Below are 57,671 nucleotides of genomic sequence, written 5' to 3'. Positions count from 1 at the left end.
GTCCTCCAGCGTGTTCTGCCCCTTGCCGACCAGCACCACGTCGTTGGCGAGGCCCGCGGTCTGGAGGATGTCGAGCGTCAGATTGGCGACCGTCTTGGCCATCGGCACCACCGGGTGCTGGGTGTAGTAGAGCGAGCCGAGCAGCCCCCGCTCCTCCGCCGTCCAGGCCGCGAAGACGACGCTGCGCTTGGGCGCCGGCCCTGCCTTCATGCTCCGCGCGATCTCCAGCAGACCGGCGATACCCAGCGCGTCGTCATTGGCGCCCGCGCGGTAGATGCGGCCCTTGGCGTCGGGCTTCCCCGCCCCATATGCATCCCAGTGCGCACCGAACATCACCGCCTCGTCGGGCCGTTCGCTGCCGGGGATCTTCGCCAGCACATTATAGCTGTCCACCTGCTCGGCGGTCACCGGCACGTCGGCGGTGAAGCGCACGCCCGCCAGCGGCACCGGCCGGAAGCTCGCCTTGCGCGCCTCGACCCGCAGCTTGGCCAGGTCCAGCCCGGCCGCGGCGAACAGGCGCGTCGCCGCCCCGCCCTCCAGCCAGCCCTGCAGCGCCACGCTGGTGAGGTCCTCGGGCTTGCGGACGATGTCGTAATTCTCGCCGCCGCTGCTGATCACCACGTTCCAGCCATAGCCGGCGCCGGGCGTGTCATGGACGATCAGCGCGCCCACGGCGCCCCGCCGCGCGGCTTCCTCGAACTTGTAGGTCCAGCGGCCATAATAGGTCATCGTCCGGCCGCCGAACTTGCCGGCGACCGGCTCGCCCTTGTCCGCCGAGAAGTCCGGATCGTTGACCAGAAAGACCGCGACCTTACCCTTCAGGTCGGCGCCCTTGAAGTCGTCCCACTGCCGCTCGGGCGCGGTGACGCCATAGCCGACGAACACCACCGGCGCGTTCGCGATTCGCGCGGCGGCATCGGGCCGAATCGTCGAGACGTAGAGGTCCCTGGCCTGCTCCACCGGCATCGCGCCCCTGGGGCCATCGAACCGCAGCGTGGCGGGCGTGCCGAGGCGCGTGTGGAGCAGCGGCACCTTCTGTAGCCACTGGCCGTCCGGACCGGCGGGTTGCAGCCCCAGCGCCTCGAAGCGCGCCACCAGATAGCCGAGCGTGCGATCTTCGCCGCGGGTGCCGGGCGCGCGGCCCTCGAACGAATCGGAGGCGAGCGTGCGGACGGTCTGTTCGATTCGCGCGGGATCGGCGGCGATCTGGGCCGAGGCGGGGATGGCGATGGGGGCGAGCAGCAGCGCGAGCGCGCGGGCAGAAGTGCGGATCATCGCAGCGGCTTAGCGCAGAAACGGGAGGGCCTGCAAAGGGCCCGGCCAGCGCGCATGTGCTTCTTTTCTGGGAGATGCGCCGCATGGCGCGAGTGACGGGGCTCGAACCCGCGACCTCCGGCGTGACAGGCCGGCGCTCTAACCAACTGAGCTACACCCGCTTGCTTCCAAGCGAGGAAATCTTGGACGGCCAGTCGCCGCCGGATTCCATCTGGGATCCCGCATGGCGAGTGGCGCGAGTGACGGGGCTCGAACCCGCGACCTCCGGCGTGACAGGCCGGCGCTCTAACCAACTGAGCTACACCCGCTTGAGCCAAGCGAGGAGGCGGCACCTAGCCGCGCGAATTTGGGCTGTCAACCGGATTGATCGGGGTCTGCGCGACGGCGACGGCGAACTTCCCCCGGATCGCGCACCAAGGTGCCGTGTTCGAACAGGAATCCCGCGATATCGGGCTTGCCGGCCGCGTTCAGCACGGTCTGGATGATGATCAGCAGCGGCACGGCCAGCAACGCACCGGTGGTGCCCCAAACCCATCCCCAGAAGCTGAGCGAGATCAGAATCATGATCGGGTTGATCGTCAGCCGGTGCCCGACGATCAGCGGCGTCACCAGATTCGCTTCGACCAGATGCGCACCTACCATGATAGCGGGCGGCACCATGGCCCAGCCGATATCGGGATAGGTCATCAGCCCCCCCACCGCGAGCAGCACCGCGGCGATCACGGGGCCGATATAGGGAATATAGTTGAGCAGCGCGACGATACCGCCCCACATCAGCGGCGTCGGCATCCCCATCAGCCACAGGGCCCCGGCGACGATCAGGCCGAGCGTGAAGTTGATGAGCGTGATCGTGCCCAGATAGGCCGAGGTATCGTCCACCACATCCTGGATCACCCGTGCCGTCGCCATCGCACCGCCGAAGCTCGATCGACTGGTAATCGCCCGGCGCCGCAGCCGCGTCCACCCGGCGAGAAAGAAATAGATGACGAGTATCGCAAAGAACATCTCGATCAGGGCCGAGGGCGCGGAGGTGGTGAACAGATCCATCAGCGAGGTCGGTGGCTGGGCCGGAACCGGCACCGTCTGGCGCACCGGCGCCGACGCGAAGTTGTTCAGCGTCTTGTTCACGAACCGCTCGAGGTTCGAATAGAAGCGAATCACCGGTTCCAGATTATGCTGGATCTGCGGAATGCTCTCCGGCAGCCGTCGCACCCATTGCCACGCCGGCACCACGATCGAAGCGAGCGCGATGTTCGCCGCCGCGAGGAACAGCAACACGCACAGGAACGCCGCGATCGGTGCCGGCATCCGGTGGCGTTCCAGCCATTCCAGGAAGGGCACGAGCGCGATCGCGATCACCAACGACGCGGTGAGCGGCAGGAAGAAACGCGCGCCCGCCTGCAGCGCGAAGGGCAGCGCCAGCACCAGCCCCATGCCGGCGATCAGCACCAGGGCGGCGACCAGGCGATCGCGCCGAAGGCTGATCTGCCCTGCCGCCCCCTCCGCCTCGTCATTGGTGGCGAACAGATCATCGGCATAGTCCAGCCGATTCTCGCCTTCGCCCATCATTTCCGTCCGCTGGTCCACATCCAATCCCTTCGGGCGCACTCTAGATGCGTGCTCCAGTCGGGGCAATGACAGCGGCGGCGTCTGCACAATGGCAGGCGCAACCGGGCGGACGGGTTCTGATCAAGTCGAGGAAACGGTTTCCGTCAGGCAGCAGCCTCGCCGAAGAACATGCCACGCAGTTCCTTTTTCAATATCTTGCCATTGGCGTTGCGCGGCAGCGTTTCGCGCGAAAAGCGGATCGATACCGGCACCTTGAATGCCGCGATTCGGGCGGCGACCCATTGCTGCAATTCGGCTTCGCTGGCCGTCATGCCCGGCGCCAGATGCACCACCGCGACAGGTTCCTCCCCCAGCGAGCGATGGGGCACGCCGATCAGCGCCGCATCGGTAACCGCGGGATGGGCGTAGAGCACGTCCTCCACTTCCGAGGAGTAAATATTCTCGCCGCCGCGGATGATGATGTCCTTGGCGCGATCGACGACATAGAGGAACCCCTCGTCGTCCAGCCGCGCCAGGTCGCCGGTGCGCACCCAGCCGTCACGAAACGTCTCGGCCGTTGCCTCGGGCTTGTTCCAATAGCCCTTCACGATCATCGGCCCCTTGGCCCAGAGCTCGCCAACCTCGCCCACCGGCAGTTCGCGGGTGCCGTCGACGTCCATGATCTTGAGCTCGGCGACCGGCACCGGCGGACCGGCGCTGGTCGGGCGGGCGAGATAGTCCTCGCCGGTGTGATGGGTCACCGTCGCCATCGTCTCGGTCATGCCCCAGCCATTGCCGGGCAGCGCGCCGAACTCCTCATAGATGCGCTTCACCAGCTCGGGCGCCGATGGCGCGCCGCCGTAGGAGATCGTCTCCAGGCTGGAAAGGTCGTAGTTGGCGCGCTCGGGATGTTCGAGCAGCTGCCAGGCGATGGTCGGCACGCCGCCGGTCTGGTTGACCTTCTCGCGCTCGATGATCGCCATCGCCTCGGTCGCGTCCCAGCGGCGCATGAACACCACCGTGCCGCCGGCCGCGATCAGCGCCATCAGCCCGGCGCTGCACGCGGTGACGTGGAACAGCGGGATCACCAGCAGCCCCACCTTATAGGGCGGCGCGGGCGGCGGCACCTCTCCCCGGCGAAGCATCGCGCGCGCCACCGAATAGCCCGAGGTGAGGATGTTGGTCATCAGGTTGCGATGGGTGCCCACCGCGCCCTTGGGGTTGCCGGTGGTGCCGCTGGTGTAGAACAGCGTGACCTCGTCATCCGGCGCGATCGCCACCTCTGGAAAGGCGATATCGGCAAGCGCCGCCCAACTGTTGCAGGGGCCGAGAATCGATTCGAGCGCGACCGCCTCGCCCTCCAGCGGCGAACAGGCGCGGCTGACCACCACCCGTTCCAGATCGGGCAGCGCGGCGTAACATTGTTTCAGCCGCTCGTGCCGCTCGCCGTCGACGAACAACAGCTTGGCGCCCGAATCCTGCATGCCAAATTCGAGCTCGGCGCCGGTCCACCACGCGTTGAGCGGCACCAGGATCGCACCGATGCTCACCGCCGCGAAGAAGATCGTCGGCCATTCAGGCAGGTTGCGCATTGCCAGCGCGACGCGGTCGCCCTTGGCCACGCCGTGCGCCTGCATCCAGGTCGCGAGATGGCAGGTCGCGCGATAATTGGCTTCGTAGCTGACCCGCTCGTCCTGATAGACCGTGAAGGGGCGATCACCATAGCCGCGCGCCAGCCGGGCCAGGATCGCAGCGTTGGGCGGGCTGTTTTTCCAGACGCGCGTGGGAATGCCGCGGATCTCCACTGTCTCCATCTCGAACTTGGCGCCGGGCGCGGTCAGCAGTGCGTCGACGACAGCGAGCGGGGCTTTGGGCCAATCTGGGGGCAAGGGCACGATCGGTTCGAGGGTCAAGGCAGCTCTCTCCATCGAATTCTGAACTTTGGGTTTGGCCCGAAAGCCAACCATGCCCTACGTTAGTGTTGATTTGCAGCGCGCTCAAGGCAATAGAAAGCGGGCATCCGCGAGAAGGTGCATTGAACCAAATTCGAACGAGAGGTATGCCGTTAGCGATGGAAGTCGCCGATCCGATCGCCCATGGTTTCGATCCCGCCCGGCTGGGGCGGCTCGATGCGTTTTTGAAGGCCCGCTATCTCGATTCGGGCAAGCTGCCGCACGCCCAGCTGCTGCTCGCCCGCAATGGCCGGATCGTCCATTTCTCGCACCAGGGCGCGGCCCGCGAAGGCGGCGCGACGGTGGACGAATCGACACTGTTCCGCATCGCCTCGATGACCAAGCCGATCACCAGCCTCGCCTTCATGATGCTGGTGGAAGAAGGGCTGGTCGCGCTTGACACCCCGGTGCACCATGTTCTTCCCGAGCTGAAGGGCGTGGGCGTCTATGCCGGCGGCGGCGGCGGGGTGCCGTTCCTGACCAAGCCGACCGCGCAGCCGATGCGGATGGTCGACCTGCTCCGCCATACGTCGGGGCTCACCTACAGCTTCCAGAACCGCACCAATGTCGATGCGGCGTATCGAGAAGGCCGGATCGAGAACTGGCACGGCAATCTGACGCTGGACGAATTCGTCGCGGCGCTCGGCACGCTCCCGCTGGAATTCTCGCCGGGCGAGGCATGGAACTATTCGGTCTCCACCGACGTGCTGGGCGCGGTGGTGGCGCGGGTCTCCGGCCTGTCGCTCGACCGCTTCTTCGCCGAGCGGATCTTTGCGCCCCTCGGCATGCACGACACCTTCTTCCAGGTGCCGGAGGACAAGATCCACCGCCTGTCCGACTGCTGGACGATGCAGGAGGGCACGGGCCCCGAGCTCTATGATCGCGGCGAGGCCTCGGCCTGGGCGCGCTTCCCCCGGCTGGTCTCGGGCGGTGGCGGGCTGGTGTCGACCGCGCTCGACTATCACCGGTTCAACACCCTGCTGCTGAACCGCGGCGAACTGGACGGGGTGCGGATCGTCTCGCCGAAAACGATCGACCTGATGACGACCAACCACCTGCCCGGCGGCAGCGACCTCGCCGCCATGTCGCGCGCGCTGTTCAGCGAGACGACCAATGCCGGCACCGGCTTCGGGCTGGGCTTCGCGATCAACCTGGATGTGGCCAAGACGCTGATCCCGGGCTCGGTCGGCGAATTCTACTGGGGCGGCATGTACTCGACCGCCTTCTTCGTCGACCCCGTTGAGCGGATCTCGATGGTGTTCATGACCCAGCTTTCTCCGTCGATGCTCTACCCGATCCGGCGCGAGCTGAAGACGCTGATCTATTCGGCGCTCACCCGATGAGCGCCCCTCACCCCCTCCCGGCTCCGGCCGGAATTGCGAACTAGGAGTTCGATTGCATGTCAGTGATTACCACCAGCCGTCAGGGCCCTGTCCTGATCCTCACCTCCGACAATCCGCCGGTGAACGCGCTCGGCGCGGCGGTGCGGCAGGGGCTGCAGGCCGGCATCGAGGAAGCCAAGGGTGACGACAGCATCCAGGCGGTCGTCATCCTCTGCGCCGGCAAGACCTTCTTCGCCGGGGCCGACATCACCGAGTTCGGCAAGGCGATGGCCGAGCCGTCGCTGCCGGTGCTGGTCGACCAGATCGAGGCACTCGACAAGCCGGTGATCGCCGCCGTCCACGGCACCGCGCTCGGCGGCGGGTGCGAGGTGGCGCTGGCCTCGCATTATCGCATCGCCGTGCCCTCGGCGAAGTTCGGCCTGCCCGAAGTGAAGCTCGGCATCCTCCCCGGCGCCGGCGGCACCCAGCGCATGCCGCGCGTCGCGGGCGTCGAGGTGGCGCTGGAGATGGCGACCAAGGGCGATCCGATCTCGGCCAGCCAGGCCAAGGACGCGGGCCTCGTCGACCGCCTCGCCGGCGAGGACAGCCTGCTCGCCGACGCCGTCGCCTTCGCCAACGAGGTGATCGGCAAGCCGGTCTCGCGTTCCAGCGAGCGTCCGGTCACCGTCGATGCCGAGACCTTCGCCAAGTTCCGCGCGGCCAACGCCAAGCGCTTCCGCGGGCTCGATGCGCCGAACACGATCATCGACATCATCGAGCAGACCGCCGGCAAGCCCTATGCCGAGGGCGTCCAGGCCGAGCGCATGGGCTTCATGAAGCTGATCATGGGCACCCAGTCGGCGGCACTCCGCCACATCTTCTTCGCCGAGCGCAAGGCGGCCAAGATCGACGGCATCGCCGACGACATCCAGCTGCGCGACATCAAGCGCGTCGGCGTGATCGGCGCCGGCACGATGGGCGGCGGGATCAGCATGAACTTCCTCTCGGCCGGCGTGCCGGTGACCATTGTCGAGATGGCGCAGGACGCGCTCGACCGCGGCACCGGCGTGATGCGCAAGAATTACGAGGCGACCGCCGCCAAGGGCCGGATGACCGCCGAGCAGGTCGAGAAGGCGATGGGCCTGCTCAAGCCGACGCTGAACTTCGACGATCTCGCCGAGTGCGACCTGATCATCGAGGCCGTCTATGAGAGCATGGACGTGAAGAAGGACGTGTTCGGTCGGCTCGACACAATCGCCAAGCCGGGTGCGATCCTCGCCTCGAACACCAGCTATCTCAACATCGACGAGATCGCCGCCGCCACCAGCCGTCCGCAGGACGTGGTGGGGCTGCACTTCTTCTCGCCGGCCAACGTCATGAAGCTGCTGGAGATCGTCCGCGGCGCCAAGACTGCCGACGACGTGCTGGCGACCGCCATGGCGCTCAGCAAGAAGATCAAGAAGGTCGCGGTGATCGCGGGCGTCTGCTACGGCTTCATCGGCAATCGGATGCTGATGCCGCGCCAGGTCGAAGCCACCAAGATGCTGCTCGAAGGCGCCACGCCCGAGCAGATCGACAAGGTCCATGTCGCCTTCGGCATGCCGATGGGGCCGTTCCAGATGGCCGATCTCGCCGGTGTCGACATCGGCTGGCACCGTGATCCCAACCGCATCGAGAATATCCGCGACGCGCTCGCCGCCGAAGGCCGCTGGGGCCAGAAGAAGGGCGCCGGCTTCTACGATTATGACGAGAAGCGCCAGCCCTCGAACAGCCCGCGCGTCGCCGAGCTGATCGAGGAATGGCGCGGCAAGCTGAACGTGCCGAGCCACGAGATCACCGAGGAGGAGATCGTCGTCCGCACGCTCTACACCATGGTCAACGAAGGCGCGCTGATCCTGGCCGAAGGCATGGCCCAGCGGGCGAGCGACATCGATGTGGTGTGGGTCTATGGCTATGGCTGGCCTCCGTATCGGGGCGGGCCGATGTTCTGGGCCGACACTGAAAGCCTGAAGAAGATCGTCGAAGGCCTGGAAAAGTATGGCTTCGAAGTCGCCCCGCTGCTCCGCGAAAAGGCGGAGAAGGGCGAGAAGTTCAACCGGTGACCTGATCTTCCCTCTCCCTCCTGCGGGAGAGGGAGGGAGGCGCGAAGCGCCGGAAGGGTGAGGGTGCGTGAGGTAGGCAAGAGTCACCCTCACCCTCCCACCGCCTGACGGCGGCGGGCCCCTCCCTCTCCCGCAGGCGGGAGAGGGGTCTGAGGAGAGGATATGACGCAGGATCTCGACACGTTCCGCAGGGAAACCCGCGCCTGGCTGGAGGCGAACTGCCCAGCGACCATGCGCGAACCGATCCGGTCCGAGAAGGACATCGTCTGGGGCGGGCGCAATCCCGACTGGGCGCATCCCGACCAGAAGCTGTGGATGGACCGGATGGCGACACGCGGCTGGACGGTGCCCGACTGGCCGACGGAGTATGGCGGCGGCGGGCTCTCGCCGGCCGAGACCAAGATCCTGCGCGAGGAAATGAAGCGGATGGGCGCGCGCACCCCGCTCAACAGCTTCGGCATCTCGATGCTCGGGCCGGCGCTGCTCAAATACGGCACCGAGGAACAGAAGCTCGAACATCTCCCCAAGATCGCGCGCGGCGAGATCCGCTGGTGCCAGGGCTATTCCGAGCCCAATGCCGGCTCGGACCTTGCCGGCCTCCAGACCTGGGCCGAGGATGCCGGGGACCATTATGTCGTCAACGGCCAGAAGGTATGGACCAGCTATGCCGACAAGGCCGACTGGATCTTCTGCCTGGTCCGCACCTCGAAGGAGGCCAAGCAGGGCGGCATCAGCTTCGTGCTGTTCGACATGGCCTCGCCCGGCGTCTCGACCAAGCCGATCCTGCTGATTTCCGGCTACTCGCCTTTCTGCGAAACCTTCTTCGACAATGTGAAGGTGCCCAAGTCCCAGCGCGTCCACGAGGAGAACAAGGGCTGGGACGTCGCCAAGTATCTGCTCGGCCATGAGCGCGAGATGATCTCGGGCATGGGCCTCGACCGCGCGGGCGGCAACCCGCTGATCGAAGGCGCGATCGCGACGATCGGGCTCGACGACCAGGGCCGGCTCGCCGATCCGATCCTGCGCGCGCAGATCGCGCTGTTCGAGGTGCGGATGCGCGCCTTCTCGGCGATGTCCGAGCGGTTCCTCGACGAGCTCAAGGCCAGCCGCGCCCATCCGGCCCAGCCGAGCATGATGAAATATGTCGGCACCGAGTTGAACAAGCAGCGCCACGAGCTGATCATGGCCGCCGGCGGATCGGACGCGCTGGAATGGGAGAGCGAGGCCTCGGCCAAGGGCGCGAAGCCCCGCGCCTGGCTGCGCACTAAGGCCAATTCGATCGAGGGCGGGACGAGCGAGATCCAGCTCAACATCGTCGCCAAGCGGATCCTCGAATTGCCGGGCTGAAAGCCCTCTCCCCACCGGGGAGAGGGTTGGGAGAGGGGCAGTCCCAGAGTCACATAACGGGCCGGCGCGAGAGACTGCCCCTCTCCCCGGCCCTCTCCCCGGAGGGGAGAGGGAGGAATGGAACGATGCCGCTCTACCTCAACGACGAACAGACGATGCTCCGCGACACCGCCCGCGAGTTCGTCGCCGAACATGCCCCCGTCCGCCATCTGCGTGCGCTGCGCGACGCCAAGGACCCGACCGGGTTCAGCCGCGACCTGTGGAAGCAGTTCGCCGAGATGGGCCTCACCGGCATCCTGATCCCCGAAACGTCCGGCGGCCTGGGCCTCGGCCATGTCGAGGCGGGCGTGGTGCTGGAGGAGATCGGCCGCAACCTCACCCCCTCCCCCTTCCTATCCACCGCCGTCGCCGCGGTCGAGGCGCTGAAGGGCACCGGCCATGCCGATCGCTGGTTTCCCGGTATCGCCGCCGGCGAGGCGGTGATCGCGATCGCGCATGACGAAAAGCCCAAATTCGGCCGCGCTGTCGCGCTCAAGGCTGAGCGGGCGGGCAACGGCTTCCGGCTGACCGGCGCCAAGCGCTTCGCCCACCACGCCCATGCCGCCGACCTGATCCTCGTCACCGCCCGCACCGCCGGCAGCGATACGGACACCGCCGGCATCACCCTGGTCGCGATCGATCCCAAGGCCGCCGGGCTCGACCTCCGCCCCGAGCGCCTCGCCGACTCCAGCCTTGCCGCGCACGCGACCTTCGACGGTGTCGAGGTCACCGCCGATGCGGTGGTGGGCGAGATCGATGCGGGCGCCGATCCGCTCGGCCGCCTGCTCCGCGCCGCCGGGGCCGGGGCCTCGGCCGAGCTGCTCGGCGTCGGCGCGGGCGCCAGTGACATGACGCTCGGCTATCTCAAGGAGCGCAAGCAGTTCGGTACGCTGATCGGCAGCTTCCAGGCGCTCCAGCACCGCGCCGCGCATCTCTACAGCGAGCTGGAGGTCGCCCGCGCCGCGACGCTCAAGGCGCAGCAGCTGCTCGATGCCGGCGAACCCGCCGACGAGGCCGTCGCCATCGCCAAGGCGATGACCGGGCTTGCCACCACGCTCGCGGTGCAGGAGGGTATCCAGATGCATGGCGGCATCGGCATGACCGACGAATATGATATCGGCTTCTACATGAAGCGCGCCCGCGTGCTCGCCGAGATGTTCGGCGATTCGAACTATCACGCGAACGCGCTTGCGGAGGCAGCTGGCTACTGATGACCGATCCCAAATCCCCCGAAGACCTGGTTGCCGCACTCACCGCGCTGCTCGATGTCGAGACGCTCGACACCGATCTCTATCGCGGCGCGCGCCAGCCCGGCGGCGTCGGCCGGGTGTTCGGGGGGCAGGTGATAGGGCAGGCGCTGCAGGCGGCGCAGCGCTCGGTCGAGGACGGCAAGGTCGCGCACTCGCTCCACGCCTATTTCATGCGCGGCGGAGACGAGAATTACCCGATCCTCTATCGGGTGGTGCGCGATTTCGAAGGGCGCAGCTTCGCCAATCGCCGCGTGATCGCGATGCAGAAGGGCCAGCCGATCCTCAACATGGCGGCCTCGTTCCAGCTGCCCGAAGAGGGGCTGCACCATCAGGACGTGATGCCCGACGTGCCGCCGCCCGAGGCGCTCCGCTCCGAAGCCGAGCTGCGCGACGACATCCGCGACCAAATCCCGGAAAAGTTCAAGCGCTTCTTCCTGCGCGCGCGCCCGATCGAGATCCGTCCAGTCCATCCGCGCAACTGGTTCCGGCCCGAAGCGAGCCCTCCGCGCCAATATAGCTGGTTCCGCGTCGTGGCCCCGTTGCCCGACGAAGCCGCGCTGCATCGCGCGATGCTGGCCTATGCCAGCGACATGATCCTGCTCGGCACCTCGATGCTGCCGCATGGCGTGAGTATCGTCAGCGGCCATGTGCAGACCGCCAGCCTCGATCATGCGCTGTGGCTGCACGCGCCGTTCCGTTTCGACGACTGGCTGCTCTACGCGACCGACAGCCCCTGGGCCGGCCATGCCCGCGGCTTCAACCGGGGCAGCATCTACACCCGCGACGGCAGGCTGGTGGCGAGTGTCGCGCAGGAAGGGCTGATCCGCGTCAAGAACTGACGCATCCGTCCAGCCTCCCACCCCCCGGCGCGTTCGTTGCACAACCACAACCAAATTGCTTGAAAGCCGCTCTTCCGGCGCGCAAACGATCGGCCCTGGGGAGGGTGGAGATCGATGCGCGCGGGGCTTTGCGGATTCTTGGGCATGACGCTGCTGGCGGGTGCGCCCGCCGCGCACGCGCAGAACCTGCAAGTGCAGTTGATCGCCCGCATCAACGCCGTTCGGCAGGATCCCGGCGCCTATGCCGCGCAACTGCGCATCTATCGCGGATACTTTCGGGGCACGATACTGATCCTGCCGGGCGAACCTGTGCCGGTCCTTACCCGCGAAGGCATTGCCGCGGTGGACGAAGCGATCGCCTTTCTGGAACAACAGGCGCCGCTCCCGCCGCTTGCGCACGCGCCGCTGCTGGAACAGGCGGCGGCGGCATTCGCACAGGCGCAAGGGGCGATCGGCGCACGCGGACATGTCGGAGCGGACGGCTCCACCCCAGGCGAGCGGGTACGCCGGCTCGGCGGCGACATCTATCTGGGCGAAGGCATCGCCTATGGCGCGCCCGATGTGGAATCACTGCTGCGTGAAATGGTGGTGGATGATGGCGTGCCAGGTCGCGGTCATCGCACGCTGTTGTTCAACCCGGACTTTCGCTTCGCCGGTGCCGGATGTAGCCCGCACGCCACGCTGGAGCATATCTGCGTGATCGACATGAGCGCGACGATCGACGGCAGCCCGGTGAAGATCCTCGTCCCCGCGGCGCGCCCCTAATCCGCAGGGCTATTTCCGGCCGAAGAGCTTCTCGATATCGCCATGCGCCAGTTTCACCCAGGTGGGGCGGCCATGGTTGCACTGCCCCGAATGCGGCGTGACTTCCATCTCCCGCAGCAGCGCATTCATCTCCGCGACCGAAAGGATGCGGCCGGCGCGGACCGAGCCGTGGCAAGCCATGGTGGAGGCGACATGATCAAGCCGTTCCTTCAGGCTCAGCGCCTCGTCGAAGCTGGCGAGTTCATCGGCGAGATCGGTCACCAGGCCCTGGACATCGCCGGTGCCGAGTGCCGCCGGCACCGCGCGGACCAGCATCGCACGCGGTCCGAAGCGTTCCAGCTCGAGCCCAAAGGCGCGCAGTTCCTCGGCGCGGGCTTCGAGCCGGTCGCAGCCGGGTTCGTCCAGTTCCACCACTTCGGCGAGCAGCAACGCCTGGCTCGGAACCGCGCCGCCAGCCATGGCGCGGCGCATCCGTTCCAGCACCAGCCGCTCGTGCGCGGCGTGCTGATCGACGAGGACGAGCCCGTCCTCGGCTTCAGCGACGATATAGGTCTTGGCGACCTGTCCCCGCGCGACGCCGAGCGGGAAGTCGGTCGCGAGCGGCGCTTCGTGCCGCGCGGGTTCGGCGCGGGCCTGGGGCGGAGAGGCGAAGAAGGTGCCGGAGTCGCGAACGGCGCCGGAATACCGCTTAAGCCCCTCCTGCTGGGAGGACGAGCTGTGGTGAAGGGATTCCAGATCCAGCGTTGGTCTCGGTGAGACACTGCCCCACCCCACCCCCTCCGCTGAAGAAGAGGGGCTCAAAGGCACCGAGCCCGGCTGCCAATGTCCCAGCGCCGCTTCACTCGGCCGCTGCACGCTGCGATGCCCGGCTTCGTCGAGCGCCCGCCGCAGGCCGCTGACGATCAGCCCCCGCGCCAGGGCCGGATCGCGGAAGCGCACCTCCGTCTTGGCGGGATGGACGTTGACGTCGACCAGCTCGGGCGCAACATCGAGGAACAGCGCGACCACCGGGTGCCGATCGCGCGCCAGCATCTCGGCGTAGGCGCCGCGCACCGCGCCGACCAGCAGCCGATCTTTCACTGGGCGGCCGTTGACAAACAGATATTGGTGATCGGCCACCCCGCGGTTGAAGGTCGGCAGGCCAGCGACGCCGCCCAGCACCATGCCTTCGCGTTCGAAATCGATCGCGACGCTGTTTTCCTGGAGCGCGCGATCGGTGAGCGCGGCCACGCGGGCGGGCCTGCTCTCGCCGCCCTGCACGCCCAGCACGCGGCGTCCGTCATGCTCCACCGAAAAGGCGATGTCGGGCCGGGCCATGGCGAGCCGCTTCACCACGTCCAGACTCGCGGCATATTCGGCGCGCGTGGAACGCAGGAACTTGCGGCGCGCCGGCACCCGCCCGAACAACTGCTCCACCAGCACCCGCGTGCCGGGGGGCAGCGCGGCCGGGCCCTCGGCGATACGGGCGCCGTTATCGACGACCAGCGACCAACCTTCCGCGCCGCGCACCCGGCTTTCCAGCGTCAGCTGCGCGACACTGGCGATCGAAGGCAGCGCCTCGCCGCGAAAACCCAACGTCGCGACGTGCTCGATATCGTCGGTCGGCAGCTTCGAGGTGGCGTGCCGCTCCAGCGCGAGCGCCATTTCGGCGGCGGCCATGCCGCAGCCGTCGTCGATCACCTCGATCCGCTCGATCCCCCCACCGGCAAGACGCACGGTGATCCGGGTGGCTCCGGCATCGATGGCGTTTTCGACCAGTTCCTTCAAGGCGCTTGCAGGGCGTTCGACCACTTCGCCGGCAGCGATACGGTTAACAAGATGTTCGGGCAGGCGGCGTATTGACATGGCTGTCGCTGTAGCCCAAGCGACGGCCTCCCGCGACCCGCATCCTCATGGCTCCTGGCCGGATTTTCTCCGTCCCGGAAGGGTTTCGGTCAAAACTGTACAGCGAACAGCCGGCACCGGAGAAATCCGTCCGGCAGGGACGGATCAATCAATGGCTTTCTCCCGCTTTTTCAAATTCATGTCTCATGACATGGCGATCGATCTGGGTACCGCGAATACCGTCGTCTATCTGCGCGGCCGCGGAATCGTGCTGAACGAACCCTCGGTCGTTGCGGTCGAGACGCTGAACGGCGTGAAGAAGGTCAAGGCGGTCGGCGACGACGCCAAGCTGATGATGGGCAAGACCCCCGGCTCGATCGAGGCGATTCGCCCGCTGCGTGACGGCGTGATCGCCGACATCGATGTCGCGGAAGAGATGATCAAGCACTTCATCCGCAAGGTGCACGGGCAGCGCCGCTTCATGCGCTGGCCGGAAATCGTGATCTGCGTGCCGTCGGGCTCCACCTCGGTCGAGCGCCGCGCGATCCGCGACGCCGCGTCGAACGCGGGTGCCAGCCAGGTGTGGCTGATCGAGGAGCCGATGGCCGCCGCGATCGGCGCCGACATGCCGGTGACCGAGCCGATCGGCTCGATGGTGGTCGATATCGGCGGCGGCACGACCGAAGTTGCGGTGCTCAGCCTGCGCGGTCTCGCCTATTCGACTTCGGTGCGTGTGGGTGGTGACAAGATGGACGAATCGATCGTCTCCTACGTCCGTCGCAACCACAATCTGCTGATCGGGGAAGCCACCGCCGAGCGGATCAAGCAGGAAGTGGGCGTCGCCAAGCCGCCGGCGGACGGCATCGGCAAGACGATCCACATCAAGGGCCGCGACCTCGTCAACGGCGTGCCCAAGGAAATCCAGATCAACCAGGGCCAGATCGCCGAGGCGCTGTCCGAACCGGTCAACACGATCGTCGAGGGCGTCCGCATCGCACTGGAAAACACCGCGCCGGAACTGGCCGCCGACATCGTCGACCAGGGCATCGTGCTTACCGGCGGCGGCGCGCTGCTGCACGGGCTGGACGAAGTGCTGCGCGACGAAACCGGCCTGCCCGTCACCGTCGCCGAGGATCCGCTGACCTGCGTTGCGCTCGGTACCGGCCGCGCGCTCGAGGATCCGATGTTCCGCGGCGTTCTCCTCCAGGTCTGACGAAAGGCCATCGGCGATGGCGCCGCCACGTACTCGGCGCCCGGGGTTCTCGCGACGGGCGCAATATGGGCTGTTCTTCAGCTATGTGGCGGCGATCGGCCTGTTGCTGATCGGCGCCGCGCTCGTGCTGATATCGCGCTACAACCCGCATTTGTTCGCGCCCGCCCGCAGCGCGATCGCCGAAGTGACCACGCCGGTCTCCTCCGGGCTCGACTGGGTCCGCCGCGCCATCGGCACCGTGCCGGACGAGATCGGCAGCTTTTTCGGAGTGCGGAGCGAGAATGCCCGGCTGAAGCGCCAGATCGAGGCGGAACGGGCCGCGCTGCAGCGCGCGCTGGGGATGGAGCGCGAGAACCAGCGGCTCCGCGCCTTGCTGAAGGTGCGCGATGCCACCCCGGAGACGATCATCGTCGCCCGGCTGGTCAGTTCCTCCGCCGCCAGCACCCGCCGCTATGCGACGCTCAACGCCGGCAGCTGGCAGCGCGTCGAGCGGGGGCAGCCGGTTCGCGACGCCGCCGGCCTGATCGGACAGGTGATCGAGGCCGGCCCCAATGCCGCGCGCGTGCTGCTGGTCACCGATCCCGAGAGCACCATTCCGGTTCGCCGCGCGAGCGACGGCCTGCCCGCGATCATCACCGGCCGTGGCGACGGCACGCTGGACGTACGCGCCGCAAACGCCGCGGCAAATCCCTTCCGACCGGGGGATCTGATGGTCACGTCCGGCACCGGCGGCGTCTTCCCGCCGAACATACCGATCGGCCGGATCACCGAAAGCGGGCGTGACAATGCCACTGCCGCCCCCACCAGCAACCCCGACATGGCAGATTTCGTGATGGTGCTGCGGATATTCCTGCCCGAGCCTGCACCGCCGCCCCAGCCTTTCCCCACCGCCACGCCCAAGCCCAAGGCGAAGTGATGGCGCTGGACCTGACGCCGCTGGGTGTGCCGCCGCCGCGCCCCCGCGCGCGCTGGCTGGCGCCCTTGTCGATCGCCCTGGCCTCTCTCCTCACCCTGCTGCCGGTGGTGGCGACGGTGCCGTTCCTGCCGCCGTTCGGACTGCTGATGCTGCTCGGCTGGCGGCTCACCCGTGCCGACGCACTGCGGGTCTGGATGGCGGCGCCGCTGGGCCTGTTCGACGATCTGGTGAGCGGGCAGCCATTCGGCTCGGCGATGTTCCTGTGGATGACATGCATGTTGCTGATCGACGTGCTAGAGACGCGCATCGTGTGGCGGAGTTTCTGGCAGGACTGGCTGTTTGCCGCAGGCGCGATCGGCTTCGTCCTGATCGCCGGCCGTTTCTTCGCCGCACCCATTTCGGCGAAGGTGGATGCGGCATTGCTGCTCCAGGCCGGTGCATCGGCGATGCTGTTCCCGATCGCCTCGCGCTTCTGTGCCTGGCTCGACCGCGACGTACAGAAGGCCTGATCGATGGTACGGGTTACCGAAGCGGCGCAGATCTACAGCTTCTCCCGGCGCGCGCTGGTGCTCGGCGCCGCGCAGGGCGCCGTCGGGCTGGTGCTTGCGGGCCGCATGGCCTGGCTCTCGGTGGTCGAGAACGAACAGTATAAGCTCAAGGCCGAGAGCAACCGCGTCAACAACACGCTCATTCCGCCGCGGCGCGGCTGGCTGCTCGATCGCACCGGCAAGCCGCTCGCCAGCAACCGCACCGATTTCCGCGTCGACCTGATCCCCGATCGCATCGTCGACAAGGACAAGCTGCTCGCCGAACTGACCCGGCTGCTGAATCTGGCGCCCGAGGACCTCGCTCGGATCGAGACCGACCTGAAGCGCGCCGGCGGCTTCCGCCCGGTGCAGGTGGCGGAAAATCTCGATTGGGACCGGTTCGCCGCGGTACTGGTGCGCCAGCCCGAACTGCCGGGCGTCGCCCCTACCCGAGGCTATGCCCGCCATTATCCGCTGGGCGCCGGTGTCGGCCATCTGATCGGCTATGTCGGCACCGCCTCGGCCGAGCAGTACAAGCTCGACAAGGATCCGCTGCTCGTCACACCCGGCTTCAAACTGGGCAAGGACGGGCTGGAAAAGACGCTGGACAAAAGGCTGCGCGGCAAGCCCGGCGCCAAGCGCGTCGAGGTGACGGCACATGGCCGCCCGGTGCGCGAGCTGGAAACGCGCGCCGACCAGCCCGGGGAAAGCATCAAGCTCACCATCGACGCCGGCCTCCAGGAATATGTGGCGCGACGGCTGGGCACCAATTCCGGCTCGGCGATCGTGATCGACGTGGCGAGCGGCGACATTCTCGCGATGGCGTCGATGCCCGCCTATGATCCCAACAGCTTCTCCGACGGCATCACCCAGACCGAATGGAAGATGCTGTCCGAGGACGATCACGTCCCCCTGATGAACAAGGTGCTGCAGGGCCTGTATCCGCCCGGCTCCACCGTGAAGCCGATGAACGGGCTGGCGCTGATGGCGGCCGGGGTGAACCCGCATGATCGGGTGGTCTGCTCCGGCGCTCTGCGCGTCGGCAATGGCGTGTTCCACTGCCACAAAAAGGGCGGGCACGGGCCGCTCGACCTCAAGAACGCGATCATGCAGAGTTGCGACATCTATTTCTACGAGATGGTCCGCCGCGTTGGCTATGATGCGATTGCCCCGATGGCGCGGATGCTGGGCATGGGCCAGAAGTTCGACATGCCCTTCACTACCCAGCGCTATGGCACCGTGCCGGACAGCGCCTGGAAGCTGAAGAAATATCACCGCCCCTGGACAGTGGCGGATTCGCTCAACGCATCGATCGGCCAGGGCTATGTGCTTGCCAACCCGCTGCAACTGGCGGTGATGGCCAGCCGGCTGGCTTCCGGCAAGATCCTGGTACCGCGCCTGCTCTCCACCGGGCCGTCGGGCGCGCAGCCGCTGCCCGTGAGCCCGGAGGATCTGGCGATCGTTCGCGACGCGATGTACGGGGTGGTCAATGGCGGCGGCACCGGCGGCGCGGCGCGCATGTATGTGCCCGGCGTTGCCATCGCGGCCAAGACCGGCACCGCGCAGGTGCGCCGCATCACCATGGCGGAACGCCGCACCGGCGTGCTGAAGAACGCCGCCCTGCCCTTCAAGATGCGCGATCACGCGCTGTTCGTGTGCTTCGCCCCGCACGACAATCCGAAATATGCCGCCGCCATCGTGCTGGAGCATAACGGGCACACCATCCGCAACCTCGATACGCCGCTGATCGGCCGGGATATCATGACCTATCTGTTCGATCGCGACCTGGCGATGAAGACGCTGGCGGAAGTGGAGCCGACCTGGGGGGGCGACTACACGACACGCCTGGCCGCCCAGGGCGCCGCGTTCCGCCAGGCGCAGAACATCCCACCGCCGCCCGCGCCCGAAGATGCAGCGGAGGCGGCGAGCGTCGTCGCTTCCGATGCCGCCAATGCCACCGCCAATACCACGCGGTCCGACGTCGCCCCCATCGGCAGCGCGGATCGCGACTGATGGCACGTCCCGGCGACGGCATCGTTCCCAGCCAAGTCGCGCAGCTTCCGTGGAAGGTGCTGTTCCTCGTCCTCGCCATCGGCGGCTTCGGACTCGTCGTGCTCTATTCGGCGGCAGGCGGCAGCATCCGGCCCTGGGCGATCAACCAGGGCACCCGCTTCCTCCTCTTCTTCGCGGTGGCGATCGCCATGTCGCGGGTGCCGGTTCGAATCTGGTCGCAGGGGGCATTGCCGGTCTATGGTCTGCTCGTCATCGCGTTGCTGGGCGTGGAACTGCTCGGAAAAGTGGCCGGGGGCAGCCAGCGCTGGATCAGCCTGGGCGGCTTCCAGTTCCAGCCATCGGAGCTGATGAAGCCGATGATCGTGCTGGCGCTCGCCCGCTTCTACGAGATGCTGCCGGCCAGCGAGACCCGCAAATTCGTCGCGATCTGGCCGGCCTGCGTGCTGATCGGCGTGCCGGCACTTCTTGTCATCATGCAGCCCGATCTCGGCACCGGGCTGATGATCACCGGTTGCGGCGTGATGGTGATGTTCCTGGCGGGCGTGCCGCTCCGCCTGTTCATCGCCGGCGCGCTCGCGCTGGCGATCGCCGCCCCTCTCGCCTTCAACTTCGCGTTGCACGACTATCAGCGCAATCGCGTGCTGATCTTCCTCGATCCGGAACGCGACAAGCTCGGTACCGGCTATCACATCACCCAGTCGAAGATCGCGATCGGATCGGGCGGCATCTTCGGCAAGGGCTTCCTGAAAGGCACCCAGAGCCATCTGGACTATCTGCCCGAAGGCCAGACCGACTTCGCTTTGGCGACGATGATGGAGGAATGGGGGCTGGTGGGCGGCGTTTTCCTGATCATCGCCTTCGGGCTGCTGATCGCCTGGGGGATTGGCGTGGGGATGCGCGCCAAGACGCGATTCGGGCGGCTGACGGCGGCCGGGCTGTCCGGCACGATGTTCCTCTATTGCTCGATCAACATGGCGATGGTGATCGGCCTGGCGCCCGTCGTCGGCGTGCCGCTGCCGCTGATCAGCTTCGGCGGCACGGCGGTGATGACCTTCATGCTCTGCCTGGGCCTGCTACTGTCGATCGATCGGGACGCGCGCACCAAAACGCGCTGGTGACATTTTTCATTTTGGGGCTTTACAAGTCGGAGAGCGCGACGCTAAAGGCGCGCCTCCGATGTGGCGGAGCCCCTACCAAAGGGCCCCCTGCAGAAGCCGGAATGGACGCATAGCTCAGTTGGTAGAGCAGCTGACTCTTAATCAGCGGGTCCTAGGTTCGAGCCCTAGTGCGTCCACCATTTTTCTTCCTTCATAATCAAGAGTTTACGTCGAGGCCGGCGACAAGCTTGAGCCGCGGACGGCTCTCACTGTGACCATTTTTGTGACCTGAGCTTTCCAGCTTTTCCGGGCAGTTAGACTTTTTCGTGTCTGTGACCGGATTAATCAGCGGGTCTGTGCCCGGCAAAATCAGCTGGTCGGCATAAGGCTGGAGATGCTTCACCGACATGTGCGCATAACGCCGCACCATCGACTCCGATTTCCATCCCCCCAGCTCCTGAAGCACCCAGGTGGGCACATCATTCTGCCGGAGCCAGGTCGCCCAGGTGTGCCGCAGATCGTGCCAGCGGAAATCCTCGATCCCGCAGGCCTTCAAAGCCGCACGCCAGGTCCGCGTATTCGCATTGGCAAGGCGCCTGCCCCGAAATGTGAACACATGAACCGGATGCTTGCCCTTCTGCCGTCGTAACACGCCAAGAGCCGCCTCGTTCAGGGGAACGCCGAGCGCTTCTCCGTTCTTGGTCTCGCCATATCCGATCGTGACGATGCGCCGGGTCATATCGACCTGATCCCATCGCAGATGGAGTATGTTGCCCTGACGCAGGCCGGTCGACAAAGCGAACAGCACCACCTCGCGCTGGTGTTCAGGAAGCCGACCCATGAGCTCGGCGGCCTGATCGTGGGTGAGAAACCGCACCCTGACCCGGCCACTGCGCGCATAGGTCTTGAACGCCGGCACATGCGCGATCCATTCCCATTCCCGCATCGCCTTCCGGAAGATCGCGCGGATAAGCGCGACATAGAGATCCTTGGTGCGATCGCTCTTGCGGGCGAAATGGCGCGATATGAGCCGGTCGATCATGTCCCTGCTCACCTGATCCAATGTCTTGCCACGCAGATGCCTGGTGAACCACCGGATCCGGCTCACATCGTCCCGGTAGGACTTCTTGTGTGCCTTCTCCTTCAGCCACCGCAAAGCCGCCTCGTCCCAGGTCCGTTTCGGCTTCTGCTTCAGCCTGGCAAGGTCCCACAGCTCGGCCTTCAGCTTGTCGTGAAATTCGAGCGCCTTCAGCCTGTCGGTCGTTCCAGTAGAGCGTCTAATGAGCGTTCCGTCAGGTGCTGTGAGCTTGACGTAGTATTTTCCTGCACGTTTCCAGAGTGCCATAATGCCTCCTTTCGTTGGGCACCTGACTGCATTCGTGCAGGCGTAGAGTAGCCCGAGCGAATCCACGCGACAAGTTCGCCTTCCAGAAAGCGCCACTGGCGCCCGACGCGGGCCGCCGGAATGCGCCCCTCGGCCAGCAGATTGCGGATGGTGTTGGGGTGCACCTTGAGCAGCGCTGCCGCTTCCCGGATGGTCAGAACGCGCTCGGCTCCCTCGCCCATGGTCAGACCTGCAGCACCAGTTGCGCGGTCATGCCTTCGGCGTCGGGGAACAGCATGGCGCTGAGCGGACAGAAGGGATCGTCGATCCGCACCCGCCAATATTCACGGGGAGGCTCGGTGCGCGACATCAGCTCCCAGGCGTCCCCGATATGCTGCCAGCCCAGCATGACCCGGAACGCCGGGGCCTTGTCGCTGACCCTATTGTCGTTGGGCACAAGCCGGATCGCACGCTGGATGGAGAGGGTGTTGATCTCCCCTTGGCGAGCTTGAGCATCGCGGCTCTCCTTGTCTAGCGACCGCCCGCCCAGGGCCGCAGCACGATGTCCTTGTGGGCGATCACGCGCAGCGGCCATCCGGGACGGACGGTGATGGTGGGCTGGATATTGAGGTTCTTCGAGACGATCTGCTGGCCCGCCTGATTGGCGGATTGCTGGGTCGATTGCCGGATCGCGCGGACAAGATCGCTCTCGTCGCTGCCGAGCGTGAGTTCGGTGCCGACGCCCAGCAGGGTCGAAAGCGCGACGCCCTTGAGCAATTGCCAGCTATGGAAGTCGACCTTGTCGGCGAGGCCCGCATAGCCCGCGCTGTCGGTGGCGGGCAGATTGTCGATCTGAACCGAACTGCCATCGGGCAGGATGATCCGTTGCCAGACCAGCAAGGCGCGCCGCTGTCCGAAGGCCACGACGCTGTCATAGTTGCCGATCAGCCGCGAGCCTTGCGGGATGAGCAGGATACGCCCGGTCACGGTGTCGAAGACCGGCTCGGTCACTTGCGCGACCACCATGCCCGGAAGATCGGAATTAAGCCCCGTCATCAGGCTGGCGGCGATGACGCTGCCCGCCATCAGTTGATAGGGCGATGCCGGGATCTGCAGCGCATGGGCATTGGTGATGCCGGCCGACGCCTGGCTCCCGACAAAGTCGAGCTTGCGCTCCTGGTTGTTCTGGTCCCGCTCCGGATCGAGCGCGAGACGCCCCGCCTGCTCGCTCTGGCCTGGCGCTGCGCTGCCTGTGGGCGTGCTGTCCGCACCTGTGACCGGCGCCGCTGCACCCCGCCCAGACGACTGGACCATGACGCCTGCTTCGCGGGCCTGCGCCGCCTGGGCAGCGATCCGCTGACGCTCAGCCTCGGCGGCCTGCTCCTCCATGGTCATGGATGGCGGCATGGCGCCCCGATCGGTTGCCGGATCGATGCCGAGACTGCGCTGGTGCTCCAATATTGGTCGGCCGAGATCACCGGGCAGCGGATCGCCCAGCACCGGAACACCGGGCTGCAGCTCGCTATAGGTTCCCGGCAGATTGGCGACGGCATCGGCGGGCGTGCGCCGATCCGCGACAGCCTTCTCATTACCGGTGGCGACCACCTGCAACGTCTTCGGCCCCAGCGCCATCCAGGCGACACCGGCAATGGCGAGCGAGGCGCAAGCGGCTCCGCCGATGATCACACCACGCCGGAACCGGACAACGCGCCGTGGTGCGGCGCGCAGGACGAGCTTTTCCGCATTCTGCTTGGACGGTTCAGGCGGGCGTGCCGTGGATTCACCGGGAGCACGCGATTCCGGGCCAGCGCCCTCCTCATCGGGTCCGCTCATGGGCGTGCCCTCCGCTGCGCAGCATCGGTGCGGGCAATGCGCACGACAGCCTGCGGGTCTTCGCCAAGCCGCAGCTCAGCGGCGCCAAAGAGGCGATCGACGATGTAGTGATTGCCGCTGACACGGTAGTTGACCAGCTGGCTTTGCCCGAGCGGCCCGACCACGAACAGGGGCGGCGCCTCGCCCTGGTCGAGCCGGGCCGGAAACTCGATATAGACCTTGTTGCCATCATCCCATGCCCGGACGGGGCGCCAGGGCGGATTGTCGCCGGTAATGGCATAGCGGAAGCGCAGATCGGTGAGTGCGACATTGAGCGCATCGAGAATGCCCGGCCGGGTGGCGTTGGGGAAACCCATGACCGTCACCGTCCGCAAATGCTGGTCCCCCAGCATGGGCTCGATCCCGCCCGAAAGCGGCGTGTCGACCAGCAGCCCGTCGAGATAGATCGGCGTTTCCGGGACCGCGACGACATGCCGCTTCGTCGAGATGCTGCCGTGGAGGAATGTCAGCGTCTCGGCATCGTCGAGCGCTCTGACTTCGGCCATGAAGCCGGCCAGCAGATCGAGCACCCGGTCGGTCTCGGCGACAAACGCGCGCAGTTCCTGCCGCCAGTCTCGTCCATGCTGCGGAACATCCCGCTCTAGGAGCGCCCGTTCGGCCCGGCTCACTTGATCGGCAGGTGGCAGATAGCAGAAGGTCAGGTGATAGCGGCTCTCGAAATGCTCGGCGCGCCGTCCATCGAAATGGGCCCGGCGTTCCTCATCGACCAGCCATGATGCTGCATCGGGAAAGTCGCTTGCAGGATAGCCGAGCGCCTGCAGGCGCTCGGCATTGAAGAACAGCGCCCAGCCCGAGCCCAGACGCCGCAGCGAATTATTGGCTCGCGCGCAGACCGAGACGAGTTCGGCTTCGGTCGCGCTTTCAAGATCGGGACCACGAAAGCGCAGCGTCCGCTGAAAACTGCCATCCTTGTTGAGCACCACCCCGGGAGCAACCAATGCGGCCCAGGGCAGATGATCGGCAAGCCGGTCGGCGGTCCCACGATATTCCTTGAGGTTCAGCATGAGAGACAGGCCTTCTGCCGGAGGTGGCGAGCAAGGACGGTGGCGAAATCGGGATCGCGTTTGGCAGCAAACACCGCGAGGCTGTGCCCGGCGAGCCAGAGCAGAAGCCCCGCGATCCACTGCTGAAGTCCCAGCCCCATCGCGGCGGCGAGCGTTCCGTTGAGGATCGCGATGCCGCGCGGCGCTCCGGGCGAGCTGACCGCGCGGCTCGACGAAGCTATGCTTCTGCTGGAGGCGGCGTGGATCGAGCGCTCCGCCGGTGGCGGGCGGGCTTGGCAGCAGGCGGTCAAACGCGCGGCCGAAGTTCTCGAATGGGTTTCGCAACCGTCGCTGAGGCCTCCGACGACGCCGATGCATCTCCTCTCGGCTGCGGCCTATCAGGTCGCAGGCTATCCCGCGATGGCGCTCGGCCATCTCCGACGCATGCCCGACGATGAACCTTTCTCAGCAATATTGCGAGAGTTTCTACGCGGCGATTTCGCGGCTGCGCTCGCGCAGATCCCGGTGTCGTCCCGAAAGTCTGGCGGAACAGGCGGCCAAGGTGGCTCTGATCGGCAAAGTCGAACCGGGCGGCGACATCTGCCAGCGGATGTCCCCGAGCGATCGCCTGGCGCGCACCGTTGAGGCGGCACAAGATGCGATAGCGATGCGGAGGGAGACCATGCTGCTGCACAAAGGTCCGGCTGAAATGCTCGCGCGACACCCCCGCCGCGCGTGCCAGCGCCTGTATTGGGACTGGACCATTTTCGGGCCCGGTGCTTTGCGTGCCAGACCGCTCTGATCCGGCCAGCGAGGATCCTGACAAGGCCAGTGATTGCAACAATGGCCGAATGCCCACGGCAGGAAGGCAGCGGGGATAGGCGCCCAGGTCAAGGGGCGCATAGACATTCAGGCAGCGCCCTTCGGCGGTTGCGCTATCGATAAAGCGATGCGGCAGACCGGCGGGAACGTAGAGGCATTCGCCCGCGGTCACTTCGACGATCCCGTAGCGGGTTACCGCCCGGCGCTTCCCGCTCTGAACCAGACAGAGCTGGGCAGTCTCGTGGAAATGGAGGCGCAAATCCGGCAGAGCATTTCCTGCGCATGAAGCCAGTTCGATTGCTCCGGCCCGCCTGTAACGCCACATGTCAGACCAGACCGCTCGAAGCGCTGCCTCCGGCAGTCGCCAGCATGGCAGCGATATCGCGAAGCGCCTGTTCAAGAGCATCGCGCGAGCGCAGGCCGCCAAGACACAGACGGACGCCAGAGGGTGCAGCCTCATCGACAATCGGTCCGTCAGGCGGCGTCAGCGCGATGGAGGCACGCAAGGCGCGGGCGCTCAGCCGTTCGGCATCGAGCATGGGCATCGGCATCCAGACATGCAGGCTGCGGCCCGCCCCCGGCGGGGCCATCGCCTTGCCGAGGATCGACGCGGCCAGCTGTGTCCGCGCCTCGCTTTCGGTGATTACATCGTCAGCGATCCTGTCGGCCGTTCCATCCTGTTCCCACTGGCTGAAGACCAGACCGCCCAGCGAGGGTGGGCTGTAGCCAAAGGCACGAATGCCCAGCAGCAGGCGATCGCGAATATCTTCATTATCAGGCGGCAACAGGAAACCGAGCCGCAAACCGGGCGCGACCGCCTTGGAAACGCCCGCGACCATCAATGTCCTTTCAGGCGCGAGATCGGCAAAGCAGTCCCGCGCACCGTCATTTGCGAATACGCGATAGGCCTCGTCCTCCACGATCATCAGATCATGGGCGCGCGCGACCTCGATGATGTCAGCGCGGCGCGCGGCATCGAGCGTGATCGTGGTCGGGTTCTGCAAGGTCGGGATTATGACCAGCACCTTGGCGCCAGTCTCCCGGGCCCAGCGGGCGAGCGCTTCGGGGTCGATGCCGCGCTCATCCATGGCAACGCCCTGCAGGCGGTAACCCGCATGGTCGGCCAGTGTCCGGATGCCGGGATAGGTTGCGGCTTCGCACAGGATCGTGTCACCCGGCCGCGCCAGCGCCGCGAAAGCGAGCGCAAGGCCATGCTGCCCGCCATTACACTGAATAACCCGATCCGCAGCCGCACGCATTACGCCATGACGGCGCTTCAACCAGGAAGCCCCGGCCTCGCGGATCGAGGCCAAGCCTTCGGGCGGCGCATAGTTCACCGCTACGCCAAGATCGGCGCGCTGGCGCACGCGGGATAGCCCCTCCCCGATCCAGCGCTCGGCAGGATCGAGCGGCGGCACATTATGCGCCATGTCGAGCGGGCCGGTGTCATGTGACGCGGAATGCGGCCTCGCGCGATCGGCAACGAACGAACCCCGGCCCACATGGCTGGAAACAAACCCCCGCCGCTCCGCCTCGACATAGGCCCGGCTGACCGTGCCGACACTCAGGGACAGGCGGTGCGCCAGATCGCGCTGCGGTGGCAAGCGGTCGCCGGGCACAAGGCGGCCATCGCGCACATCGCCCTCCAGCGCGGACACGAGACGCTCGTACACCGGCGCACTGCCCTTCGAGATATCCGGCTGCCAGTCCTTCATTGCCATCCCCGATCTATATTGAACCGGTGCAATATCACATTTGACTCATAGTTCAATCATGATCATCCAGCGGTTCAGGAGAACATCATGGACACGAGTCTGCTTGCCCCGCTTGCGCTGTACAGTTTCGTCTGCACGGCGACACCCGGCCCCAACAACATCATGCTCGCCTCGTCGGGGCTGGTTTTCGGATTCCGGCGAACAATCCCGCATATCTTCGGGATCAATTTCGGCTGCGCGCTGATGCTCGTGCTCAGTGGGCTGGGTCTGGGGGCGCTGTTCGAGGCATGGCCGGTGCTGCGCTGGGCGGTGCGGATCTTTGGTGCCGTCTATCTTGCCTGGCTGGCGGTAAAGCTTTGGCGATCGGAAGGCGTCGAACGGCGTGAGGGCGCGCATCCGCTGACCTTCTTGCAGGCAGCTGCCTTCCAGTTCGTCAATCCCAAGGCCTGGGCGATCACTATGCCTGCCATCGCCAGCTTCACTGTGCCCGGTCGACCGCTCGCCCTGCAGCTCGGCGTTATCGTCGCAGCCTTTGTGCTGATCGGGCTGCCTTCCATCGCGACCTGGGCAGCGATGGGCGCAGGAGCCCGCGAACTGCTGGAAAGCCGCAAGGGCATGATCGTCTTCGTGCGCGTGATGGCGATCCTGACCGCGCTCACCGCCCTGCTGTTTTTGGTCTGAGGGAGAGGGAGATGAACCGGGCGGACATGGAGACATTTGCAGCGGACTGGATCGCCAACTGGAACGCGCGCGATCTCGATGCCATTCTTGCGCATTTTGCCGAAGAGGCGCACTTCATCAGCCCGCTTGCCGCGGAGCTGACGGGGTCGCCGGTCATCGAGGGCAAGGCCAATTTGCGCGCTTATTGGTCACAGGCACTGGAAGCTTCGAGCGAGCTGCATTTCACCCTGATCGGCGCCGTCTGCGATGTCGAGCGGCAGGTACTGGGCGTCCACTATGTGGCCCGACGCAACGGCAAGGCCAGGCGGGCGCTGGAAACGATGCGCTTCGTCGATGGCCGGCAGGTCGAAGGCGAGAGCTTCTATAGCGCCCAGGAAATGCCGCATGACGATTGATCCCATCAACGGTGGATGCCTGTGCGGTGCCTGCCGCTACACAAGCACCGGCGAGATCCTCAATATTCGCGCATGCCATTGCCATCGCTGCCAGAAGGCGACTGGCGCAGCATTCTATGCGCGGATCATGGTGCAGTTGGACAGTGTAAGGGAGCGATTGATCCTGAGTTGGCAGCTCTTGCAGATCTCTCTCGAAAGGGGGTCCATCCCGGCTATCTGCTCGCGCCGCTTGTCGAGCGCGGGGTTGCCTTTCATTACGGTAACATGCCGTCGCTGCTGCGGTCAGAGATCGAGCGGCTGTTCAAGTCGGGCAAGATCCGTTTTCTGGTATGCACATCGACGCTTATCGAGGGTGTCAATCTGTCGTGCCGAATGATCGTGCTCCGCGGTCCGAGGAAAGGCAGCGGTAAGCATATGCTTGCGCATGACTTTTGGAATTTGGCCGGCCGGGCGGGGCGTTGGGGGGATGAGTTTCAGGGCAAGATCGTTTGCATCGACCCTCATGACGAAGACGCTTGGCCGCAGGGAGTGCCCAAGCGCCAGCGGTACGAAATCAAGCGTGAGACTGACGCTGTGTTGGAAGCGCCCGCGCAAATCCTCAGCTTTCTAAAAGCACGCTCCGGCATGTCGATGGACGAAATCGGCCGAGACTCCAAACTCGAGCAGGTGTCGTCCTATCTCATCTCGACCTTCCTGCGTGAGGGCTCAGTCTCTGGCGCCGCTTTCGCGAAGCGACACGATCCGCAATTTGTGGCGAACTTGGATGCAGCGCTAGCTAAGTTGTGTGACGCAAATAGATTGCCGGCCACATTGGTCGCCCGCCATCCAGGCGTAAGCGCCATTGCCATGCAATCCCTCCTCGAATTTTTTGGCCAGCATGTCGGCGAGCCCGAGGAATTAATCTTGGCCGCGACGGAAGACGATGAGGCAGTAGTTTCAACGATGTTCGTCATGAAGGCGATAAACGATCACCTTTATCCGGCCTTCAAACCGGATGACTTGCTTTACGGCCATGCTGTGACTGTGCAGCGCTGGCTCCGAGGTTGGTCGCTCGCGCGGATGATCAAAAAACGCATCGAGAACCTCCAAAGGAGCGGAAAGGAGGTCAACATCCCGCTGGTCTGCCGGCAAACGATGGAAATGGTCGAGCAGACTGCCCGCTTTGCCGCCCCAAAATACATAGCCGCTTACCGAGATGTTCTAAAGTTGCATCTACAACAGATTGGACGTGACGAGCTTCTACAAGAGACTTTCGACATCGGATTGGCTCTAGAATTTGGCATCTCGACTCCGACGCTGCTATCTCTGATGGAGCTGGGACTTTCCCGGATGAGCGCCGTCGCGTTATACGAGGTGATCGCGAGGGATGATTTGGATCAGGACGCCTGTCGCGACTGGATGCGTGCCAACGCAGAGGCGCTGGAAGGCGCTGGTGTTCCCACCATCATTGTGCGTGAGCTGCGTGAAAAGCTGCTCAACGAGACACCCCCTGGTGGCACGATGAACCAAGAGGTTTAGCCCCATCGGCTAGCTGCCACAGCGGGGGTAGACAGAACACCGGGCGCGGTACACTCTGCAGAAAGGATAATGCCCATGGGGAAAGCTAGGCGAATATCTCTCACCACGCGCTCATTTGCTAAGGCTGGAGATGCCACCGCGTTCTTCACGGCCATGCTAAATCGCTACAACATCGGCGATCAGGTCAGCGACCAAGACGCAGAAGATCTGCTTGCGCTGCTCGAGCGCCACGATGAATACGAGGAAAAAGCTGCAGGTGGCATTTTGGGCTTTGAGGTCAACAAGCCGCCCGCAGACGTTCCGCAATTTTCCAAAAAATGCTTTTGGGTACTTAAGCGCAATGGTTCTAGGATCGACTTTTCCATTGGCCATTGCCTTAAGCCGAAGCCGTATGATTGATAGAAGGATTTGGTGCCTTCCAAATAGCGATTCATACGCCTGATCCCGCGCGCGAACCAGGGATCGGCTATTTTTCAATGGCAAGTTTTGGTGAAGAACTTGGCATTCAACATGTCGCTTAGGAACGACCGCAAAATCCCAGACTCGGCCAATCAGACCGACCAAGATCTTTGTCCGCTTTCAGGTGATCGGCACGCGAGCTGCAATGACTGAAATAAGGGGGCGGAGCTGACCCGCCGTTTCACTGTCAGGAGTGTCCGCTATCCCAATTGCGCTCCTGAAAGGAGCCATTCCGGAGTGTCCAACATCCCGGACATTGAACAGCGGCACGCTCCGTCGAATATTGTCAAAAACATGTGACCACTTTTGTGTTGTGGCCCATTGTGCAAACAAAGGATTTGCTGGCAATTCCTGTTAAGGATTCATGTGAACGAATGCAGTCAAATACCTGATTTATAACATTTTCGCTGGACTCTTAATCAGCGGGTCCTAGGTTCGAGCCCTAGTGCGTCCACCACCGTTTCCGCCCGGATATCGATACGCTAGCGCGCGATGCCATGATGTCGTCCCTCCTCGCTCCTGGCGCGGGCCAACATCGGCTCCGTCACGGTGGGGAAACATCACGTCCCCTCGCCCTGATGCTGCCGTTGACGCAGGGCACGGCATTTCACCGACGCCAGCCCAGGCTGCGCGCATTGATGCCCTGCCAGCAGAAATCGCCGATCTGACAAACAGTTGCAGTCGCGGCGCGGCAGGCTACGATCGTCCCGCGCGATGCTTGGGAGGAACATGTCGAATGTCGATGATAATTAACGGCAGATTTCGTCGCGGAACGGACCTATCGGATCATGCCCGCATGGTGCTTTCCTACATAGACGGTGGCCTTCAATGGTATATGTGGGCCGCGAACGAAGCCATCGCGCAGTTCCACTTCGCCGATGAGCGTGCAATGCTGATGGACGTGCAGGCAGGCCTCCACGCCAGCCCCTTCATCCTTTTGCCTCGGATCGGCCTGCTGGTCGGCCCCGCAAAGCTGCTGGCCCTCAAGCTGGACGACCTGCGGGCGCTCCACAGGGCCGAGACGGCGGAGGAGTCGGGTATCCTCGCCAGGGATCTCGAGCGGTGGGCAGCGGACGAGCGCCTCTTCTTCCACCGCGATTTCCAGGCGACGGACGCGATGCTCGAGGCCATGCGCGTCGCTTCCGCCCCGCTGTTCCAAGCGCGCAGCCTGATGGATCAGGTCGCGCTGGCGCAGTTCCGCCGCGATCCCCTGTCCTCTTCCCCCCTTGCCGCCGAGGCCGCGGCCTTCGCCGTCGCCCAGGCCAGAACGGTGCCTGCCTTCCTGGATTATTTCCGCATCTATCTGCATTTTTCGGCGCAGTTTCCCGGCGATCGACGCACGTTCGCGGTCGAAAGCGCCCTCGCCGCGCTGCTGCCGCTGAGTTTCTCGGCACTGGACGGCCCCCGCGTTGCGGGGCCGGTGGAGCCTGGGGTTGTCCGCGCTTCGCTAACCTCATGGCTTGCGACCGGTCGCACCATCGGCTTTTCCCGCGCATCGCTGGCGGTCCAGCAAGTGATCGCAAATGCTTCCTATTCGGGCGAAACAGGCCGCGCGGCGGCGGTGGTGATGACGCGCTATCTCACGCGTGCAACCGCACTGCTCAGCCACGCAGAGCTGGGCCCCGCGCGGCTTGGCCAGGATGGCGCGACGATGACCTATCCGGTGCGCGCCCGATCGGAAGCCGCCGATCTGGAAATCTCGCCAGAAGGCGTCATTACGCTGGCCCGCTATCTCCCGGACACGAACGCCGAGGCGCCAGCATTGCCGGAATGACGGCGTGGCGGGGGATGGCCGGTGCGCATCCGCGCGGACGGGCCTACTCCCCCGCTCCGTATGGGAACAGCGGCGCGGCGCTGTCGTCGCCCTTGGCCGGATCCTGCGCCGCGACCGCTGCCATCGAGGACGGCAGTTCGAACGGCAGCCGCCCGCGCGGCGGAACCCTGCCGGTGATCGCATCGAGCAGGGCGGCGTCGCTCACGCCGAAATTGCCCAGGATCGCCTGCGCCTTGGGCGCGATGGCGGTCATGATCGCGGGCCGGTCGAGGAACAGCGCCATCACCACCGGCATTCGCTCCGCAGCGGTGGCGACAGCATCATAGTCGGCATCGCCGGGGCGGAAATCCAGCCGCCCCTCGTGCTGGCGCGATCCGAAGAAATGCAGCGGGTGCAGCCGTTCGAACGGCGTTTCCGTGCGCAGGATCGCCACCTGCGCCTGCGCCATCGTCGCGGCCGGTTCCAGGCCGTGGGCGCGCACCACCGCGGGATCGATTCCCTTCAGCCACACGCGCGTGCCGGGCTTGAGCGGCAGCAGACCGCCGGCATTCTTCAGCAAGACCTGCGACGCGGCCTGCGCGGCAAGCGCTTCGCGCTGCACCTCGGGCGGATTGATCCGCGCCGCCGCCGCGGGATCTACCATCGGGTTCTCGAACAGGCCGAGCTGGAACTTGATGGCCAGGATGCGCGCAACCGCTTCGTCCACCCGCGCCTGGGAGATCGCCCCGGATCGCACCCCCGCGACGATCATCTCGGGTTCCGTTACGCCACCGAACTGGTCGATCCCGGCATTGACGCCCTTGGCATAGCGCTGCGCCGGGCTGAGTTGCTCCACCCCCCAGGGCATCGCGATTTCCATCGGCGTGTGCGGTACCTTCGGGTCCCGGCACGCCGCGGTGCAGTCGCGCGTGATGCCCCAATCGGACAGCACCATGCCCTGGAATCCATAGCGCTGGCGCAGCAGCCAGAGCAGCTGCGCGTTGAACCCTGCGCCAACCGCCTCCAGCGGCCTGCCCTCGATGCTCGGCCCTTCCAGGATGTCATAGGTCGGCATCACGCCGCTCACCCCCGCCTGGAAGGCGCCGGTGAAGGGCAGGATGTGCGTCTCCAGGGCGGCGTTGTCCAGCCGCGCGATCCGGCCGTAATAGTTATGGCCGTCAAAGCCTTCGGGGTTGGCGCCATAGCCCACCCAATGCTTCACCACGGTGGAGACGCCGTCCCGCACCAAGCCGGTATCGCTGCCCTGGAAGCCGGTGACATAGGCCTCCACCATCGCGCGGGCGAGTGCTGCATTGGCGCCGAACGTGCCCGTCCCACGCGACCAGCGCGGATCGGTGAACAGATCGGCCTGGGGAGACAGCGCCTGATGGATGCCGGTGGCGCGATATTCCTGCCGCGCCACCGTCGCGAAGCGACGCATCAGCGCCGGATCGCGCAACGCCGCGAAGCCGAGCGTCTCGGGCCATTGCGAATAGCCGCGGGTTTCGCCGCTCGCTCCCAACACTGCCTGGAAATGGTGGCGCGGATCGGTGCTGATCGTGATCGGGATGCCGAGCCGGCCGCGCGCGGCGATCGCCTGGATCGCATTATTCTGTTCCGCCATCCGCACCGGCGCGACCGCCAGCCGCGTGATGAAGCTGGTGATCTTCTGGCCGGTGATCTGCGCCTCGGCGGCCTTCATATCATAGCCGATCTGTGAGGCGCCGACGCTGCTGTCCACCGCCGCCAGCGAGCCGTGCATCATCGTGCCCGCCTTCTCCTCCAGCGTCATCCGCCCGACCAGGTCGCCGACCCGCCGGGCGATCGGCAATCGCCAGTCCTCATAGGGGTCGAGCCGCCCGTCGCGGTTGAGATCGCGAAAGCGCAGGCCCTGGACGGTCAGCAGTGGCCCTGCATCCGCCGCCAGCATCGGCTGCACGGGCAGCACCGCCTGGGGCGTCGGCGCCGGCGCCCGCGCGGCCCCGACAACCAGCAGCGCCGCCAGCGGCAGCCCAGATAACAGGCGGAGGGAAGTCGGCATCGTGGAACCTCGACATGCAAAAGGAAAAAGGGCCGCGGATAGCCAGCGGCCCAGGGGCCGAGCGGTCAGAAGCGGAAGCCCGCGCGCACACCGTAGAGGCGTGGATCGGCAAGCTGCGCAGTGCCATCATCGAACGTCGCGTTGAAATTGGCGACGATGCTGGCACTCGCCAGGGTCAACCGGTTCTCGAGGTTGCGCACGAAGCCCTGCAGATAGAAGCGTTCGCCGGCCGCATTGTAGGTGACGGCCAGGTCCGTCTTGGTGAAGCTGGGCTGCACGAACTGAGCCCGCAGCACCGGCGCGGTGATCGCATAGCTGTCCGAAAGCCGGGTACGCGCGTTCAGCGCCAGATTGCTGCCGTCGCTGCCCAGCGGGATCGTCCAGGTATAGCTGGCAGCCGCCACCCATTCGGGCGAACGATCGAGCTTGCGCCCCTTGAAGTCGGCCGTCAGCGGGCCGACCGGATCGATCGCATAGTCGGTGAACCGCGCGTTCAGCCAGGCGATCGAAAAATCCAGCTGATGGTTGCGATGCGGCTTCAGCACGCTTTCCAGCTCGACGCCGTCGATCTTGGCGCGCCCGGCGTTGAGCGTCCGCTGCACCGGCGATCCCGCCACCAGCGTCAGCTGGCTCAGTTGCAGATTGGTATAGTCGTAATGGAACACGCTGCCGTTCAGCCGCAGCACATTGCCGAACGTGCGTGCCTTGAAGCCAGCTTCATAGGCGGTCAGCGTTTCCGGCTGATAGAACAGGATCGCAGGATCGGTGATCGCGCTGCCGTTGCAGTTGGCCGTGCCCGCCAGGCAACCATCGTTGAAGCCACCGGCCTTGTAGCCCGTCGCGACCGTCGCATAGAGCAGCGTGCTGGACGAGGCATCGAATTCCGCCCCCGCGCGCCAGGTGATCTTGCTGTAGTTCACCTCGGCATTGTTGAGCGAATCCTGCACACCGCGCGGATTGGTGGTGCCCGGCCGGGTGCCGGGGGTGAAATCCAGCGGGTCGTCGGGATTGGCGTGATAGACGGTGGCGCCGACGCGCTTCTTGTCATCCTTCGTCCAGCGGATACCGCCGGTCAGGCGCAGCGCCTGGGTGACATTCACCGTCCCCTGGCCGAACAGCGCGAAGGACTTGCTGTCGGTATTCTGCGGGAAGCCGAACACATAACCGCGCTGGCCCGGCTGGAATCCCTGCGTGCCGAACAGCAGGAAATTGATCGCCGACTTTTCCTTGAAGTAGAATCCGCCCGCCTGCAGCTTCAGCGCGTCGCTCGCGTAGGCAAGCCGCACTTCCTGCGAATTCTGGTTGTAACTGCCGCGGAACGTCTGCGGCGACGTGACGATCGCACCGGTGGCGCGGTTCACGCCGGTCAGCCCGGTGAACTGCTCGTCCCGTTCGAATTCGCGATAGGAGCCGAGATAGTTGAGCGTCAGCGTGTCGGTCAGCGCATAGGAAACGTCGCCCTGCACGCCCCAGGTGCTGTTGTGCCGCACCGATTGCAGCCGTTCCGGCACGCCCACTTGGTTGGCATCATCGCCGTCGATGTTCCGCGGCACGGGGTTCACGCCCAATTGCCCGTCGGCGGGAACGGCGAACGGGCCGCGATAGAGCTGGCTCAGCAGCACGTTACCGCCGGGACGCCCCTTCATCCGGCTGTAATCGCCGCGCACCAGCACCCGCAACCGATCCGAAGGCTCGACGAGCACCGACAGGCGGCCCGACAGATTGTCCTTGAACGGATCCTGGGTGTAGGCGGAAACGCCCTGGCGGACATAGCTGTCGCGCCGATCATAGTTCACCGCGGCGCGCACTGCTGCGATGCCGCCGATCGGCGCGTTGACGACCGCCGTCGCCTGCGCCGTATCGAAATTGCCATAGGTGGCATCGACCGAGCCGGAGAATTGGCCCAGCCGCGGCGCCGCGGAAATCAGGCTCACCAGGCCGGCAGTGGTGTTGCGGCCATAAAGCGTCCCCTGCGGACCGCGCAGCACTTCGATCCGGTCGAGATCGAAGAAGCTGACTTCCTGGGCCTGCGGGCGCGCCAGGAAGATGCCATCGAGCACGAAGCCGGCGGACGGATCGCCCTTTTCCGAATTGTCGGTGCTGCTCACGCCGCGGATCGTGATCTGCAGCGCCGAGCCGCCGGCGCGATCGATCGACAGGCTGGGCGCCAGTTCGCCCAACTGGGTGGCATTGGTGGCGCCGGCCTTGATCAGATTGTCGCCGCCGATCGCGGTGATGGCCAGCGGGGTCTTGGAAAGCAGCGTGTTCTCACGCGTGGCGGTCACCACGATTTCGTCGGTCGCTGCCACGTCGGCAGGCGCCTGTACCTGCTGGTCCTGCGGCGCGGCCGCTACCGCTTCGGCCTGCATGGCCTGGGCCGGCAGTGCAACGCCGCACAACAGAATCGCGATCGTGGAAACGCGCATTTCTTCCCCTCCTTTGGTTGCCGGCATTCGTTGCCCGGCTTGATTTACCGTTAAACTGACGACGTTTGCATTGCTTGTCAATCTGGCGCGCGCGGCGGCAAGGCCCTAAGCAGGCGGCAGAGGGGAGAGGCAGTGTCGGATCGGACCCGAGGCAAGCGACGCGGTAGCCAGGGCGTTACCATTCGTGCGGTGGCAGCCCATGCCGGCGTGTCCGCGATGACCGTTTCCAACGTCATCAACGGCACCGGCAAGATGAGCGATGCCACGCGCCAGACCGTGCTCGCCGCCATCGACACGCTGGGTTTCCAGCCCAATCAGGCTGCGCGCGCGCTGGCCGGGGCGGAGGCGCTGCGCATCGGCTTCGTCCACTCGCGGGTGAACAACGGCTTTCTCAGCGCGATGCTGATCGGCGCACTCAACGCCGGGGCGCTGCTCGGCGCGCAACTGCTCGTCCGCGCGGTGCCCACCGTCGATGCGGAGGGATTGGCGGAAACGGTGCGGAGCCTGTGCGACAACGGCGTGAAGGGCATCCTGCTCTCCCCGCCCTTTGCAGAAATGCTGCCGGGATCGGCGCTGCTGGCCGAACTTGCCGTGCCCGTGGCCGCCGTCGCCGCGGGCCAACCGCTGCCGGGCCTGCTTACCGTGCGCGTCGACGATCGCGCAGCGGTGCGCCAGATGGTCGATCGGCTGCTAGCACTCGGCCATCGCCGTATCGGGCTGATCGCCGGCCCCTCGGCGCACAGCTCTGCCCATGCCCGCCGCCTGGGCTATTGCGATAGCCTGGCCGCCGCCGGCCTGCCGGTGGACGAAGCGCTGATCGGCGCCGGGCGGTTCAGCTTCGATTCGGCGCTGCCGGCTGCCGAACACTTGCTGTCGCTGCCGGATCGCCCAACCGCCATCTTTGCCAGCAACGACGAAATGGCCGCGGCGGTAATCGTCTCCGCCACACGCCGCGGGTTGGCGGTGCCGCAGGACGTGGCAGTGGCCGGCTTCAACGACGATTCGATCGCCTCGCAGACCTGGCCGCCGATCACCACGGTGCGCCAGCCGGTCGAGCAGCTCGCCGCGCAGGCGCTGCGCACCCTGGCGGAGCATATTCGCGGCCGCGCGGTGCCCGACGATCAGCTGCTGCCGTTCGAAATTGTGCCGCGACGTTCCACCGGGGAATTGCCGCCAGCATGAGCGGGCCAGATGCCCTGCCCGATCACCGACCCTGGACCTTCGCCATATTGCTGATGCTGGCGAACACCCTGTCCTTCATCGATCGGCAGATCGTCGGGCTGCTGGTGGAGCCGATCAAGGCGGACCTGCACCTTTCCGACACCCAGATCGGCCTGCTCTATGGCCTGGGCTTCACCCTGTTCTACATCGCGGCGGCGATCCCGGTGGCGCAGATCGCCGATCGGGCGAGCCGCAAGCTGGTGGTGGTGGCCAGCATCGCCAGCTGGAGCGTCGCGACGGCATTGTGCGGCCTTTCCCGCTCGTTCGAGACCTTTCTTGCCGCGCGGATCGGCGTGGGCGTGGGCGAAGGCGGGCTGACGCCCAGCGCGCTTTCCCTGCTGGCCGATCTGTTCCCCCGCGATCGGCTGGCGACGGCGATCGCGCTCTATCAGGCCGGCGTCTATCTGGGCAACGCGCTGGCGCTGATCCTGGGCGGGATCGTTGCCCACGCGGTCCCACCGAGTACCGAACTGGTGGTCTCGGGGCTCGGCATCGTGCGCGGGTGGCAGCTTCCGTTCCTGCTGCTGCTGGCACCCGGCCTGGTGCTGGCGCTGGTGCTGCTGCGGATGCGCGAGCCGCCTCGCCGTGCGCCGGATGCAGACGGCGAAAGGCGCCCTGCCGCGCTGCTCCCGCAGCTTCGTGCCCGAGCTCCCGTCTATGCCGCGATCATGGGCGGCTTCGCGCTGCTGGTGCTGGGCGGCAATGGCGCACAATTCTGGACGCCGGCGCTGGTGCAGCGCAGCTTCGATTGGCCGACCCATCTGGTGGGGCATTGGCTCGGTTGGACCACCCTGGCCTTCGGCGCCACCGGCGTGCTGGCCGGCGGCATGGCAGCGGATCGGCTGGCGCGGCGCGCGCCCGCTGCGGGGCCGGCGGTCGCCTCCGCGCTGGGCATGGCCGGGATGGTCCCCCTCGCCTTCGCCTTTCCGCTGCTGCCGACGCCGGGGACGATGCTGGCCGCCGTCGCGGCGCATCAATGGCTGTCTGCCTTTGCCCTCAGCGGCGGCATGGCGACCCTGCAGACGATCACGCCCACCCATATGCGCGCGCGGGTGCTGGCACTCCAGATGGTGCTGATCAACCTTGCGGGGACGCTTGCCGGACCGACGCTGATCGGGATGCTGGCGGACCGTATCGGCGCGGCGGGCGGCGGGCTAGCGATGGCGATGGCGCTGATCGGCGGCGGTTCGGGCGCGCTGGCGGCGATGGCGATGGCGATGGCCGCGCGCTCCTGCCGGAGTCGGGCGGCAACGATCGGCGCCGGCGCGTAGCCCAACCTGGATCTTCCGGGGGATGGGCCGATTTCCCGGCGCATCCCCCGCCCCCTTTGTCGATCAGAAAGTGAAGCCCGCCCGGATTCCATATTCGCGCGGGGCGCCATAGAATTCGCGCAGCCCGAACTGGCCGCTGACATAGCGCTCGCCGGTCAGGTTCGTGCCATAGGCTTCGATGTGATAGCGGCCGCTGCGCAACGTGATCAGCCCGGAAACCAGGCCATAGCCGGCGATCCGATCCGAAACCGGCGAATAGGCCAGATAGGTGAAGCGCGGGCCGACATAGGCATAGTTGATCCGCGGCGTCAGCGTCATGCCTTTGGGCAGGGCGAATTCATAGGCTGCGCTGCCGCCATAGGTCCAGTTGGGCGAATAGAGATTCGGCCCGCCGGTGGTGGTGATGATCGCCGGGGTATAATCGAAACAGACCGGCGGATTGGACGGCGTGCCGGCCGGGCATTGCGGCCCCAGCGTCGCCGAGGGGATGCGGCGGGTGTTGACGAAGGTCAGGCCCGACAGCTTCGAATGGACATAGGCGACATTGCCGTCGAGGCTGAATCCGCCGAAACGGCTCTGCACCTGCGCCTCGAAGCCCTTGATCTTGCCCTTGGACAGGTTCTGCACGCCGTTGAAGCCGGTGCTCGGCTCGACGATCTCGAACTGGAAATCCGAATAATCGTTGTAGAAGGCGGAAACCTGGGTCCGGACATGGCGGTCGAGCAGGCTCCCCTTCCAGCCGATCTCGTAGTTCCACACCATTTCCGGCCGGAACTGCGAACTCACCGTGTTGAAGCCGCCCGGCTTGTAGCCGCGCGCGACGAAGGCGTAGAGCAGATGATCGGGATTGACCGTCCAGTTGATCGCCGCCTTGCCGGTCACGCGGCCATCCTCATGCGATCCGGACAGATCGGAAACCGGCAGGCCGGTCGGCGGGAATCCCGGAATGCCCGCACCGATCCGCACCGCACCGGTGCCGCTCGCCTTGTAGTTGGAATAGCGCCCGCCGAGTTGCAGCTGCACATCGGGCACGATCTTGTAGCTCACCTGCGCGAACGCGCCCAGCGTGGTGCGTTCGTTCACCGGGTCGATGTCGGTGGGGAAGCCGCCCTGCGTCTGGCGGATACGCACATCGATCTTGTTGCGCTGGTAATAGCCGCCGACGATCCATTCGAACCGCCCGCCGCTCGGCGAGATCAGGTTCACTTCCTCGCTATACTGGCGTTCGCGCGCGAAATAATCCTCGCGAATGCCGCCGCCTGCGCTCACCGGTGCCTGGGATGCGTCGAGGTCGTTGACGCCCTGAATCTTCTTGTTCTGATAGCCGGTGATCGACCGCAGCACGACGCCCCCGGCGAATTCCTTGCGCAGTTCCAGACTGGTGATGAACGCCTTTTCGCGGATCGCGACCGGCGTGTCGTAGCTGAGCGTGTAGATATCGCCGACACGGAACGCGCCGAATTCGGTGCCCGCGATCGGACGATAGGCATAGCCGCCGATGTTGCGATCGTTGATCTGCGTCTTCCACAGCGCGCGGAAGCTGCCCGGCTCCCACAGCACGCCGATGCGGCCGCCCTTTTCGTCGAGCTTGCCGGCCCGGTTGTTGAACGGGCCGACATCCTTGAAATAGCTGTCGTGCCCGCGATAGAAGCCGGCGCCGCGCACCGCGAGGTTGCCGGTCAGCGGTACGTTCAGCGCCCCTTCGATGCCGAAGTTGCCGCGATTGCCGCCATTCCCTTCGACGTAGCCGTTGACGCCCTTCACGTCCGGGTTGCGCGAATTGATGAAGATCGCGCCGCCGGTGGAATTGCTGCCGACCAGCGTGCCCTGCGGCCCGCGCAGCACTTCCACGCTCGCTAGGTCGTAGAAGCTGTTGGCCTGCACGATCGGCGGCTGGAACAGTCCGTCGACATAGGTGGCGACGCCCGCCGTCACATTGGGCGAATTGCTCGCCAGGCCGATGCCGCGGATGTTGACGGCGGCGGTGATGCCGGCATCGGTGATCGACAGCGCCGGCGTGGCGTTCTGCAGATCGTTCAGCCGCACCACCGCATTTGCCTTCAGTTCGCTCGGGTCCAGCGCCGTCGCGGCCACCGGCACCTTCTGCAGGTTTTCGGTCCGTCGCTGGGCCGTGACGACGATCTCGCCCAGCGTGCCGGATTCCGCCTGTTGCGGCGCGGTCGCGGGCGCTGCCGCTTCCTGCGCCGCCGCCGGGATCGCGGTGCCGCCGATCAAGGCGGCCCCCGCGAGCAATAACTGCTTCATATCACTCTCCCACTATCGTTATATTTTTGTTTTCTTAATATTATTTCGGATTCCACGCCGATGCGGCATGCAGGAAGGCGCCGGTTTCGGCCGTCGGCGCATCTTCGCCGCCCGGCGGGAAATAGCTGATCTTGACGACCACCGTGCGCGAGCGCGGGTCGACATAGATATACTGGCCCTGCAGCCCCAGCGCGGTGAAGGCGCCGCTATTGTCGAGCAGCCACCATTGCATGGCATAGCCGCTCGGCATGCCCGGCGCCTTGGGATCGGCCGGGGTGGAAGCGGCGGTGGAGGTCTTCACCCAGCCCGCCGGGATAACCTGCCGTCCATTGGCCTTGCCGCCGTCGAGCATCATCTGGCCGATCTTGGCGAAGTCGCGCAGCGTGGCGTTGAATCCGGCGCCGCTGAACTCGCGACCCACGCCCGGCTGGCCGTCCATGATGTAGAAGGCATCGCTTTCGGCGCCCAGCGGCTCCCACAATTTCTGGCTGGTATAGCCGGCGACGGTGGTGCCGCTCACCCGCTCGATCAGCCAGCCGAGCACCGCGGTGTCGAGCGTCTTGTACTGGAAGGTACTGCCCGGCGCATGTGCCCGCTTGATCGTCCGCGCGACATCGGCGAACCGCACCACATTCTTCACCAAGGCGTTGATATGATTGTAGGCGGCGACGCCGGGATGCGCGAAGTCGTAGCGCTCTTCATAATCGACGCCCGATCGCATCTCCAGAATCTGGCGGATGGTGACGCCGTCATAGCCGCCACCCTTCAGTTCGGGCAGATAGGCGGTGATGGGATCCTCGATCGACTTGATCTTCCCATCGGCCAGCGCGCAGCCGACGAGCAGCGAGGTGATCGACTTGGTCATCGACCAGGCGATGAAGCGCGAATTCTCGTCGCTGTTGTTGCGATAGATTTCGCTGACGATCTTGCCGTTCTTCATCACCAGCAGCGCGTTGGTGTAGGTTCGCTCCAGGAATTCGTCGGCGCGGTAGGTCTTGCCGCCGAAACTGTACGTGAAATCCAGCGGCGCATCGACGCGGGGCAGCAGCCAGGGCGTACCGCTATGGGCAACGGTCCGCGTGGTGAACAGCCGATCCATGCTGCGGAAGGTGAGCGTGTTGATGTCGCCGTCCAGCACGTGCCAGCGCGCGATCTGTACCGCGGTCGGCACCGAGGAAACGGGCCCGCCCTGCAATTCGGGAGGCAGCGTCTGCTGGGCCGTAGCGGGCTGCGCGCCGATGCACAGCGCACCTAGAACGAAAGACGTGAAATAGCTTGTTGGGTTGCGCACGCGCACTCTCTCCATCACTACGGTCGGGCGAGTGCCGACTCGTCTGATGGTAGATGATGGCAGCGCGACGCACGGCCCGCGGCTCCCATATGGGATATGCGTTGCTACCGATGGCTCAGTGGATCTGCCCCTGCAGCGGCGCCAGGGCGGAGGCATAGAGCTTGCCGACCAGATCGGACTGGCGACGACTATCCGTCTTGTCGAGAATGCGCTTGCTCTGGATCCGCACGGTGCCCACCGAAACGCCGCGCTGCGCGGCATATTCGGTGAGCGAAAGGCCATGCGACAGGGCAATGGCCAGCTGCGCCTCTGCTGGGGTGAGCCCAAATAGCGACATGACCGCCCCGGTGGAGAAGGCGGGCGGACGCGCGGGATCGACAAGCAATAGCGCCACGTCGCTGCCGCTGCCCGCCCAGGTTGCGGTGGCGTCGCCGCCCAGCGCGTCGAGCGGCAACGCCACCGCCTGAATCTGCGCGCCGGCGACAGGCTCGATGGTTGCCGATGCGATCTCCTGTCCGGGCGCGGTGGCGAGCAATTGCTGCAACCGATGGCGGCCCTCGGCGCTTTCGGCGCGCAGGCGGCGCTCGACGATCCGCATCGGCGCGCCTTCGCCCAGCATCCGGGCCGCGGCGTGATTGTGCCAGCGCACCTCACCCTCCGGCGAGCACAGCAGGATCGCCGCGCGCAGCCGATCCATCACGCTCGCCAGCGCGGCTTCCGCCGCCTGCGCCGATTGCAGCTTCGTGGAAAGCCGCGCCATCGTCTGCAGATGGGGGCCCAAATCCCGCAACATCCGCACGTCGTTGCCGTCAATCGCATCCGCATCCTCGATGCGACGGTGCAGAATCAGGCTAAGATAGCGGGAAGGCGCGAATTCCAGCAGCAGGCCGGTACCCCCGCGCAGCCCGATCTGCGCCAGCCGGCGCCGCGTCTCGGCCAGCATTGGCGATCCCTGCCCGAACCTTTCCCGATCGGTGAGCACCGAAACCGGGCTTTTGGGCAGCAGGTCCGGGTTGATGGTCAGCCGGGGATTGTCGGGGTTGTTGATCCAGCGATCGTGCGCCGCGGCATGATCGTGCGAATAGGAATCGCGCTCCTGCCAACCATGGGTGAGGCTGTTTCCCAGGCGATGATAGACCTGGACGGCAGCGCTGCGGACGCCGACACCGTCGCAAATCTGGTCGAGCACCGATCGCCAGCGCTCGGGATGGTCGCAGCAACCGTATAGCGCAGGCAGAATCCGCGCGCTGAAATCACGCTCCATGGCAGCCTCTCCGTCAACGGCACCTTCGTGGCGCTTCTATGCTCCGAAAGTTATATCAAATAACAATAGCCGCGCAAATCATGAAAGCGACACCCCTTACGCCCGGTCCGGCCAGGAGACCGTATCGGCCCGCCGCAGCCATGCATCGAACAGCGCGGTCCACTGCCCCGCCCCGGCGTTGCGCGGCCCGGTGCCGAAGCCGTGCCCGCCTTCGTGGAACAGGTGCAATTCCACCGGCCGTCCCGCCTGCTGCATCGCCTCTGCCAGCAGCACACTGTTGCCGAACGGGACCAGCGCGTCGTCCATCGCATGGACGAGGAATATCGGCGGGGTAGCACCGGTGATCCGCGTCGCGGGCGAGCGGCGCGCGAGCAACGCGGCTTCGGGCGTCTCGCCCAGTAACGCCTCGCGCGAGCCGGGATGGGCGTCCGCCCCGTCCATCGCCACCACCGGATAGAACAGCCCACCGGCCATCGGATGCGCCGACAGCGCGTCCGCCGCATCGACTGCGGCGTAGAGCGTCTCCTCCGCCCCGGTGAGCAGCGACGCCGCCAGATGCCCGCCCGCGGAGAACCCCAGCACCGCAACCGCTGCCGGATCGAATCCTTCCGCGGTCGCGCGGGCGCGGACCAGCCGCATCGCCCGCTGCGCATCCATCAACGGCACGTCGGCCCGCGCCGACCAGCCTTCCGCCGGCAAGCGGTAGGTCAGCACGAACACCGCATAGCCCCGCGCGCAGAACGCGTCGGCGATGTCGAGTCCTTCGTTGCGGATCGAAACAAAGCCATAGCCGCCACCCGGCAGCACCAGCAGCGCGGCGCCGTTCGGCATGGCGGGTCGAAACAGGCGCAGTTGCGGGCGATCGATGCCGGTGCGGAAGCTTTCCGGCAGTTCGGGTGCGCGGGGCGACGGCACGAAGCACCCGCCGGGCGGAGCGCCGGGCCAGAGATCGATCGCCTCCCCCCGGTGCCAGCCCGCTGGTATCGGCACGCGCGAGGCGGGAATGTCCAGGGGTTCGGGTGCGCGCAGCGCGGCCATCATCGCTTCCTTCCACCGCGCGCCACCGCCCGCGATCGTCGGCCGGCAGCGTGCGTAATCGTTTGTTCAGAATTACCCTGCACCGCGTCAGGTGGAGCTGCGCAGGATCAGGTTGGGTGCGATCATCCGGCTTTCGGTGGCTTCGCCCGCCAGGCGGCGCAGCAGCAACTCCACCATCAGCCCGGCGCCGCGCCGCAATTGCTGGTCCACGGTGGTGAGCGGCGGCGAAACCTGCGCGCCCACCGGCAGCCCGTCATAGCCGATCACCTTCACCCGACCCGGCACGTCGACCTGCAGTTCCTGCAGCGCCCGCAGCACGCCGATCGCCGTGACGTCCGATCCCGCGACAATGCCGTCCGGCAGTTCGGCGATCCCGTCCAGCTGCGCCAGGATATCGGCAAAGGCGGCCTCCGGCTCGAAATGCGACGGCAGCTCGATCAGCGTTTCGCTCAGCCCCTGTTCGTGCAGCACCTGCTTCACGCCCTGTAGACGCTCTCCGAACTCCGGCCCCCGCGTCGGACCGGCAAAAGCGATGCGGCGGCATCCGCGCTCGATCAGATGCCGTGCAGCCAGGATGCCACCGGCTCGATTGTCCGATCCCACCGAACAATGATGCTGCCCGGAAACCTGGCCGCCCCACACCACCATCGGCAGATAGCGGCGCGACACCGTTTCGATCACCGCGAATTCGGTCGACTGGCCGATGACGATGATCCCGTCCACCTTGCCCGATCCGATATAGCGATCGAGCCAGCGGTCGCTCTTGGGCAACACGCGGGAGAGCAGCAGGTCATAGCCGTGGTCGCTCAGCGCATCGGCCAGGAAGCCGGTCATGGTGTTGAAGAACGGATCGGAAAGATGCTGCGCCGCTTCGTGCCCCAGCGGCACCAGCACCCCGACCGTCATCGTCCGCTGGGTCCGCAGGTTGCGCGCAGTGACATTGGGTTGATAGCCGAGCCGATCGGCCAGCGTCGCGATCCGTTGCCGCGTCTCCTCGCTCACCCGGCCGGTGCCGGACAGCGCACGCGAGATCGTTGCCGTGGAAACGCCGGCCAGCTGGGCAAATTCCTTGAGATTCTTGATGTTCGACATGCCCCGCCGCTCGCACTCGTGATTCCGGCATGGTAGCGTGCCCGCCAAGGCATCGAAACCAGCCCCCTTCCGCAGCCGCCGACGGCGACGAAAGATGGTGGGTTCTATCGGTGAAAAAAGCGTTTGCAGCAATGCACAATCGATTCCACAACCGCCCGGCAAACAAACGTCGCACGATGCGTCAGACACATGGGAAGAGGATGAAGATGCAGTTGGATCGGCGCGAGCTCCATCGGTGGTTCCTCGGCATGGGTGCCGCGACGGCGCTCGCTGCGCCCGGGCGGCTGCTTGCCCGCGCGGCGGAAGCGGGCGATCCGCTCCGCCTGGTCGATCCGGAGCTGCGCGCTGCCGCCCAGGCGATGCTGTCGCAGCACTTCCCGCCGCTCACTCGCGCCGGCCTGCCCGCGCTACGCGCCGGCTGGGTTGCCCCGCCGCCGCTTCCCGCCCCCGCCCCGTCGGTCGAGATCCGCACCATCCCCGGCCCCAAGGGCGCGCCTTCGGTGCCGGTGGAACTGATCGGCGTGCGGAGCCGGCCCGCGCCGTGTCCGGCGATCCTCCACATCCATGGCGGCGGCATGATTTCCGGTCGCGCGCGCAACATGACCGCCTTCTGCCAGACGATCGCAGCCGAGTTCGATTGCGTGGTCGTCAATGTCGAATATCGCCTGTCGCCCGAAACGCCGTTTCCGGGGCCGGTGGAGGATAATTATGCCGCGCTCATCTGGCTCGCCGCCAATGCCGCCGCACTGGGTGTCGATCCGCGCCGCATCGCGGTTGCGGGCGGCAGCGCCGGCGGCGGCCTCGCAGCGATGGTGTCGATACTCGCCCGCGATCACGGCGGGCCGTCGCTCTGCCAGCAGATCCTGCTCTATCCGATGCTCGACGATCGTACCGGCAGCACGCGCAAGCCGCCGGCCCACCTCGCACCCGTCGGCTGGTCGGCGGACGCGAATGCATTCGGCTGGAGCGCGTTTCTGAACGTCCCAGCCGGATCGGCCACGGTTCCCGCCGGATCGGTGCCGGCACGCGCGGCGAATCTCGCGGGGCTGCCCCCCACCTTTATCGGCGTCGGCGCGATTGACCTTTTCGTTGACGAAGACCTGGACTTCGGCCGCCGCCTGATCGACGCGGGCGTCCCCACCGCCCTGCACGTTTCCCCGGGCGCCTTCCACGCCTTCGATTTCGTCGTGCCCGATGCCGCCGTGTCCAAGGCGTTCACCGGCGCCTGGAAGGCCGCCCTCCGCACTGCGTTCAACAAGGAAGCCTGAGCCATGGCGGCGATCGACATCACCCGGCGCACCCTGCTCGGCGCTACCGTGGCGACCCCGGCGCTGGCCCTGGCGCAAACGGGCCGCGATCCGCTGGGGCCGCTGCCGCCGAGCTGGCACCAGGCGGAAGTGATCGATCTCTGGGGCAGCACGCTCCCCGAAACCGGCTTCGCGGCCAAGCCGGTGCCGGCAGACGCGCCGCCGGGCTTCTTCCGTAACGTCGCCCGGCCGACGCTGCACCGCTTTCCCGCGGCCAAGCCCAACGGCACCGCGGTGCTGCTCACGCCCGGCGGCGGCTACAGCATCATCGTCGGCACCCATGAAGGTACCGACACCGCCGAGGCGCTCGCGGCGCGCGGCTACACCTGCTACGTGCTGATCTACCGTCTACCCGGCGAAGGCTGGACGGATCGGCAGGACGTGCCGTTGCAGGATGCGCAGCGCGCCATCCGCCTGATCCGCGCGCGCGAGGCCTCGCCGCGCGTCGTCGCGCTCGGCTATTCGGCGGGCGGCCATCTCGCCGCCAGCCTCACCACCGGCTATGCCGAAAGCCTCTATGCCCCGCGCGACGCCGCCGATCGACTGTCCGCCCGGCCCGACGCTGCCGGGCTGATCTATCCGGTCATCACCACCGATCCGGCCTTCACCCATGCCGGCTCGGTCGCCGCGCTGCTGGGTCCGGCGCCGGATGCCGCCGCGCTCGAACGGCGGTCGCCCGATCGCCATGTCGATGCGAAGACGCCGCCCTGCTTCCTCGTCCATGCGCTCGACGATGCCGCGGTGCCACCAGAAAACAGCCTCAGGATGCTCGCCGCCCTGCGCGCCGCGAAGGTGCCGGCCGAGGCACATCTGTTCCAGCGCGGAGGTCATGGCTTCGGGCTGGGCACGCCCGGCCAGCCCAGCGCCGACTGGCCGGAACTGTTCGACCGCTGGCTGCGCGCGCGCTAGATCATCGCTTCAGGTGCCGATCGAAGAAGCGCAGGATCACCGCATAGGCATCGCGCGATTCCGGTACGTCGGGATTGTAGAAGAAGCCGTGGAACAGCCCTTCCCACACATGCAGGTCCGCCTCCACGCCCAGCCGGGTGAGCTCCGCATGGGTCTTCACCGCCGAACTCAGCTCGAAGCCGCGGGTCGCCGTCAGGATCAGCGTCGGCGGGAACGCGCGTAGCACCGACTCCGACGCGGCCGGGGAAACCAGCGGATCGGCCGGATCGGTGCCTGCGAAATAGGGCAGCGCCGATCCCGGCTTGGAGGGCGCACGCGGCCATTCCGGCGCTGCCCGCGCCTCGCCGATCGCCGCCGTGGTGTAATCGGCATCGCCGCCAAAACCGTTGGTCGAACTGGTCAGCCCGGCACAGAACACGCCGATCGCGCCCGGCCGGGGCAACGCGTGGCGCTGGAACCAGGCAGTCGCCATACCGGTCAGCATGCCCCCGGCCGAACAGCCATAGATGCCGATACTCGCCGCCGGATAGCGCTTGAGCAGCGCGCGATACACGCTCGCCACATCCTCGCTCGCCGCCGGAAAGCGATGCGCCGGCCCCTGCCGATAGTCGACCGAAACGACGCGGATGCCCCCCAGCGCCGCGATCGGCATCGATTCCAGCTCGGCACAGCCGGGGAAGCAGCCCATGAACCCGCCGCCATGCAGGTTGATCAGCACGCGGTTGCGGTTCGCCGGCTTGATCCCCTGTTTTGGCGCATAGTCATATACATGCACGCCGCCGATCTGCCGTTCGGTCATCACCGTCGGATAGAGTTGCTTCTGCCGCGCGATATAGGGGGCCAGGAACAACGGCACGCCGTTCTTCTGCTGCAGCAGCGCCGGCGTCTGCATCGCGTGGAGATGCTCGTTCACGTAGCGCTGCGCTTCCGGGCTCAGCATCGGCGACACCGGGACCGCCATGGCCGGCACCTGCACGGTGCCGTCTGCATCCACCTGCACCGTCGGCGCCGCGCGCTGCGCCGACACGCCCGTCGGCGCCCCCGCCAGCGCCGCGGCGATCACCGCCGTCGCCATCCGCACCGCCCGCGCGCCCGCCTTGCCCGTCCGCATCGATCCTCTCCCATGGGTTATCGACGCAAGCGTAATCGATTACTCCGTCATCGACAACCGCACTGCAATCGATTACGGCAACATCACAAAGCCGAGCAAACCGGCAACAGGAGAGGAGCGCGCAATGCCGCCGATGCCGCCAGTGTTTCAGCCGGACCCGCGTGCCGGAAGCACCACCGTGCCGCTGGATGACGATGGCGCCATCCTCGCCCGCGTCGCCCCCGAGTTGCGCGACGGTGCCCGGCTGGTGCTGGGCCATCCCCTGCCCGATCCGCTCACCCATGCGGCGGTGCTGGCGATGCGCGCCTCGGCGCCGCCGCCTGCCGCGCCGCTGCCTGCCCCGGCCGCCGGGATCGTCCACCACCCGTTGCCCGCGGCGCACGGGCGGCCCGCTACCAGCATCGCCGTGATCGGCGCGCGGCCCGGCACCGCACCGCGGCCCGCGGTGCTCCATATCCATGGCGGTGGCTTCCTCGTCGGGCGGGCACCGGATACCTATGCCGCCTCGCAGCGCCTGGCGGACGATCTCGATTGCGTGGTCGTCGAAGCCGAATATCGCCTTGCGCCTGAAACGCCGTTCCCGGGCCCGCTGGAGGACTGCCACGCCGCCCTTGTCTGGCTTCACGCCAATGCCGCGCGACTGGGGGTCCATCCGCAGCGGATCGCAGTGATGGGCGAAAGCGCCGGGGGCGGCCTTGCCGCGATGCTGGCGATCGCCGCCCGCGATCGGCGCAGCGTGCCGCTCTGTTGCCAGATCCTGATCTATCCGATGCTCGATGATCGCACCGGCAGCACCCGCGCCGTGCCGCCGTTCATCGGCACGATCGGCTGGAATGCCCCGTCCAACCGCTATGGTTGGTCCGCCTTTCTCGGCCGCCCGGCCGGCGGCGCGCGGGTGCCCGCCGGCGCGGTGCCGGCGCGGGCCGAAACGCTGGCCGGGCTGCCGCCCACCTTTATCGGCGTCGGCGCGATCGATCTCTTCGTCGACGAAGACATCGCCTATGCCCAGCGCCTGATCGCCGCCGGGGTGCCCACCGATCTGCGCGTGGTGCCGGGCGCCTATCACGGGTTCGATTTCATCGCGCCGCAGTCCCAGGCATCGATCGCCTTCGCCGCCGCCTGGAAACACACGCTCCGCACCGCCTTCGCGTCCTGACGCCCGCACCGCCGGGCCGCTGCAAAAGCGGTTGCGGCGACGGGCCTGGAATGATAGGCAATGCGCAATCGATTACACGGCCAACAAGGCCGCACCATGAGGGGAGGATTGGACATGACGCGTTCCAACAGCAGCTGGAAGGCCGTGCTTTCGGCTTCGGCCGCAATGCTGATGGCGATGCCCGCGCTCGCGCAACAGGCCGAGTCGCAGACGCCGCCGCCGGCCGAACAGGCCGAGGAAGGCGAAATCGTCGTCACCGCGCTCAAATCCGGTTCGGTGAAGCTCGATCGCGTCCCGCTCGCGATCCAGGCCTTTACCGGCGATACGCTGAAGCGCCGCAACGTCCGCGACGGCGCCGATCTGATCCAACTCATCCCCGGCGCCTCGCAGGCCCAGGAAATCGGTGCCGGCTACCGGATTTTCTCGTTCCGCGGCTCGGGCGCCGGCGGCCCGATCGGCGACGGGCTGATCGGCTATTATCTCGACGAGACGCCGTTCGGCGTGCCGAACAACCAGGCTGCGCCGCCGGTCCAGTATTTCGATATCGACCGGGTGGAGGTGCTGCGCGGACCGCAGGGCACGCTCTACGGCCTCGGCTCTTCGGGCGGCACGATCATCTATCACACCAAGAACCCCGATCTCGAACGCGTCACCACCGCCGGCGAAGCGGAAATCTCCACCACCCGCGATACCAGCGAGCTCAACTATCGCGCGGCGGCGGCCGTTTCCGTGCCGCTGGTGCCCGGCAGCCTCGGTCTCCGCGTCAGCGGCGGCTATGATCGCCGCGCCGGCACCGCCGATATCTATAGCGGCGCCCCCACCGGCACTCCGCGCGCGCGCGACGCGAACGAGGTTCGCGCCAAGGATATCCAGGCGGTGCTGCTATGGCAGCCCGATGCGCTCACCACCGTCCGCCTGCGCGGCTGGTATTTCAGCACCGATCAGGATTATCTGAACGTACTCAATTCGGTGAACCCTCCCTTCGCCTCGTTCCAGGGCGACGTGGTCGGCTATGACAAGCGCCGCGCCTATTACATCTCGAACACCATCACCCGCGATGTCGGCCAGTTCACCATCACCAACGCCACCTCGTTCCAGCGCTCGCTGCCGGGCGGCTTCGCGGTCGGCCTGAATCTGGGCGCGCCGCTCGGCATCGGCACGTTGATCAATGGGGGGGATGCGAACAACTTCGTCAACGAACTGCGCATCGCCACGTCCAAGACCGGCCCGTTCCATGGCGTCGCGGGGGTCTTCTATCAGAAGGCGAAGGGGCTCTATACCTTCAGCCTCAACTTCCCGACCCTGGCGCTGAGCGGCAACACCATCACCCGCACCGAGAACGCCGCGCTCTTCTCCGAAGCCAGCTACGAACTGTTCGGCGGCAAGCTCGTGCCGCTCGTCGGCCTGCGCTATTTCAAGGATACGCGCTCGTCGGATTCGCTGTCGAACGGCGACCGGGTGTTCAGCCGCGCGACGCCGGATGCGCTCACCTGGCGCGCCAACCTCGCTTATTATCCGGCGAAGGACTGGATGGTCTTCTTCAACAGCGGCACCGGCTTCCGCAGCGGCATCCTGCAATCCAAGGCGCAGGCGGATGCGGTGATCGCGGACGGCGTGCCCAGCGCGCTTTCGCTCTCGCCGGACAAGCTGCGCAACCTCGAGCTCGGCATGAAGGGTTCGATGTTCGACGGCGCGCTGCGCGTCGCGATCAGCCTGTACGACATCAAGTACACGAACATTCAAAGCGCCTTCAACACCTCGATCGGCCTTTCCGCCTTCGCCAATCTCGGCGACGGCAAGAGCCAGGGCATCGATATCGAGACGACATGGCGCACGCCGCTCAAGGGGCTGGCGCTGTCGCTGGTCGGCAACATCAACGATTCCACCTACACCAACGTCATCCCCGCCTATACGGCCAGCGATCGGCGCATCGCCAACGGCACGCGCCTGCTCAACACGCCGCCGCACAACTTCCGGCTCGATGCGAACTATGACCGGAAGGTCGGCAGCGTCGATCTGTTCGCCACCGCCTCCGCGACCGCGGTCGGCCGGGCGCGCAACGGCGATGCGACGGTGAACACGCTCAACCCCTATCAGCTCTACCAGGCGAGCATCGGCGTCCGCTTCGATCGCTACGAGGTGCGGCTGTTCGGCGACAACCTGTCCGACGAGCGCGGCCCCACCGCCGCCAACGGCCCCACCCTGCTGGCCGGCCCGCGTCCGCGCACGATCGGCCTCACCTTCCGCATGAACGCGCAATAGCCACGGCACGGGCGGCGGGCCTTCGGGCGCCGCCGCCCGGCACTTCTCAGGGCCGCACCTGCAGGTCCACATGCACCCGGATGGCGTCGTGGCGCCAATATTCGTGGTCATATTCGACCACCGCGCCATTTTCCGCAAAGCTGGTGCGCACCACCAGCAGCCCCGGCGTGCCCGGCTTCACGCCCAGCATCTCGGCGACCGACGTGGTGAGCGCACAGGGCCGCATGTCCACCCGGTTGCGCACCGCCTGCAGACCATAATGGGTGCTGAGAATCTGGGTGAGCGATCCATTCAGATCATGCTCGGCCAGCCCCGGCGCCAGCACCGGATCGACCATGATCCGCTCGATCAGCACCGCCCGCCCGTCGATCGATCGGCGGCGGGTGACACAATGCATCGGCGTGCCCGGCGCGCGGCGGAAGATATCCGCCACCGCGGAGGGCGCCGCCACGCTTTCGATCGAGAGCGTTTCGGTTGCGGGCACCCGCTGCTGTTCGACGACATAGGTCATGAACCCCGCCCAGCGCGTCGGATCATAGGTCACCGGCGGCGGCGAGACATACCAGCCGCTGCGATCGCGCCGATAGATCAGCCCTTCGGCCTCGAGCTGGAACAGCGCCTCGCGGATCGTGCCGCGCGCGGTGCCGGTATCGGTTTGCAACTGCCGTTCGGAGGGCAGCCGCGCACCGGGGGAGAGCTTGCCCAGATCGATCGCGCTGGCGATCTGGTCGCGCAGCGCAAGATATTGCGGGCGATCGTCTTCGCCGCGCGGGACGCCCAGCAGGGAAATCGCGGACGGCATCGACGGGGAGCACCTTTTCGCAGCAACGGGTCCGCCCGATTGGCAGGGCGGCGGCGCGCCCGTCAAGCCACGCCGCCGCCTGCCCTGTCCCGGCGGATCAGAAGTTGATGTTGGTCCGCACGATGAAGGTCCGGCCCGGCTCCATATAGTCCTTCTGGTAGCTGGGGTTGTCACCCTTGGTGGTGTAATAGCGCCAATCGTTCAGCAGGTTCGCCACATCAAAATCGATCGCGACATTGCGGCTGAAATTATAGCGCGAATGGAAGTCCACGCTGCGATTGTGCTGCACCCATTTGTCGACGGCGTTATCGCGCAGGCTTTCAACATATTTGCCGCGATAATTGTACGAAAGCTTCATCTGAAGCCCGTATTTCTGATAGGTGAGCGCAGCATTGTAGAGCAGGTGCGGGGTATTCACGAACCGCATCTTCCGGCCCATGCGATAGGCCTGGCCGCTATCCGCCGCACTGTGCTGCACCGTCAGGTTGCCTTCGAAGCCGAAGCCATCGAACGGCGCGGCCAGCCCCTGGAACTGCTTGATGACGCCCAGTTCGGCGCCATAGACCTCGGCGGTCTTGCCGTTCTGCGGCTGGGTGATTTCGACGATGCCGCTGCGGGTCGCCGCGTTCACCTGGCTGCCGTTGGTGAAGATGAAGTTGCTGATGCGCTTGTAATAGCCCGCCAGCGATATCTGGCTGGAAAGATCGGGATACCATTCGATCGAAACGTCGGCGTTGGTGGAACGCGCCGGCTTCAGATCGGGGTTGCCGCGGCTGATCGCGATGATCTCGTTGGTCGCCTTGTCGCGGGCGATCGACTGGCCCGACGAGAGATAGCCATATTCGGGCGGCGAATAGCCGGTCCACAGCGCCGCGCGATAGACATGCTTGTCGTCCGGCCGCCAGTTGGCGGTCACACTCGGCAGGAACACCGTATAGCCGCGCGAGGTGCTGTCGAACCCGCTCTTCGCGCCGTCGTCGGACCAGAACCGGTTATAGGTATCGCGATGCTCGACGCGGCCGCCGGTGACGATGTCGATCGCGCCCGCCTTGATGTCTGCCAGGGCATAGCCGGCATAGATCGTCTCGCGGCCGTTGCGGTCGTCGCGCAGCAGGTCGGTGCCGGTCGTCTGGCTGCCGGGCTGCGCAGCGATGGCGGCGTTGATCGCGGAGATCACCGCCGCCCGGCTGAGTACCGGGCCGTAATAATATTCGCCGCCCAGAATGCTGTTCACCGTCTTCTGGATCAGCCCCGAGGCCGCCAGCGACTTGCCGTCGAGGGGGGTGCCGCCGAAATCGCCGTTCCACACCGGCGTCGAATCATAGGCGCGGCTGGAACGCAGCCATTTCGCGCCGATCTGCACATGATCGATCACGCCGCCCAGGTCGTAGCGCGCATCGAGCTTCGCCGCCCAGCGGCTGTCGCGCTGCTTCCAGCGGCTCAGCCCGGCGCTGTCGAACGGCAGCAGCGACGGATCCCGCTCGACGTTCACGGCATAGGCGGGCAGGCTGGGATGCGGGAAACGCGGATCGTGCGATACCCAGTCCATGCCGGTAGCGTTGAGCGGATAGGTGCAGGCATCGCAATTATAGCTCACGCTATACTGGCCCGGCGTCTCCTGCGCACCGCCGCTATAGCTCAGGTCGTAGCTCAGCTTCAGCTTGTCGATGCTGCTGATGCCGCCGATCTGCACGGTCGCCATATACTGGCTGTAGTCCTGGGTCTCGAAGCTGCGCGCGAACTGGAAGATCTTGGGATTCCACACGCCCGAACGGCCGTTCAGCGACCAATATTGCTTCGAGTTGCGATCGGCGTCGGTGATCCGCCCGTCGCCGTCCGCATCGACCACCTGGCCGGGGGTATAGCCATAGATGTTGCCCAGCTTCGGGTCGCGGCCGATGATCATGTCTTCGGGCTGGCGGAGGCTGGTATCCTCGGGGTTCACCTGGGTCAGCCGCGGGCTCTTGCGGTTGCGATAATCGGTATAGTCGTTGGTGCCGACCTTCTCGAAATGCGCATATTGCCCGCGCAGATAGAGCTGAGTGCTGTCGCCATGATAATCGAACGAGGCATTGCCGCCCCAGCGGGTCTGGCGGAAACGGCGATAGTCCAGGTCGATACCCGGCAGGTGCATGTTCTTTTCGGAAATCGCCTCAATGGAATTCTTGCGCCAGATATGCGGCTCCCACTCGCCGTCATTCTCGGTTTCCTGGCTGTTGCCGTGCGAAACGCCGTAATTGCCCGAAACGAAGAAGCCGAAGCGATCCTCGGCGAAGCGGCGCCCGTAATCGAGCTGCCCCTGATACAGCGCCGCATTCTCGCCCGACGTGCGGGCATAGCTGTTGAAGCCGCCGCTCAGCCAGGCGCGCAATACCTGCCGGTTCTTGAAATCGAACGCAGTGGGCGTGCGGAAATTGATCGTGCCGCCGATCGCATCGCCGTCCTGGTCGGGGGTCAGCGTCTTGGTCACGCGGATCTCGGCCAGGCCGTTGGGCGGCAGCAGGTTGAGCGAAACGTCGCGGCTGCCGCTGTCGGTCTGGGCCACGCGCACGCCGTTCACCATCGTCGCGTTATAGGTTCCCGAAAGGCCGCGGATGGTGACATACTGGCCTTCGCCCGTCTCCTGGTTCACGATCACGCTCAGGCCCGGCACCCGCGCCAGCGCATCGGCGACGGTCGCGTCCGGGATCTTGCCCAGATCGTCGGCGCTGATCACTTCCACCACCGACGTCGCGGTGCGCTTGGCGGCGATCGCCGCCTGGGTGCTGAGAAGCTGGCCGCTGACGACGATTTCGGATTCGTCCTGCTGTTGCTGCGCCCAGGCGGCTGCGGGCGTGAGCGTCGCCAACATCGTACTGGCGAGCGCCAGCCTGCGGACCCGCATTCCATGGATGAATTGCTGCATGATTTCCCCCGTCGCCGTATCCGGCGATGCTCGCTGCGTCGCCGATCGGCCCGGGGCGGACGCACGCCCGCACCCGCCCGGCAGCAGCCGGACGGCGCAGGAAAACGGCATCGAACCCACAGGCGCGAACCGGGTTGGCGACATCCCCCCGGCAGCAACTGGTATAAACCAGATTCGCGTGACGCCTGCGTTACAGCGCTGCCGAAAACCGCCCCGCTGCCGCCAATCCCTTGATGCAGGACAAGGAATTCAGCCGCGGGCATGCCCGGCGACGATCCCGCTCCGGTCCGCGACTCGCGGCGCTACCAAGCGTTCGAGCAGCGGCCGATAGGATTGGAGATCGGCAACCGGACAGCCGATGCGCTTGCCCCAATCGTCGAACCGGCGGAGTTGCACCGCATCCTCGAAGAAGCGCTCGCGCTCGAATGCGGCCACCTCCTCGGGAAGCATCGCCCCGCCCTGCACGTCCAGGCTGAGCAGCGACGCCGCGCTCAGGCCGGCCGTGTAGGCCGCATCGACCGCGCACAGATAGCGCTTCGCCGCGACGTGCAACCGCACCGGTTCGGTCACCGCGGGCGAAAAGGCGCGGGAAAGCGCCAGCGCCCCGGTATCCTCGTGCCGCGCATCCCGGCCCATCAACTCGATGGCATTGCCCTGCGGATCGAGCATCCTGCCGATATCGTGCAGCAGCGCCGCGGCAACCAGCGTGTCCGCGCAGCCATGGTCCTTTGCCAGCTGGGCGCATTGCAGCGCGTGGTCCAGCTGCGAGACATTCTCTCCGTAATGCGCGTCGCCGTGCCGGGCAAAGGCATCGAAAATCTGCTCGAGCACGGAATTGGAAGGCGACATGGAAGCTCCCTTTCGGCCGGCGGATTCCTCCGGCTGTCGTCAAACTGTAGCGATATTGGACTATACCAGTTCCACTAGCTTGGTTCGGGGAGGAAGGGAACCATGAATTCGGCCAATCGCCGCGATCTGCTGAAATGGGCCGGGGGCGCCGGATTGGGATCGCTATGGCCGGGGCTGATCGATCGTGCGGTGGCGATTCCGGCGGCGCGGCGCACCGGCACGATCCGCGACGTGCGCCATATCGTCGTGCACATGCAGGAAAACCGGTCGTTCGATCATTATTTCGGCATGTTGAACGGCGTGCGCGGCTTCGGCGATCCCCGTCCGCTGCGCCTGCCCGGCGGCCGCAGCGTGTGGGCGCAACCCTCGGCCGAGCATCGCGACGGGCATGTCCTTCCCTATCATGGCGATTCGCGCATCAGCCGCGCGTTCAAGGTCGACGGCGCGGACCAGTCGCATGTCGAGAACATGCACATCTTCAACCGCGGCCGCTATGATCGCTGGGGTCACACCGGCGAACTGCACAACCGCCTGCTCCATTACGGCCCGGGCGACCTGCCCTTCTATTACGCGCTGGCCGACGCCTTCACCGTCTGCGACGCCTATCACTGCTCGACGATGACGCAGACCTACCCCAACCGCCTGCACCTGTTCAGCGGGTGCAATGGCGGCGGCGCGGTGGGCGGCGATCCGCAGATGCACAATTATGGCGAGGACGAAACGCCCAGCGCCGATATGGCGCAGGACCAGCAACTGCGTCCCGATGCCTATCGCTGGACCACCTATGCCGAACGGCTGCAGGCGGCAGGCGTCCGCTGGAAGGTCTATCAGGAATACGACAATTTCGGCGACAACCTGCTCTCGGTCTTCCCGCCCTTCCGTCCCTGCG

The 57,671-nt window shown here is 66.1% G+C and carries 46 protein-coding genes, 4 tRNA genes and 1 pseudogene (2 of these 51 only partly in view); 26 read left to right on the top strand and 25 right to left on the bottom strand.

Annotated features, from left to right (window positions below; translation table 11 throughout):
* The 5 genes from DD559_RS15390 to DD559_RS15370 form a co-directional block, all read right to left on the bottom strand.
* Positions 1-1,275, bottom strand: partial view of a M28 family metallopeptidase gene (locus tag DD559_RS15390; RefSeq protein ID WP_116469963.1) — the 5' portion only. The gene continues 372 nt to the left of window position 1, outside the view; only the first 1,275 of its 1,647 coding nucleotides appear in the window; its start codon is at positions 1,273-1,275; its stop codon lies beyond the left edge, outside the window.
* A gap of 84 nt (positions 1,276-1,359) precedes the next feature.
* Positions 1,360-1,436, bottom strand: a tRNA-Asp gene (locus DD559_RS15385).
* Between the two features lie 70 nt (positions 1,437-1,506).
* Positions 1,507-1,583: transfer RNA gene (locus DD559_RS15380), tRNA-Asp, on the bottom strand.
* Between the two features lie 46 nt (positions 1,584-1,629).
* The gene (locus DD559_RS15375; protein ID WP_438270424.1) at positions 1,630-2,841 is read right to left on the bottom strand and encodes an AI-2E family transporter; all 1,212 of its coding nucleotides are present in this window, start codon (positions 2,839-2,841) and stop codon (positions 1,630-1,632) included.
* A gap of 146 nt (positions 2,842-2,987) precedes the next feature.
* Positions 2,988-4,751, bottom strand: coding sequence for a class I adenylate-forming enzyme family protein (locus DD559_RS15370; protein ID WP_116469961.1), 1,764 nt, complete (start codon positions 4,749-4,751; stop codon positions 2,988-2,990).
* Positions 4,752-4,894: 143 nt separating this feature from the next.
* Here DD559_RS15370 and DD559_RS15365 point away from each other — a divergent pair, with 143 nt between their 5' ends.
* From DD559_RS15365 to DD559_RS15340, 6 genes are all read left to right on the top strand, one after another.
* A complete protein-coding gene (locus tag DD559_RS15365; protein WP_240610290.1) occupies positions 4,895-6,118 on the top strand; it encodes a serine hydrolase domain-containing protein in 1,224 nt (407 codons plus the stop codon).
* Positions 6,119-6,174: 56 nt separating this feature from the next.
* Positions 6,175-8,199: a 3-hydroxyacyl-CoA dehydrogenase NAD-binding domain-containing protein gene (locus DD559_RS15360; protein ID WP_116469959.1), complete on the top strand. Its 2,025-nt coding sequence runs from the start codon at positions 6,175-6,177 to the stop codon at positions 8,197-8,199.
* 162 nt (positions 8,200-8,361) lie between these two features.
* Positions 8,362-9,546: an acyl-CoA dehydrogenase family protein gene (locus DD559_RS15355; RefSeq protein ID WP_116469958.1), complete on the top strand. Its 1,185-nt coding sequence runs from the start codon at positions 8,362-8,364 to the stop codon at positions 9,544-9,546.
* Between the two features lie 125 nt (positions 9,547-9,671).
* Complete coding sequence (locus DD559_RS15350) at positions 9,672-10,796, top strand: acyl-CoA dehydrogenase family protein (RefSeq protein ID WP_116469957.1); 1,125 nt, start codon at positions 9,672-9,674, stop codon at positions 10,794-10,796.
* Positions 10,796-11,674: an acyl-CoA thioesterase gene (locus DD559_RS15345; protein WP_116469956.1), complete on the top strand. Its 879-nt coding sequence runs from the start codon at positions 10,796-10,798 to the stop codon at positions 11,672-11,674. Before DD559_RS15350 ends, DD559_RS15345 begins: the two co-directional genes overlap by 1 nt.
* A 144-nt stretch (positions 11,675-11,818) precedes the next feature.
* The gene (locus DD559_RS15340) at positions 11,819-12,439 is read left to right on the top strand and encodes a CAP domain-containing protein (protein ID WP_240610289.1); all 621 of its coding nucleotides are present in this window, start codon (positions 11,819-11,821) and stop codon (positions 12,437-12,439) included.
* A 9-nt stretch (positions 12,440-12,448) separates the two neighbouring features.
* Here the strand turns inward: DD559_RS15340 and mutL are convergent, their stop codons facing one another.
* A complete protein-coding gene (gene mutL / locus DD559_RS15335; protein WP_116469954.1) occupies positions 12,449-14,284 on the bottom strand; it encodes a DNA mismatch repair endonuclease MutL in 1,836 nt (611 codons plus the stop codon).
* Positions 14,285-14,435: 151 nt separating this feature from the next.
* Between mutL and DD559_RS15330 the strand changes: the two genes are divergently transcribed.
* From DD559_RS15330 to DD559_RS15305, 6 genes are all read left to right on the top strand, one after another.
* Positions 14,436-15,476 (top strand): rod shape-determining protein, encoded by a 1,041-nt coding sequence (locus tag DD559_RS15330; protein WP_019368797.1) that lies wholly within the window; start codon positions 14,436-14,438, stop codon positions 15,474-15,476.
* A 16-nt stretch (positions 15,477-15,492) separates the two neighbouring features.
* Positions 15,493-16,392 (top strand): rod shape-determining protein MreC, encoded by a 900-nt coding sequence (gene mreC, locus DD559_RS15325; RefSeq protein ID WP_116469953.1) that lies wholly within the window; start codon positions 15,493-15,495, stop codon positions 16,390-16,392.
* Positions 16,392-16,901 (top strand): rod shape-determining protein MreD, encoded by a 510-nt coding sequence (mreD, locus tag DD559_RS15320; protein ID WP_116469952.1) that lies wholly within the window; start codon positions 16,392-16,394, stop codon positions 16,899-16,901. Before mreC ends, mreD begins: the two co-directional genes overlap by 1 nt.
* Before the next feature lie 3 nt (positions 16,902-16,904).
* The gene (mrdA, locus tag DD559_RS15315) at positions 16,905-18,932 is read left to right on the top strand and encodes a penicillin-binding protein 2 (RefSeq protein WP_116469951.1); all 2,028 of its coding nucleotides are present in this window, start codon (positions 16,905-16,907) and stop codon (positions 18,930-18,932) included.
* On the top strand, positions 18,932-20,050 hold the full coding sequence (rodA, locus tag DD559_RS15310; RefSeq protein ID WP_116469950.1) for a rod shape-determining protein RodA: 1,119 nt from the start codon (positions 18,932-18,934) through the stop codon (positions 20,048-20,050). Before mrdA ends, rodA begins: the two co-directional genes overlap by 1 nt.
* Before the next feature lie 103 nt (positions 20,051-20,153).
* Positions 20,154-20,229: transfer RNA gene (locus tag DD559_RS15305), tRNA-Lys, on the top strand.
* A gap of 17 nt (positions 20,230-20,246) precedes the next feature.
* Here DD559_RS15305 and DD559_RS15300 read toward each other — a convergent pair.
* From DD559_RS15300 to DD559_RS15265, 8 genes are read right to left on the bottom strand one after another with little or no spacing between them, the layout of a single operon-like run.
* Positions 20,247-21,374 (bottom strand): tyrosine-type recombinase/integrase, encoded by a 1,128-nt coding sequence (locus tag DD559_RS15300; protein ID WP_133243835.1) that lies wholly within the window; start codon positions 21,372-21,374, stop codon positions 20,247-20,249.
* A complete protein-coding gene (locus DD559_RS20410) occupies positions 21,278-21,595 on the bottom strand; it encodes a helix-turn-helix domain-containing protein (RefSeq protein WP_116469948.1) in 318 nt (105 codons plus the stop codon). The genes DD559_RS15300 and DD559_RS20410 overlap by 97 nt, the downstream gene beginning before the upstream one ends.
* 2 nt (positions 21,596-21,597) lie before the next feature.
* Positions 21,598-21,948 carry a DUF736 domain-containing protein gene (locus DD559_RS20305; protein ID WP_116470944.1) on the bottom strand — a complete coding sequence of 117 codons (351 nt, stop codon included), beginning with the start codon at positions 21,946-21,948 and terminating at the stop codon, positions 21,598-21,600.
* The gene (locus DD559_RS15285) at positions 21,885-23,186 is read right to left on the bottom strand and encodes a TraB/TrbI/VirB10 family type IV secretion system protein (RefSeq protein WP_116469947.1); all 1,302 of its coding nucleotides are present in this window, start codon (positions 23,184-23,186) and stop codon (positions 21,885-21,887) included. Before DD559_RS15285 ends, DD559_RS20305 begins: the two co-directional genes overlap by 64 nt.
* Complete coding sequence (locus DD559_RS15280; protein WP_165831115.1) at positions 23,183-24,250, bottom strand: TrbG/VirB9 family P-type conjugative transfer protein; 1,068 nt, start codon at positions 24,248-24,250, stop codon at positions 23,183-23,185. The genes DD559_RS15285 and DD559_RS15280 overlap by 4 nt, the downstream gene beginning before the upstream one ends.
* Positions 24,244-24,495: a conjugal transfer protein TrbD gene (locus DD559_RS19980; RefSeq protein WP_240610403.1), complete on the bottom strand. Its 252-nt coding sequence runs from the start codon at positions 24,493-24,495 to the stop codon at positions 24,244-24,246. Before DD559_RS19980 ends, DD559_RS15280 begins: the two co-directional genes overlap by 7 nt.
* Positions 24,496-24,536: 41 nt before the next feature.
* Entirely contained in the window at positions 24,537-25,376 is an 840-nt protein-coding gene (locus DD559_RS15270) for an AraC family transcriptional regulator (RefSeq protein ID WP_240610287.1), read from the bottom strand.
* A 1-nt stretch (position 25,377) separates the two neighbouring features.
* A complete protein-coding gene (locus tag DD559_RS15265) occupies positions 25,378-26,766 on the bottom strand; it encodes an aminotransferase-like domain-containing protein (RefSeq protein ID WP_116469945.1) in 1,389 nt (462 codons plus the stop codon).
* 87 nt (positions 26,767-26,853) lie between these two features.
* On the opposite strand from DD559_RS15265, the gene DD559_RS15260 reads away from it, so the two are divergent.
* From DD559_RS15260 to DD559_RS15235, 7 genes and pseudogenes are all read left to right on the top strand, one after another.
* Positions 26,854-27,447 carry a LysE family translocator gene (locus tag DD559_RS15260; RefSeq protein WP_116469944.1) on the top strand — a complete coding sequence of 198 codons (594 nt, stop codon included), beginning with the start codon at positions 26,854-26,856 and terminating at the stop codon, positions 27,445-27,447.
* 11 nt (positions 27,448-27,458) lie between these two features.
* On the top strand, positions 27,459-27,842 hold the full coding sequence (locus DD559_RS15255; RefSeq protein WP_116469943.1) for a nuclear transport factor 2 family protein: 384 nt from the start codon (positions 27,459-27,461) through the stop codon (positions 27,840-27,842).
* Positions 27,781-27,933: pseudogene (locus DD559_RS20405) on the top strand (hypothetical protein); the annotation flags it as partial. The gene DD559_RS15255 and the pseudogene DD559_RS20405, both read left to right, overlap by 62 nt.
* Positions 27,915-29,360: a helicase-related protein gene (locus DD559_RS15245; RefSeq protein WP_206364511.1), complete on the top strand. Its 1,446-nt coding sequence runs from the start codon at positions 27,915-27,917 to the stop codon at positions 29,358-29,360. The pseudogene DD559_RS20405 and the gene DD559_RS15245, both read left to right, overlap by 19 nt.
* Before the next feature lie 75 nt (positions 29,361-29,435).
* The gene (locus DD559_RS15240; RefSeq protein ID WP_165831113.1) at positions 29,436-29,759 is read left to right on the top strand and encodes a DCL family protein; all 324 of its coding nucleotides are present in this window, start codon (positions 29,436-29,438) and stop codon (positions 29,757-29,759) included.
* Positions 29,760-30,187: 428 nt separating this feature from the next.
* Positions 30,188-30,276 (top strand) — tRNA-Ser (locus DD559_RS19865).
* A 339-nt stretch (positions 30,277-30,615) separates the two neighbouring features.
* A complete protein-coding gene (locus DD559_RS15235) occupies positions 30,616-31,593 on the top strand; it encodes a hypothetical protein (protein WP_133243834.1) in 978 nt (325 codons plus the stop codon).
* A gap of 43 nt (positions 31,594-31,636) precedes the next feature.
* On the opposite strand, the gene DD559_RS15230 is transcribed toward DD559_RS15235, so the two are convergent.
* Positions 31,637-33,613 (bottom strand): glycoside hydrolase family 3 protein, encoded by a 1,977-nt coding sequence (locus DD559_RS15230; protein ID WP_116469940.1) that lies wholly within the window; start codon positions 33,611-33,613, stop codon positions 31,637-31,639.
* 65 nt (positions 33,614-33,678) lie between these two features.
* Complete coding sequence (locus tag DD559_RS15225) at positions 33,679-36,039, bottom strand: TonB-dependent receptor (protein WP_165831112.1); 2,361 nt, start codon at positions 36,037-36,039, stop codon at positions 33,679-33,681.
* 132 nt (positions 36,040-36,171) lie between these two features.
* Between DD559_RS15225 and DD559_RS15220 the strand changes: the two genes are divergently transcribed.
* On the top strand, positions 36,172-37,221 hold the full coding sequence (locus DD559_RS15220) for a LacI family DNA-binding transcriptional regulator (protein ID WP_133243833.1): 1,050 nt from the start codon (positions 36,172-36,174) through the stop codon (positions 37,219-37,221).
* The gene (locus DD559_RS15215; protein ID WP_116469937.1) at positions 37,218-38,531 is read left to right on the top strand and encodes a spinster family MFS transporter; all 1,314 of its coding nucleotides are present in this window, start codon (positions 37,218-37,220) and stop codon (positions 38,529-38,531) included. Before DD559_RS15220 ends, DD559_RS15215 begins: the two co-directional genes overlap by 4 nt.
* 63 nt (positions 38,532-38,594) lie before the next feature.
* On the opposite strand, the gene DD559_RS15210 is transcribed toward DD559_RS15215, so the two are convergent.
* The 5 genes from DD559_RS15210 to DD559_RS15190 form a co-directional block, all read right to left on the bottom strand.
* Positions 38,595-40,796, bottom strand: coding sequence for a TonB-dependent receptor (locus DD559_RS15210; protein WP_116469936.1), 2,202 nt, complete (start codon positions 40,794-40,796; stop codon positions 38,595-38,597).
* Between the two features lie 40 nt (positions 40,797-40,836).
* The gene (locus tag DD559_RS15205; RefSeq protein ID WP_240610286.1) at positions 40,837-42,087 is read right to left on the bottom strand and encodes a serine hydrolase domain-containing protein; all 1,251 of its coding nucleotides are present in this window, start codon (positions 42,085-42,087) and stop codon (positions 40,837-40,839) included.
* 115 nt (positions 42,088-42,202) lie between these two features.
* The gene (locus DD559_RS15200; protein WP_116469935.1) at positions 42,203-43,351 is read right to left on the bottom strand and encodes a helix-turn-helix transcriptional regulator; all 1,149 of its coding nucleotides are present in this window, start codon (positions 43,349-43,351) and stop codon (positions 42,203-42,205) included.
* A 96-nt stretch (positions 43,352-43,447) separates the two neighbouring features.
* Positions 43,448-44,389 carry an alpha/beta hydrolase gene (locus DD559_RS15195; RefSeq protein ID WP_116470941.1) on the bottom strand — a complete coding sequence of 314 codons (942 nt, stop codon included), beginning with the start codon at positions 44,387-44,389 and terminating at the stop codon, positions 43,448-43,450.
* 87 nt (positions 44,390-44,476) lie between these two features.
* The gene (locus tag DD559_RS15190) at positions 44,477-45,481 is read right to left on the bottom strand and encodes a LacI family DNA-binding transcriptional regulator (protein ID WP_116469934.1); all 1,005 of its coding nucleotides are present in this window, start codon (positions 45,479-45,481) and stop codon (positions 44,477-44,479) included.
* A 200-nt stretch (positions 45,482-45,681) separates the two neighbouring features.
* Between DD559_RS15190 and DD559_RS15185 the strand changes: the two genes are divergently transcribed.
* Both DD559_RS15185 and DD559_RS15180 read left to right on the top strand, forming a co-directional pair.
* Positions 45,682-46,749 (top strand): alpha/beta hydrolase, encoded by a 1,068-nt coding sequence (locus DD559_RS15185; RefSeq protein WP_240610285.1) that lies wholly within the window; start codon positions 45,682-45,684, stop codon positions 46,747-46,749.
* Between the two features lie 3 nt (positions 46,750-46,752).
* A complete protein-coding gene (locus DD559_RS15180) occupies positions 46,753-47,697 on the top strand; it encodes an alpha/beta hydrolase (protein WP_116469933.1) in 945 nt (314 codons plus the stop codon).
* Between the two features lies 1 nt (position 47,698).
* Here DD559_RS15180 and DD559_RS15175 read toward each other — a convergent pair whose 3' ends face one another.
* A complete protein-coding gene (locus DD559_RS15175; protein WP_116469932.1) occupies positions 47,699-48,808 on the bottom strand; it encodes an alpha/beta hydrolase in 1,110 nt (369 codons plus the stop codon).
* 124 nt (positions 48,809-48,932) lie between these two features.
* On the opposite strand from DD559_RS15175, the gene DD559_RS15170 reads away from it, so the two are divergent.
* Both DD559_RS15170 and DD559_RS15165 read left to right on the top strand, forming a co-directional pair.
* A complete protein-coding gene (locus tag DD559_RS15170) occupies positions 48,933-49,964 on the top strand; it encodes an alpha/beta hydrolase (RefSeq protein WP_240610284.1) in 1,032 nt (343 codons plus the stop codon).
* A 114-nt stretch (positions 49,965-50,078) separates the two neighbouring features.
* A complete protein-coding gene (locus DD559_RS15165; protein ID WP_116469930.1) occupies positions 50,079-52,226 on the top strand; it encodes a TonB-dependent receptor in 2,148 nt (715 codons plus the stop codon).
* 46 nt (positions 52,227-52,272) lie between these two features.
* Here the strand turns inward: DD559_RS15165 and DD559_RS15160 are convergent, their stop codons facing one another.
* The 3 genes from DD559_RS15160 to DD559_RS15150 form a co-directional block, all read right to left on the bottom strand.
* The gene (locus DD559_RS15160; protein WP_116469929.1) at positions 52,273-53,028 is read right to left on the bottom strand and encodes a UTRA domain-containing protein; all 756 of its coding nucleotides are present in this window, start codon (positions 53,026-53,028) and stop codon (positions 52,273-52,275) included.
* A gap of 97 nt (positions 53,029-53,125) precedes the next feature.
* Positions 53,126-55,933: a TonB-dependent receptor gene (locus DD559_RS15155; protein WP_165831110.1), complete on the bottom strand. Its 2,808-nt coding sequence runs from the start codon at positions 55,931-55,933 to the stop codon at positions 53,126-53,128.
* Between the two features lie 249 nt (positions 55,934-56,182).
* The gene (locus tag DD559_RS15150; protein WP_116469927.1) at positions 56,183-56,782 is read right to left on the bottom strand and encodes an HD domain-containing protein; all 600 of its coding nucleotides are present in this window, start codon (positions 56,780-56,782) and stop codon (positions 56,183-56,185) included.
* A gap of 102 nt (positions 56,783-56,884) precedes the next feature.
* On the opposite strand from DD559_RS15150, the gene DD559_RS15145 reads away from it, so the two are divergent.
* A protein-coding gene (locus DD559_RS15145; RefSeq protein ID WP_116469926.1) for a phosphocholine-specific phospholipase C crosses the window boundary here: on the top strand, positions 56,885-57,671 show its beginning. It continues 1,340 nt past the right edge of the window; the window shows 787 of its 2,127 coding nt (coding positions 1-787); its start codon is at positions 56,885-56,887; the stop codon falls past the right edge of the window.

Source organism: Sphingomonas pokkalii (genome assembly GCF_003096275.1).
GTDB lineage: Bacteria > Pseudomonadota > Alphaproteobacteria > Sphingomonadales > Sphingomonadaceae > Sphingomonas > Sphingomonas pokkalii.
The sequence above is the reverse complement of the archived record's forward strand: the minus strand, read 5'-3'. Positions and strand labels throughout refer to the sequence as shown.

Bases quoted from the DNA above. Each gene is read 5' to 3' on its own strand.
- DD559_RS15375 (WP_438270424.1), bottom strand. From the start codon at position 2,841: ATGGGCGAAGGCGAGAATCGGCTGGACTATGCCGATGATCTGTTCGCC.
- DD559_RS15370 (WP_116469961.1), bottom strand. From the start codon at position 4,751: ATGGAGAGAGCTGCCTTGACCCTCGAACCGATCGTGCCCTTGCCCCCA.
- DD559_RS15365 (WP_240610290.1), top strand. From the start codon at position 4,895: ATGGAAGTCGCCGATCCGATCGCCCATGGTTTCGATCCCGCCCGGCTG.
- DD559_RS15360 (WP_116469959.1), top strand. From the start codon at position 6,175: ATGTCAGTGATTACCACCAGCCGTCAGGGCCCTGTCCTGATCCTCACC.
- DD559_RS15355 (WP_116469958.1), top strand. From the start codon at position 8,362: ATGACGCAGGATCTCGACACGTTCCGCAGGGAAACCCGCGCCTGGCTG.
- DD559_RS15350 (WP_116469957.1), top strand. From the start codon at position 9,672: ATGCCGCTCTACCTCAACGACGAACAGACGATGCTCCGCGACACCGCC.
- DD559_RS15345 (WP_116469956.1), top strand. From the start codon at position 10,796: ATGACCGATCCCAAATCCCCCGAAGACCTGGTTGCCGCACTCACCGCG.
- DD559_RS15340 (WP_240610289.1), top strand. From the start codon at position 11,819: ATGACGCTGCTGGCGGGTGCGCCCGCCGCGCACGCGCAGAACCTGCAA.
- mutL (WP_116469954.1), bottom strand. From the start codon at position 14,284: ATGTCAATACGCCGCCTGCCCGAACATCTTGTTAACCGTATCGCTGCC.
- DD559_RS15330 (WP_019368797.1), top strand. From the start codon at position 14,436: ATGGCTTTCTCCCGCTTTTTCAAATTCATGTCTCATGACATGGCGATC.
- mreC (WP_116469953.1), top strand. From the start codon at position 15,493: ATGGCGCCGCCACGTACTCGGCGCCCGGGGTTCTCGCGACGGGCGCAA.
- mreD (WP_116469952.1), top strand. From the start codon at position 16,392: ATGGCGCTGGACCTGACGCCGCTGGGTGTGCCGCCGCCGCGCCCCCGC.
- mrdA (WP_116469951.1), top strand. From the start codon at position 16,905: ATGGTACGGGTTACCGAAGCGGCGCAGATCTACAGCTTCTCCCGGCGC.
- rodA (WP_116469950.1), top strand. From the start codon at position 18,932: ATGGCACGTCCCGGCGACGGCATCGTTCCCAGCCAAGTCGCGCAGCTT.
- DD559_RS15300 (WP_133243835.1), bottom strand. From the start codon at position 21,374: ATGGCACTCTGGAAACGTGCAGGAAAATACTACGTCAAGCTCACAGCA.
- DD559_RS20410 (WP_116469948.1), bottom strand. From the start codon at position 21,595: ATGGGCGAGGGAGCCGAGCGCGTTCTGACCATCCGGGAAGCGGCAGCG.
- DD559_RS20305 (WP_116470944.1), bottom strand. From the start codon at position 21,948: ATGGCCGCTGCGCGTGATCGCCCACAAGGACATCGTGCTGCGGCCCTG.
- DD559_RS15285 (WP_116469947.1), bottom strand. From the start codon at position 23,186: ATGAGCGGACCCGATGAGGAGGGCGCTGGCCCGGAATCGCGTGCTCCC.
- DD559_RS15280 (WP_165831115.1), bottom strand. From the start codon at position 24,250: ATGCTGAACCTCAAGGAATATCGTGGGACCGCCGACCGGCTTGCCGAT.
- DD559_RS15270 (WP_240610287.1), bottom strand. From the start codon at position 25,376: ATGTGGCGTTACAGGCGGGCCGGAGCAATCGAACTGGCTTCATGCGCA.
- DD559_RS15265 (WP_116469945.1), bottom strand. From the start codon at position 26,766: ATGAAGGACTGGCAGCCGGATATCTCGAAGGGCAGTGCGCCGGTGTAC.
- DD559_RS15260 (WP_116469944.1), top strand. From the start codon at position 26,854: ATGGACACGAGTCTGCTTGCCCCGCTTGCGCTGTACAGTTTCGTCTGC.
- DD559_RS15255 (WP_116469943.1), top strand. From the start codon at position 27,459: ATGAACCGGGCGGACATGGAGACATTTGCAGCGGACTGGATCGCCAAC.
- DD559_RS15245 (WP_206364511.1), top strand. From the start codon at position 27,915: ATGCCATTGCCATCGCTGCCAGAAGGCGACTGGCGCAGCATTCTATGC.
- DD559_RS15240 (WP_165831113.1), top strand. From the start codon at position 29,436: ATGGGGAAAGCTAGGCGAATATCTCTCACCACGCGCTCATTTGCTAAG.
- DD559_RS15235 (WP_133243834.1), top strand. From the start codon at position 30,616: ATGGTGCTTTCCTACATAGACGGTGGCCTTCAATGGTATATGTGGGCC.
- DD559_RS15230 (WP_116469940.1), bottom strand. From the start codon at position 33,613: ATGCCGACTTCCCTCCGCCTGTTATCTGGGCTGCCGCTGGCGGCGCTG.
- DD559_RS15225 (WP_165831112.1), bottom strand. From the start codon at position 36,039: ATGCGCGTTTCCACGATCGCGATTCTGTTGTGCGGCGTTGCACTGCCG.
- DD559_RS15215 (WP_116469937.1), top strand. From the start codon at position 37,218: ATGAGCGGGCCAGATGCCCTGCCCGATCACCGACCCTGGACCTTCGCC.
- DD559_RS15210 (WP_116469936.1), bottom strand. From the start codon at position 40,796: ATGAAGCAGTTATTGCTCGCGGGGGCCGCCTTGATCGGCGGCACCGCG.
- DD559_RS15200 (WP_116469935.1), bottom strand. From the start codon at position 43,351: ATGGAGCGTGATTTCAGCGCGCGGATTCTGCCTGCGCTATACGGTTGC.
- DD559_RS15195 (WP_116470941.1), bottom strand. From the start codon at position 44,389: ATGGCCGCGCTGCGCGCACCCGAACCCCTGGACATTCCCGCCTCGCGC.
- DD559_RS15190 (WP_116469934.1), bottom strand. From the start codon at position 45,481: ATGTCGAACATCAAGAATCTCAAGGAATTTGCCCAGCTGGCCGGCGTT.
- DD559_RS15185 (WP_240610285.1), top strand. From the start codon at position 45,682: ATGAAGATGCAGTTGGATCGGCGCGAGCTCCATCGGTGGTTCCTCGGC.
- DD559_RS15180 (WP_116469933.1), top strand. From the start codon at position 46,753: ATGGCGGCGATCGACATCACCCGGCGCACCCTGCTCGGCGCTACCGTG.
- DD559_RS15175 (WP_116469932.1), bottom strand. From the start codon at position 48,808: ATGCGGACGGGCAAGGCGGGCGCGCGGGCGGTGCGGATGGCGACGGCG.
- DD559_RS15170 (WP_240610284.1), top strand. From the start codon at position 48,933: ATGCCGCCGATGCCGCCAGTGTTTCAGCCGGACCCGCGTGCCGGAAGC.
- DD559_RS15165 (WP_116469930.1), top strand. From the start codon at position 50,079: ATGACGCGTTCCAACAGCAGCTGGAAGGCCGTGCTTTCGGCTTCGGCC.
- DD559_RS15160 (WP_116469929.1), bottom strand. From the start codon at position 53,028: ATGCCGTCCGCGATTTCCCTGCTGGGCGTCCCGCGCGGCGAAGACGAT.
- DD559_RS15155 (WP_165831110.1), bottom strand. From the start codon at position 55,933: ATGCAGCAATTCATCCATGGAATGCGGGTCCGCAGGCTGGCGCTCGCC.
- DD559_RS15150 (WP_116469927.1), bottom strand. From the start codon at position 56,782: ATGTCGCCTTCCAATTCCGTGCTCGAGCAGATTTTCGATGCCTTTGCC.